We start from the raw sequence: 57,671 nt of genomic DNA on the forward strand, positions 1-57,671 counted from the left end.
GCGACAGTCACTAATGTGGCACTCATTTCTTCCTGCAATACCTTTTGGCCTTCTTTCAAATTATCAATATAGCTGTAATTACCATTTCCGGCATCAGCAATTTGCACCATCATCGCATCATTAAGATTACCCATACCAAAGCCCAGCGTCGATAAAGTTATTCCCTTATCTTTCTCAGCGCTCACCAGAGCTTTCAACTCTTCAGTACTGTTTATGCCTACATTAAAATCGCCATCGGTAGCCAATAAAATGCGATTTATGCCATCTTTCACTTTGGCTCGTTCAGCCATTTTATAAGCCAGCTTCAGCCCTTCTCCGCCGGCTGTACTGCCCCCAGCTTCAAGTTGATTAATTGCCGCCAAAATTTTAGCTTTATTGCTCCCTGAAGTTGGTTCCAAAGCTACGCCTGCACTACCCGCATAAGTAACAATGGAGACCTTGTCCTGGGGACGCAACTGATCAACCAAATATTTTAATGATTTTTTCACTAAACCCAATCTATCTGGTCCATACATTGAACCAGAGGTATCGATCAAAAATACCAAATTTGCTGGCGGTGACTGATCATAATTCATTTGAGCAGCCTTAATATTGACTCGCAACAAAACCTTGTTTGCATTCCAAGGACTGGGCGTCAGCTCATAGGTGGCGGCAAACGGAGAACCGGGCAAAGGCTTTAATTGTTCATTCGTGGCTGCCGGAAAATAATTAATAAACTCTTCAACCCGCACTGCATCAGGATGTGGCATTCTATCTTGGGATAAATAGTTTCGAATATGGGCATAGCTGGCAGTGTCCATGTCCAGACTGAAGGTACTAACTGGCTCTGCCATAACTTGTTTTATCGGATTATCTGAATAGTTTTTATACTTTGACGTATCGATATTAGCATTACTATGTTCCATTGCGATCATTGTACGACTAGGTGGTGCGCCGTCAGCCAAAAGTATTAGCCCTTTGGAATTTGCCAATTGACCATACATGACGATCTCACGTTTTTCATTTGGATCTTCATCACCCTTATTTTGCGATACATTTTGCGCTTCAATCTTAGCATCACGACCAGAGGGCGCAGAGTTACAGGCACTGAGTATGCCCGTAATTAGCAAAACCAACATAGAATATCTGCTCAAACAGGCTTTTGTTTTAATCATGTTCTCAATCCTCACATTTCTTCTATCGTTTGCAAATTATAAACTAGATTTAACATAGATTGATAACACAAGCTATTGAAGAGGATGGTTTTTACGTAATTTTGATAATCTAGAGTAAATAGATATGATGCTGATGATTTATTGCGGTTGAACAAACTTAATTCTTATCCATGACTGAAAAACGATTCATTCAGTTTCGAAGATAGCTATTTTTAGATAACCAACACAACGTTACCTCGAAAATTTTTTCAACGATTTAAATAGGATAGCAAGATTTTTGGCACTGGCTGTGAGGTAAAAGCATATTGATGTTTCATCTGCAAACTCATTTGGTCAAGCCATCCTTCACTAAAGTGGTCAGCACAATAAAAGGTATTTTTTTGAACTTGAATAAGATTAAAAATTATTCCAGTAATTAATAATCAGTTGTACTACCCCCAGCTTCAAATTGATTAATTGCCGCCAGAATTTTAGCTTTATTGCTCCCTGATGTTGGTTCCACAGCTACGCCCGCACTACCCGCATAAGTAACAATGGAGACCTTGTCCTGTGGACACAACTGATCAACCAAAAATTTTAATGATTTTTTTGACTCATCCCAATCCATCCAACCCCTTTATTGAACTGGAGGTATCGGTCAAAAATACCAAATTTGCTGGCGGTAGCTGATCATAATTCATTTGAGCAGCCTTAATATTGACTCGCAACAAAACCTTGTTTACATTCCATGAACTGGGTGTGAGCTCATAGGTGGCGATAAATGGAGATCGGGCAAAGGCTTTAATTGTTTATTCGTGGCTGCCGGAAAATAATTGATAAACTCTTCAACCCGTACTGCATCAGGATGTTGCATTTTATCTTGGGATAAATAGTTTCGAATATGGGCATAGCTGGCAGTGTCCATGTCCAGACTGAAGGTACTGACTGGCTCTGCCATAACTTGTTTTATCGGATTATCTGAATAGTTTTTATACTTTGACGTATCGATATTAGCATTACAACAGCTATTATCCAATCCGATCATTGAATGTCTATATAGTGAGTCGCCAACTAATGGAATAACTGCCTTAATTAATTTTTCATCTTTAATTAAGCATTTGCCTTTACTGTCTACACATATATTTTGCTTTCTTCTAATGATATATATCGCATCTTCGGCATTTTTCCAACTTTTTTCTGGCATTCTTAGCGGTTTCTCCGATAACTCATCATTGGTTAACTCTTGAACTTCTCGCTAGATTTAATGCAACCTTCTTTTAATGATAAAGACAGGATAGAAAAGTAATTTAATTATGTTTATTACTTTTATAACTTACTCTTTTTTAATCTATATCGTTTCTTGTGATAGTAAAAGTCCAAATAAGGAGATTTCCACAAATATTTTTTTCCATCAAAATATATTTTTCCAAAATCCTTGGTTTTTTCTAGAACAGCACTTTCAATACCATCTAAATATTTCAAATAAGTTAAAGACAGAATATTACTATTAATTACTTTACCTTTTAATAAATATTTCTCATACATCTGATATCCAGCTATTTCATAAATGATAGAATCTTTTGAAATACTTAAAGATATACTTTGGTTTTCTCTCCAATCTTTCGATTCTTTAGTTATTACATGATATACTCCATGCCACTTTTTGGGGATGATTGTACTTTTATTATATTTTTGCTTAATTTCATGGGTATATTCTTCGGGCCCATTTTCTCTTAAATAATATATGGGAGGGGAACTGTCATTAGTAACCGTTGTTGATGGTAATTTACTCAATTTACCCATATCATTTAAACCATCAGCTGGTTTCCCTTTGGAATTTGCCTTTTGACCATAAATGACGATCTCACGTATTTCATTTGGACCTTCATCACCCTTATTTTGCGTTACATTTTGCGCTTCAATCTTAGCATCACGACCAGAGGGCACAGAGTTACAGGCACTGAGTATGCCAGTAATTAACAAAACCAACATAGAATATCTGCTCAAACAGAATTTTAATTTAATCATGATCGCAATCCTTAAATTTCTCCTTTTGTGTGCAAATTATAAACTAGATTTAACATAAAAAGTAAACACAAACCATTGAATTGGATGGTTTTTAAGAAAATTTGATATTCTAGCGTAAACAAACAAGACGCTGTAGATTTATTGCGTTTGAACAAACTCAATTCTTATCCATAACTGAAAACGATTCAGTCATTTTTCCAAGGTAGGTATGCTTAGATAACCAACATAACTTTACCTCAAAAAATTTTTTTTCAAAGGTTTAAAAGAGGATAGCAAGATTTCTGGCACTGGCCGTGAGTTAAGATCATATTGATGTTTCAACAGCAAACTTCATTTGGTCAAGTCATCCTCCACTAAAATGGTCAGCTCAATAAAAGGTATTTTTCAGAACTTAAATAAGTTAAAAAATTGTTTCAGTACTTAATGATTATTAGTTGTATGAATTGTGATTCATTTGCAAACAGAGAAGTAAATTTGAATATAATAGTCCACAGTCAATCAATAATCATTCAGTTTATTCAACCCATTAAAATCTGAGTAATCAATTTAAACAGTTGATGAACTATTAGAGGATATAAAATGCGCGTCTTTTTTCTAGGTGGCGGCAACATGGCTACGGCAATCGTATCCGGAATGAGTCAAGCAGGTGGTTATGATATTGAAGTGATTGATCGTAATCAGAATAAACGTCAATATTTAATCGATACCTATCAGGTACGTGCCAATGAAGCGTTGCCTGAACTCAATGCTGATGATGTGTTGGTGCTAGCGGTTAAACCTCAGGATATGCAGGTGGCTACGGCCAATATTCGTATTAACGGAGCTTTAATATTAAGTTTAGCTGCGGGTCTGACTACATCTATTTTATCCAAATTTTTGCATGGTCACCAACGTATCATTCGGATTATGCCCAATACCCCGTGTCAGATTGGCTTAGGTATTTCCGGCTTATTTGCCCCGGCAACTGTGGACGGTAAAGATAAAGCCATCGCTGAAAAAATCATGCTTACCAGTGGATCGGTAGTATGGCTGGATGAAGAAAGTGGTATTAATCGCATTGCCGGCATCAGCGGCAGTGGTCCAGCTTATGTATTTTATTTTCTAAATGCTTTACAGCAAGCAGCCATCCAACAGGGATTCAGTGCCCAAGAGGCACATCAACTCAGCCTGGGTACCTTTAAAGGAGCCGTGGCTTTGGCGGAAAAATCTGGTCTTGAATTCAATCAGTTGCAGAAAAATGTGACTTCTAAGGGAGGAACGACTTTTGCCGCAACATCTGTTTTTGATCAGCATAAGCTGACTGATGTGGTGATGGATGGTGTACAGGCCAGTATTGTGCGCGCAGAAGAAATGCAACAACAGCTCACGCCTTAAGGAATATTGTGCTTAGTAAACTCATTTTTTTATGTGCCGATGCTGTGGCCATTCTATGCTGGGGACGCTTGCTGCTGCAATGGGGTAAGCTACCCTTTCTACACCCTTTGGCGCAGTTTTGTCTCAAAGGAACAGACTGGTTGGTTCGTCCATTGCGTAAAATCGTCCCGCCGATTGGCCACTGGGACACTGCTTGTATCCTGGCAGTATTCATCGTATATTATCTGGCCACTATATTAAATCTGCTCAATGATCTTTCCCAGCTACAATTAAATGTGCGTATGCTGGCAGCCAATATTCTCATCAGTCTAATCTTGGCTTTAAAAGCATTGTGTTACGCACTATTTCTCGGTTTATTTGTACGCATATTTTTAAGTTTTACCCAGACTTATTCACCTTTATTAGCCACATTACAGCGCATTTATCAACCGCTAACCCGTCCATTTAGTTTTTTACGGCTAGGTCAATATGACTTTTCAGCCACAATTTTGTTGCTGTTTGTCTATCTGACTATAGAGTGGTTTGTCCCGTATGCCATGAATCAAATTACCCTGTGGTTACTGATCAGTTGAATCTATTCAGTATAAATTTACTAAACAAAATAAAAAAACATGCTATGATGCCCGAACTTTTTTAATAGCCAGATGGCGATTTTTTGAAATTTTACTTTGTAAAGGCTGTCTATTTAGGCTAATTGCTTAATCAAGCTACGTAAAAGGAATACCAAACAATGGCAAAACTCACTGAAAAAGATATTCTGGCCTGGAACGGCCCTGAAGAAGAGTACATGAATGAAGATCATCAGGCTTTCTTTCGTGACTTGCTGTTGAAACTTCAGGATGAGTTGATTCACAACGCTAACAATACAGCGGGCCACTTGCAGGAGCAATCTACCACACCAGATCCTGCTGACCGGGCCACGTTAGAAGAGGAATATGCTCTGGAGCTGCGCACTCGTGACCGTGAGCGCAAATTATTAAGTAAAATTCAGGCTTCATTGCGGCAAATTGATGAAGGCGACTATGGCTTTTGTAAGGACACCGGTGAGCCAATCGGTTTGAAACGGTTGTTAGCACGTCCAACCGCTACTTTATCAGTTGAAGCTCAGGAGCGGCGAGAACGTATCAAGAAACAATATGTTGATTGATAGTTAAATTGGCAATTTCGAAGCGCTTTGACTGACAAAAGCGCTTTTTTTGTGTTTGGATGAGCGGGTTTGGCTGAATTAAACCATTAAGCTCGTTTTGAGCTGTTAAAAATGACGTTGCTACTAAAATATAAGATAGGGGAAAAATCAGTGCAGATTCTTCCCCTGCTATGACTGCTGATCTATCCTACTTCAACCACACTTAGCCGAATGCAGTCAGTTTTGCGCCAATATTTTTCAGTGGTTATGCTGTCGCAACCATTGCTGCATGAATTTGATTTCTTGCTGCTGTGCTGAAATAATATTTTGTGCTAGTTTTTTTAACTTGGGATCTTTACCGTATTTTAGTTCAATTCTAGCCATCTCTATGGCACCTTGATGATGAGCTATCATTCCTTTAACGAAAGAAACATCGGCATCCTTAATTTTCGCAGCATCCATCATCGGCTGATGCATTTTATCCATCGCTCGCATATATTCTTGATTCATTTGATTATTATCCTGCGCAGCAACATTTAAACTTACGCACAAACCCAGCGCAGCAACACTAGCAAGCATCATTTTTTTCATTGCTAAATTCCTGTTGTAGAAGAAGGGGTATTTTATCTCGTTTAATTCGCCAGAACATCAATCAGCCTTAAATTTACAAATCTAAGCGATTGTTCTTTTTTAATTTATTCACATGAATCACTCGTGTAGGAAAATTTCTCCGCAAGGAAATTGAACGGATAGCTCAGCGAGAATCAATTAATGGTGATCATGACAACAGATAATTGGATAATAATGTCTCTATTCCTAGTTGGTATCTAGATACTTTTTGACAGTATGAAGTTTGTTATGCCGTAAACCCCTTTACCGATATTTAGGTACACATTTTATTTAGCGCATTATTTAATTATTTCTGGATGTTACGTATTATAGAATCAATATAATCTTAGTGATTTATAAGTATTATTCGAATCGATCACGGATTAATATTTATCCTTAAGTTCCCTGCCATTTTTTAGATCAGTGATGGAATATATTCTGAATTAAAACGATATATTAAAGGGTCATTTTAATTATTTTGCGAGTGATTTCGCCCGAAAATTTTATGATTTTTACCCCAGCTACTATTGAAGGTATCAACAGTCAACGCATCATCTACCTATTCTCTGACTGAAAAAATTTTATGAATAAGATGGTGAGTTACAATCTAATCGCGATCTAGTCAAAATACCTGTTCATCATGTTTAGTGACCAATCATTGCTGTTTTTTTGACAGTCGAATGCATTGCGATAAGGTATTGTACTTGCCGATTACTTTCAGTGTCTGTGGCAGTGAATAGCACCATCTGATTAAGCTTTTGTTCATTCATCATTCTATAATGCAACCCTTTGATTGATGATGTTGGTGCTCAGTAACTCAACGTGAAAACTTTTTCATCATGGTTACCGCATTCTAGTTTTGGCGGATACGCTTTAATTAACTGATAGGTGAATAACTGGAGAACGAGCATGATGGGATTAGGGGTGCAGCCAATTAAAATTTCACCTTCATTCTTTATGTGTAGTTAAACACCCACTGAAATATAGTCTGTTTGAAAGTTTAAATGCAGTTGATCACGGCTTTTCCTAACAATACAAATCAGCTGAGCTGTGTTTCGCTTGTTTAATCTAATCGCTATTTATCTCGCCAAAATGAATACACCCTTTTTTGCACTGAGCTAAAATTAAGACTTCATGCAAATATTTTTCCATTAATCATGCTAAACATCAGATAGCTATTCCGCAGATTATTCGGTGCATCCAGCAGCCAACCAATGAATATCAGCCCTGTTTGCAGAACATATGAAACCAAGATTGATTAGCAAATTCACTTAGATTAGATAGGTAAGTGGATGATTTTGAACCTGACCAGCCATCAGCACGTCAGGTTAAGTAACCACAGTTTGAGTGAATGTGGCGAAATATAAAACGTTATGCCTGTTCAAGCAGCTTAATTGGTCAATGAGTACATCATCACCTCGTCACACACACTGGCATTTATAGACTAGCTTGATTTTTTAGAAATTGATGAGCCACCAAAGCAGCTGTCAACTTTAAAAAAATTATTGAAGAGTAATTTTTCTGCAGAAGAATCGCTGGGGCAGCCATTGGAATTTTGTAAAATTTCTTGGCGCTTACCTCAGCACAAAATATATTGAAGCTGCATCATTGTTCTATTAATCCCTTTTCTTGGCGAAGTATTTCTTTTTCATTCATTTTTATCCAAATATTTCAAAATATACCCTCGTCAGCCCACTTTTCCCAAAATTTATAATCGTGTTCTAATTCCTGCTCTGTTTCATAAAAATAAATACTTTTGTATCTTTCCTTGAATTCTTCCAGCTTTTCTTTATCTTTCATTAAATAATAAAATTTGTAAATACTTCCATATTCATTGATAAGTTCCAGAGGATTTGGGTTTTTACTACTTGAGGTATCAAACCGGATATATTCTTCACATACTTCGATAGCCCTTTCATATTTACCTTGTCTTGCTAATGCTTCTTTTAGTCGTGAATAAACAAAGGCATACCAATCTAATATAATGCTAAGCTTTTTCTCCATAGAGTAAGTATCTTTATCTGGATCTCTGTGAGCGATCATATATTCACAATTTTTTTCCATCTCCAGATCATTTTGTAGATGTTTATCATATAATCGGATTAAATTCATTCTTGCATTAAGAAAATCAGGATCAACGTTTAGGGCTTTTTTTAAATAAGATTCTGCTTCTTCATAATATAATCGGGTTAAACTCATTCTTGCATTATGAAAATCAGGATCTGTATTTTGAGCTTTTTTTAAATAAGATTCTATTTCTTCATATTTGGCATTTTTTACACAAATTAATCCTAACAATTCCAATGCTTCTTTTGAGTTGGGTTCTGCTTCGATAATTTCTTTAGCATAATATTCCCCTGAATCTTCACTTCCTGCTTCAAAATACGCAGATGCTAATAAATATTTATATTGAAAATTATTCGGATACTCATCTACTATCTGATGAAGATTTCCAAGAACTTTATCAAATAGACCTTTTTCTCTATGTTCTTTAGCTTCTACTAAAAGTTTTTTTATATTTTTATCCATAACAAATCTAATTTTTCACCTAAGTTATTATTCCCAGATAGTCAACTTTTCTGATAGATTATTGCATTAATCACAATTTAATAAGCTCAAGCCGCCCGACCTGCCGGCTCATAGAGTGCAAATTAATTGTCCAACCAAATTATCTAAAAAACACAATATTCATCATAAAAAAAATCCAGTAGGTTATTGCAAGCTCACCATTAGAAATTTGAGCGCGTAGGAATAAGCATGCATAAATGAATTTCATATATGCCATGCTTTAACGTGAGTACTGCGTAGTTTATATTTCTAGTTAACACAGAATTTGGTGTTTTTTTAAAAGTTGTAGCCTACTGCACATCATCGACATTTTTGGCATTTTTTAATTGATATTCTTCAGTACCAATGAGTCCTAAATGATTTGACCTGATTCGCAGTAATTTTATGACATCGCCCCTTTTGGCATTCTTTAATCGCGAAGCATCTGTTCCTTCCAACACGATGGTTAATTGGTAAGGTTGACTATTGGGCAATTTGCAATCGTCATGTTGTCGTTTTGTTTGTTTTGATTTTGTAACTAAAACTTTAACGGTTGTAAAGAGGGTACTAAACTTAAACTTTTTGAGCTCTTCTTCACTCAAATCACTGCTAGGTTCTGAAAATAATAGTTGATATACTGGATCTTCTAACAATGTTGCTGTTAACAAACAGGAATTTTGATCAGAGGCATAAATATTTTGTAGAGAAAGTGTGGTAAATACAGCAAGAATAATATAAATTATTTTTTTCATTGTGATTATCTTTCTTATAGATAACAGTTTTAATGAAATAATATAATTGCAGCACTCATATGTAAAGATATGTCTGGCTGATATGTAACACAATGTTATTTTTAATGTTTAGTTTGAAGCTTATTTTTACTAATAGTAGTGAAAATATGCAGGTGACGGGACGGCAGCAGACAGGAGAAATCATGCGGGATCATCGCCAACGTTGTCTGAACGATTACTCAAGACGAGGATTAGACAAATTAATATCAATCAAATCATTTATTTGCATTTATGCAGATAGGTAAAATTCTCTGCTGATTACGCTGTATAGCAATTATTAAGATGAAAAAGAAAAATCAAGTCATTTCTGCCGATGGTTTATTTGCACCATGGTACATTTTCGTCAATTTGAAAATTTAGCCGAAATGGTTCACCCGCAGTTTTTAAGGGTTATTCCGCAAAGATTCTGCCCTGCATCAATAAGGCTTTGACGGGTGCAAAATCATGACGATGCTCTGGTAAAATTCCATATTGCTGCAAAGCGGCCAAATGTGCGACCGTGCCATAACCTTTGTGTTTTTCGAAGCCATATTGAGGAAAACGTTCAGCCAAGGCATACATCTCAGCATCCCGAGCGGTTTTAGCCAGAATGGAGGCAGCAGAAATGGCTGCGATTTTGAGATCGCCTTTGACTACCGCCTCTGCCGGCACAGACAATCCGGGTGGCAAACGATTACCATCTACCCAAATTTTGCTCGGCAATATACTTAACCCAGCCACAGCCCGCGCCATTGCTCGCATGGTGGCATGTAATATGTTGTATTGCTGAATCTCTTTACTATCAGCTGAAGCCACAGACCAAGCTACTGCCTGTTCTTTGATCATGGCTGCCAATAGGTCGCGCTTTTTTTCTGTTAACTTTTTGGAATCTGTCAGACCGGGTAAGTGATACTCTGCGGGCAACATCACTGCTGCAGCAAACACGCTTCCTACCAGAGGTCCCCTTCCAGCTTCATCTACGCCGGCATGACTGGGTAACACGCTAAAATTCTGACTCATTTTATTCCCATTGCATGTTGTAATACTGCCTGTGCCGCCAATTCATCGGTGTGCATATTCAGCTGCTGATGTAATTGTGCAAATTCGCTCTGCAATGCTTGAACTTCGTCCGGTGATTCATACCAATGCATCACCGCGTCAGCCAGGTTTTGAGGGGTAGCTTGGCGTTGTAATAATTCCGGCACAACTTTTTTACCTAATAAGATATTGGGCAAACCGACATAGGGTACTTTAATTTTATGTTTGACATACGCATAAGTAAGCTCGGAAATTTTATAGCTGATGACCATTGGACACTGACATAAAGCCACTTCTAATGTGGCGGTGCCGCTGGTTACCAAAGCGACATCGGCGGCCTGACAAGCCATTTCTGCATGAGCATTCATTAATCGTACAGGTAGTTTTTGCCAAGCTGGTTGCGCTAGCATATTTTGCATTCTCTGCCGAGTTGCCGCAGTAGCCATGGGTAACAAAAATTGTGCTTGCGGATAACGTTGCAAGATAATTTCAGCAGCTTGTAAGAAGAGTGGTGCCATATAGTCAATTTCGCTCACTCTACTGCCTGGCATCAAAACAAATACTGGATCGTTAGGTGGTAATTTTAATTGAATCCTTTTGGCTGCTCTATCAACGTGTTGTGGCAAGATTTGTGCCAATGGATGGCCGATAAAACGTGCATGGCCACCAGCCTGCTGATACAGCTCCGGCTCCATTGGGAACAGGCACAACACTTCATCTACTTGTTTGACAATTTTTTTGACACGTTTACGCCGCCATGCCCATACGGATGGGCTGACATAGTGCACGGTTGCAATTCCGGCACGCTTAAGCTTCTTGGCGACGCCAAGATTAAAATCAGGTGCATCGATGCCAACGAATACATGTGGACGGATTTGTTTCAGTGCTTTAATTAAACCACGACGTATCGCCAAAATTTCCGGTAACTTTCTCACTACTTCGACAAAACCACGCACAGCCAGTTTTTCTTGTTCATATAAGCTGTTGATACCGGCAGCCAGCATACGAGGACCGCCAATGCCCACAAAATTAACTTGTGGATGTTGGGCACGGATAGCATTCATAAGATGAGCGCCCAGCAGATCGCCAGAAGCTTCGCCGGCACATAAAGCGATGGTCAATGGATGAGATTCAGTTGCAGTTCTATTCATAGCTATGACGCAATTATTAAGCAACTATCAGAGAATAATCGAAAATGGTCATGCTGGCGATAAACAATCACTAGTATCACCTTAAAGTTTAAATTAAAAGCCCAAGCGAGCTGCTTGGGCTTTTATGGTGGGGTGGCTGATGGGGCTCGAACCCACGACAACTGGAATCACAATCCAGGGCTCTACCAACTGAGCTACAGCCACCACAAAAACTTTTTTTAAATCTGGTACGCCCGACAGGAATCGAACCTGTAACCCCCGGCTTAGAAGGCCGGTGCTCTATCCGGTTGAGCTACGGGCGCGTGCTCTTGCAATCATTTCCGGATATAAGGATTCAGTCGATTGGTCGGGGTGGTGGGATTCGAACTCACGACCCTCTGCTCCCAAAGCAGATGCGCTAACCAGGCTGCGCTACACCCCGACGAGAGAAGCGAACTATACAGGGGTTAAAAAAAGGCGTCAAGGCTTATTTGCTTATTTTTTGCCATTTATTTGAATTTTATGGTTTATTTGTTTCCTCTACAGGCAATAAATGGAATTAACCGGAAACACTCAGAAGGTTTATTCAATATTTTCAATGTATTGTATATTTAAGCCAACAAACTAGGTCTACCTATGCTGAACACGGCCATAATTTCTTGCTGGATGTAACAAACATAATGCTGCCAACGCTATTTTTACTTTTGCGAGCGGATAGGAACTGATCTGATGTAGTATTGAATCTGGATATTTTAGTGATTTACCCATTAGATCCGTGATCATTTATCTGGCTACCATAGAAGCAATCACTCTTAGGTCTAGGCAGTTGTGTCTTCACTGTGTTGAACTTTAGCGCTCATGCAGCTTAGTAGATAAAAATGGATGGCTTTTCCCTTTTGTAGCTGTGGGGGCGATCTTCAAAGATGGATTTCAATAAAAATAATGTACGTATCAAGCAATCAACGCAATATTCTATGCTGTTGACATAAGGGTTTTACCCTTTATTGATTCATAAACAAAATGCATTTTTCCCGGAAATTCAATCATTTTTTAACCAATCTGCACGGCTGATTGGATCGTTTAATTAGTACAGTATTGTTTTAGCCTATGCACTCTTCCACTTAGCTTACGGTTGATTGAATACTGGATTATCTTGAATCGATTTTTGAGCAAATACCGTATTTGCGCGCCCAAATTGCATCAGCATGTTTGAGCAATACTAGCTCAACCGATTGCCCTATTGGCGCAAAGTGCCAATCGCATTAGTTTAAAATATTTTTTCTTGTGGGTGCCGCCTCCGTTTATAATTGCACCTGCAACGGATAGCATTTTATCTGCTCGGGATGTGGTTGTTTGATGGTAATGTCTTTTCCTAGCGTTTCGATTGATGATATGCCAATTTGCCGGAGCTATTCAACTATGGGAATCGTGCTCCAGCTACGGGACGAGATAATATTTGTCTCACATATTAATCCGTACCAATGTAATGCTGAGTGATTAAACGCAATCAGCGTTATTGCTGTTATCTATGGATAAAGTCGATGCGCATTCTGGGCAAATATGGCTATTCATAAATGGTTAACAAAATTGGGTGGCAAAATATTGATTGGTATTATGGTTGCGCGCCACATGAGTCAGTTAATCTGCTTCATGGCGATCATATTTTTGGATCAATTTGCTCTGCAACCATGGCATGATGTTAGTCATTTCTTTATCCGTATCCGCGTAGTGAAAAGGTGGTGTTCCTGTCCAGTTATGGAAATAAAATACCAAATGGGCAAATTGACTATTTTTTACACTATTTTTTCTGCATAATATTACTCTATCTTTTTTTACTGTCTGGAATAGTTCATGACTGCTCAACTGATTGATGGCAAGAAGGTATCACAACAAATTCTGCAAAAAGTAGCCGCACAAGTACAACAACGTCTCGACAATCAGCTGCGGCGTCCTTGTTTGGCCGTGGTTTTGGTGGGAGAGGATCCGGCCAGTGCGGTTTATGTGCGCAATAAGAAACGCGCCTGCGAAACCACTGGTTTTGAATCACGCAGTTATGAATTACCGGCAGATACGGCCGAAGATGAATTACTGGCGCTGATAGATGAAATGAATGCCGACGAAGGTATAGACGGCATTTTGGTTCAACTACCCTTACCCAAGCACATCAACAGCCAAATGGTTTTGGAACGAATTGTGCCTCACAAAGATGTAGACGGTTTTCATCCGTACAATATCGGTCGTCTGGTGGTTAAAATGCCTCTGATGCGACCCTGCACGCCTAAAGGCGTCATGACACTGCTTGAAGCTTACGGTATTGATGTTGTCGGCAAAAAGGCGGTAATTGTGGGCGCCTCGAATATCGTGGGTCGACCTCAGGCATTGGAAATGTTGCTGGCTCGTGCAACGGTTACAATTTGTCATAGTGCGACTCAAAATCTGGCTGCAGAAGTAGCCGCCGCAGATATCGTGGTGGTAGGCGTTGGTAAACCGGACTTTATTAAAGGTGAATGGATTAAATCTGGGGCCGTGGTGATTGATGTAGGTATCAACCGGTTGGCTAACGGGCAGTTATGTGGCGATGTGGAATTTGCCGTTGCCCGTGAGCGTGCCGCAATGATTACGCCAGTACCAGGTGGTGTGGGGCCGATGACCATTGCCACTTTGATGGAAAATACTTTACATGCAGCACAAATCCATGATCAGCAATGAAGATGATGAAGCTCACCTATCCTAGTAACTGACTCTATTCGACGAAATCTCGGAATAATAAGATCCTATTAAAGATAAGTTGAATTTACGCAGCAGATAAATAATGATCTAACAGTGCAGCCTGAAACATGGTATGCGTTGTATTACAAACGGGCTGTTCACTTTAATCTATCTTATTATTGGGCAAGTGATGTTGTTAACCGACAAGTGGTTCATGCTTGTGCTGGTTTGTTTAATCGTGGCAGAATGGTCGGTTGCATTTTGCCACTCAGCATGAGCACAATTATCTATTTTATTTAAAAATTTAGGTGTTACATAAATGTACCAATTTTTAGTAGATGCGTGGGACGCATTACGGCTTAAATTTTATCCGGTCGCGCATTACCGTTATCCTTTATCTATTACTACTCTGGTCTTGTTGACACTTGGTCTGATCAATGCTGCTTCATTGCCTCCTTATGTTATTGGTCCACAAGCCGGAATAATCAGTTTTGCCATATGTTTGACCGTGTTGCGCTGGTTGATATTGTGCGTGGTGATGAAAATATTTCTGAGCCCGCTAAGCAGACTATGGGAATGGTGTGGTTATATTCTAATCACTGAAGCCTTGTTGATGCCGTTAGTTGTATTATGTTATTGGCCAGAAATGATGTATTTGCCTAGTTTCATCTGGTTAGTATGGATCATGATTGTTCAGTTTACCGGCTTAATTCGTATCAGTAAGGCTAAAGTTGGTCAGATTGTCTTGGCTTATGTGGTGTATTTCTTCGGCGCGTCAATGGCTAGTGGCATGTTATTGTTTGTCTTTTTCAATGTTGGCTGGTTGGATCTTGAAGCCTCATTGCAAGCGTTGAAACCATTTATGGATCAGGTCGTATCGGACTTTGGCATGCAGTAACTTACGTGTGGAAACGAGCTGTTTCAGTTATAATAATAGATGGTATTGATGATTTTTTTTATCACTCTAACCATCATTCAGCCAGCAGCTTGCTTGAATGCTTCTAACCGGCTCAGTCTGACATAAAAAAAGGAATAATCATGACGTTAAAAGTTGCCATCAATGGTTATGGCCGTATCGGCCGCCAAATACTACGAGCAATTTATGACTATAATCTGCGCGATCAATTTGAAATCGTGGCAGTTAATGCCAGCGGTTCATTGGAAACCAGTGCCCACCTGACTAAATATGATACGGTACATGGTCGATTTGCCGCAGAGGTCGGCTTTGATGATCATGGTTTAATTGTTAATGGCGATCATATCCGCTTTTTTTCGACGCGCAATCCAGCGGAATTGCCTTGGGGTGAACTTGGGGTAGATTTAGTACTTGAATGTACCGGTGCCTTCAATAGTAAAGAAAAAGCCAGTGTGCATTTAAACAGCGGCGCGAAAAAAGTGTTGATTTCTGCACCTGGTGGGAATGATGTGGATGCTACCGTAGTTTATGGCGTCAATCATCATGTTATCACACCTGAAATGACGGTTATTTCTAACGGCTCTTGCACCACTAACTGTCTGGCACCAGTTGCTAAAGCCATTAATGATGGTGTAGGCATCGTTAAAGGGCTGATGACTACTATTCATGCGTTTACTAATGATCAGGTACTCACTGATGTCCGTCATAAGGATTTACGCCGTGCTCGCAGTGCGGTAGAAAATATTATTCCGACCAAAACTGGCGCAGCCAAGGCATTAGGTTTGGTATTGCCTGAGTTACAAGGCAAATTTGATGGTTTTTCTGTTCGTGTACCGACGATTAATGTTTCTTTAGTTGATCTGACTTTTGAAGCAGCGCGAGACACTACGGTGGATGAGATCAATGCCGTGGTTAAAGCAGCCAGCGAAGGCAATATGCGCCACGTTCTTGGCTACAACACTTTACCACTGGTTTCGACCGATTTTAACCATACGCCACAGGCATCAATTTTTGATAGCACGTTGACCAAAGTGACCAACGGCAACATGGTTAAGGTACTGGCTTGGTACGATAATGAATGGGGATTCAGTTGTCAGATGCTGAATACGGCGCGAGCCATGTTCGATCTTGATGTGACTCCACTAGTCTAATATTTTGCGTTTCAAGACAGGCTGTCTAAACCCATTGTTGTGGTCTAGACAGCCTGAGTGTATTGTAACGATCTTGATGAACCAGATTAAGTTAATCTGGTCTTAGCAGACTGCCTGAATCTGAGCCGTTTATTCATACCCCTAATGCAAAGTCTTTCTTTTCTCTTTATTTTGATCTGAGCTATGCTTTATTACCAACTTCAGCCCTACTCATTAAGCAAACATTTATGGCAGATTCGCCTGCAATTTAAGCAGGATAATCAGGACAATTTCAGCTTAAGCTTGCCAAACTGGCTACCGGGTAGCTACATGATCAGAGATTTTGCTCAGCATATTGTATCTATTTCGGCAAACTGTAATGGCTTACCCACTAGGTTGGAACAAACCGAAAAAAATATTTGGCTTGGTCACGGGCAAGCCGGCGAATGGAGCATTGATTATCTGGTATATGCTTTTGACCAGTCAGTCAGAGGATCTTTTCTAAGCACTGAAAGAGGCTTCTTTGATGGCGCCTGTTTATTTTTACGTCATGATCAGCGTCAGCAAGAACCCTGCCAATTAACCATCCAAGCATTACCACCTGAATGGGATATTGCCACCACTATGCCAGTTGCGGGGCAAAAACAGCTTTATCAAAGCGCAGATTATCGCACTTTGATTGACCATCCTGTCGAAATGGGTCACTTGCTACGTTTACCCTTTATAGCCAATGGCATCGAACATGAAATTGTCATTAGCGGCTATTGCCCAGAATTTGACCAGCAGCGATTAGTCAGAGATGTTCAAAAAATATGCAGCGCTGAAATGAATTTGTTCGCCCATTCGGTTCCCTTTCAGCATTATCTTTTTTTACTGTATGTTGGTCAGGGGATTTATGGCGGGCTCGAACATAAATCTTCAACGGCTTTACAAGCTGATCGGCATGATTTACCACAAAAAAATGGTGGCAATGACGATGCTTATATCTCGCTGTTAGGTTTGTTCAGTCATGAGTATTTCCATGCATGGAATGTGAAATCCATTATTCCGGCTGCGTTTGCGAATAATAACCTTAATAGTGAAGCCTATACCCGTTTATTATGGGCATTTGAGGGCATCACTTCGTATTATGATGACTTGTTTCTGGTACGAAGTGGCGTGATTACCCCCAGCCAATATCTACAATTGTTGGCGAAAACCATTACTCGGGTTCAGCAAGGTGCCGGCAAAGATGTTCAAAGTCTGGCTGACTCCAGCTTTAATGCATGGACCAAATATTATAAGCAAAATGAAAACAGCCCAAATGCAATTGTTAGCTATTATCAAAAAGGTGCTTTGGCTGCATTGTGTTTAGATCTTTATATCCGCCATCACACACAGCAACAGAAAAGTCTGGATGATGTGATGCGCGCGCTTTATCATGATTGGTGCGCGCGTGGATGTGGATTAGAAGAAGATGAATGGTTGAGTATTGCCGAAAAAGCCACTGGACTGGCCCTGCAATCGGTTTATCAGCATTATATAAACACCACCACCGATTTACCGCTCGCGCAGCAATTACAAGGAGCAGGCGTACAATTGCACTGGCATGCACTGGCCAGAAAACATGGCGGTGCTTATGTCGAACAGCCACCACAAACGGCAACAGCCAGTGCTGATCTGGGCTGTCGTTTTCAAGCAGCCACGCCCGGCATTGTGTTACAGCAAGTCTTCAGTGATGGCAGTGCGGAGCAGGCCAATTTAAGTGCTGGCGATCAGCTCATCGCATTGAATAACGAGATAATCCGTGATTTCAATACTCAGTGGCAACGCTTCGCGGTTGGTGATCAGATACACATTCATTATATTCGGGATGGATTACTGCGACAGACGCATTTACAGGTACAGCCCGCCAAAGCCGATACCGCTATATTAAGCATCAATGATCCTGCTTTGGTCAAGCAGTGGTTACAGTGTCAGTAAAGCGAGTGGTTTGTTAATCATGATTCGGTTATCGTTGAAAAGTTGGATTCATGTCGGCTAATTTGCAGCTCACTTTGGCTCTTCCCGGCTTATTGTGGCCTCATCGGGAAATATCTTTGCCGGCATTTCATTTGTCCGCACTGGATAAACTGCGCCAATGGGGTAAATTTCACCCCCGACCGAGCAACAGAGAACATTTTTACCGCCAGTATCTCTGGCAAGGTTCATGGTTGAAGTTAGCCCAAAGCCAGCTTGGTTTGCTTCAACACCAGCCCAGTATTATCGCAATCCCGACCAGTCAGCAAGCTGGTTTACATCACATTCACTGTCGCAGTGGTCGTGCCCTTGCTTTAACACAAGCGGAAGCGGAAAATTTTTGTCGAGTATTAAACGAATGGTTTGCACAGGAAAACTGGCTATTTCATGTCGTCCAACCAGATTTGTGGCTGTTAACCATGCCACAAGCTCTGCAATTTAACGCACCTTCTGTGTTGGAGCTGAACAATTTGCTGGATGACACAGTCAAACCATCCGGTCGCGATGCGCCACGGCTACTTAAATACCAGACCGAATTACAAATGTTGTTATATCAACATCCACTTAATCAGACACGGTGTGCGAACGGTAAAATTCCTATTAATGCCATTTGGTTTGAGCCAGATATAATCGGAAACGCTGATGGACGTGAACTATACAGCAACTGTTCTTGGGCCAATGCAGCCAAGCCATTTCCACCGGATTACGCGAGTTTGAGTGCCCAGATAAACACACAGAAATCAGTGGTGTTGTTTAGTGATGATTTCTGTCATGCTGCCATTCAAGCAGACAGCATTGCCTATCAGCATCTACTACAATATTGGGAACAACACTGGTGGCAACCATTAATGCACGCGCTAAAGTGTCGCCAAATCCAGCAATTGAACATTAGTACTGATGGCACCTTGGGAGGGGTACTGAGCGTACGCAAACCACTTATTTCTCCCTTTTGGCGCAATAAGGCCTCTTTTAACGGAATGATGCTATGAAACCTGCCCGTATCGTTACCCGCCCAGTTGATGAGACTGCTCAACAGACTTTACTCGCCCAAGGCATTGAACCCCTGTTAGCCAAACTGTATGCTACCCGTTCTGTGCAAAATATTCAGGAAACAGAACTGAACTTAAGCACTTTATTGCCTTTTCATGATCTAAAAAATATTCAAGCCGCCTGTGAGCGTCTTGCCACAGCGATTCGTGCCAAGGAAAAGATTCTGATTGTGGCCGATTATGATGCCGATGGAGCTACTGCCTGCGCTGTAGGCATTTTAGGCTTACGGGCAATGGGTGGTTACGTTGATTTTTTGGTGCCGAATCGTTTTGAACACGGTTATGGACTGACGCCAGAAATTGCAGAGCTGGCCGCAGGTTGTGGCACCAAATTATTGCTGACCGTGGATAACGGTACTGCCAGCTTGGCTGGTGTACAACATGCCCAGCAATTAGGAATGGACGTTTTAATTACTGACCATCATCTTCCTGGCGAAAAGCTGCCTGATTGCCTCATTGTCAATCCGAATCAACCTGAGGATCATTTTGCCAGTAAATCTCTGGCTGGTGTGGGCGTGATGTTTTACGTATTGATGGCATTGCGTCAGCATCTTCGCCATACCCATTGGTTTAGCCCAGAGCGACCTGAGCCCAATCTGGCTCAATGGCTGGATCTGGTTGCATTGGGTACCGTTGCTGATGTCGTAGCGCTGGATCACAATAATCGAATACTCGTCTCTCAGGGGCTCAAGCGCATTCGTGCTGGCAAAATGCAGCCTGGTGTCAGTGCTTTGTTCGCTATTGCCAAGCGCAAACCTGAACAGGCTCAAGCAATGGATTTAGGGTTTTGCATTGCTCCGCGTCTCAACGCAGCCGGTCGGCTAGATGACATGAGTTTGGGTATTGCCTGCCTATTGTGTCGCGATCTGGAAGAAGCCAACGTACTGGCTGAACAGCTAGACGATCTTAATCAGGAGCGGCGGCAAATACAGCGCAGCATGCAGGAAGAAGCAACGATGCAATTGGCCCAGATCAACCCTACTGATCGCTATAGCATTGTTGCCTTTAACGAAAACTGGCATCAGGGCGTGGTTGGAATTGTTGCAGGTAGATTGCGGGAAAACTATCATCGTCCCAGTATTGTTTTTGCTCCTGCAGAAGATGGCATGTTACGCGGATCTGGCCGCTCTATCCCTGGTTTACACTTACGTGATGCATTGGATTTAGTCAGCAAACAGCAACCGCAACTGATGCAGAAATTCGGTGGGCATGCCATGGCCGCCGGATTAAGTCTTCCGCTGACAAACCTACCCCTTTTCCAGCAGGCATTTGAACAAGTTTGCCAGCAGCTCATTGATCCTGAGGATCTGAACCATACCTATCAAACAGATGGAGCACTGGAGAGTCACCATCTAAATCTAAGTACTGCACAAATGCTGAGTACCTTGGTATGGGGGCAAAAATTCCCAGAACCCTCTTTTTGTAACGAATTTAAAGTCATTAACCAATTCCCAGTTGGTACGGGGCATCGCAAAGCGATCCTGCGCTATCAGCAACATGAATGTGAAGCCATGTTTTTTCGCTGCAACACCCCCTTACCTGAACAGATTCGTGCGGTTTACCGCTTAGTTGCAAATGAATGGCGGCAAAAATGGGAGCTACAACTGTATATTGATTATTGGGAAAATTGTATTTAATGCTCTTTGCATGCTGTATAAATACAAAAATTCACTTATAATTGGCAAAAATAAACATTTTTATGGTACAAATACTCATTTTTGACGTATTGATTTGTAGCATAATGTAAATATCGGACTCACCCGAGCAATACAGAAAGACTGTTTCAATAGTCAAAACCAGTCAACATAACAATAACATGGAAATTAGTTTGTATGAGTGTTGGATTAATTAGGGTTTTATACAAGCATCAGCTGATTGATGCTGAACAAGCAGAAAAACTACGCACTGAATTGGATCAGAAGCGCCCAGTTATTCCGGCATTGCTGCAAATGGGTCATCTTAATGCAGATAAACTGGCCTATTTTCTTTCCAATATATTTGGCATTCCTTATCTTGATCTGCAAAATTACAACGAAAGTTTGGTACCGGTTGACATCATTGATGTCAAAATAATGCAAACCCACTTTTGTATACCACTATTCAAACGTGGTAACCGGATGTTTTTGGCGGTTTCAGATCCCACTACCATCCAACATTATCAGAAAATAGCAGCCGATGCAGGTTGCACCCTAGACCTGATCATCGTACGTGATGATCAATTGCGAAATTTACTCGAAAACATATCCCATGAATCAGTTGACTTACTGGATGGAATCGATAGCATCTTTGACGGTACGCAAGATGTCGGTTCTGCTGCGATGTCTGCCGATGATGATGAAAGTGAAAATGGACCTGTAGCAAAATTCATATTTAAAGTGTTAGGTGATGCACTCAATTCTGGCGCATCCGATATCCACTTTGAATTTTATGAAGAGATGGCGCGAGTGCGTTTTCGCATAGATGGTCAGTTGCGCGAAGTGGTTCGCATGCCCTTAAACATTCGCAATCAAGTCTCTTCGCGCATTAAAGTCATGGCAAAGCTGGACATTTCTGAAAAACGCATACCGCAAGACGGGCGCATTCAGATTCAGTTTCGTAAAGGATCTAAGCCAATCGATTTTCGTGTCAGCACCTTACCTACATTATTCGGTGAAAAAATAGTAATGCGTATTCTGAATTCAGATGCGGCAACACTGAATATCGACCAGCTGGGTTTCGAAGACTTCCAGAAAAAACTATTGCTGGAAGCCATCCATCGACCGTATGGGATGGTGTTGGTTACCGGTCCGACCGGTTCTGGTAAAACCGTCTCTCTGTATACTTGTCTGAATATACTGAATACCGAGAGTGCCAACATATCCACGGCAGAGGACCCTGCAGAAATTAATTTACCTGGTATTAACCAAGTTAATGTGAATGAAAAACAGGGGTTAACCTTTGCGGCAGCTTTGAAGTCATTTTTACGTCAGGATCCTGATATCATCATGGTGGGTGAGATCCGCGATTTGGAAACAGCCGATATTGCCATTAAAGCCGCTCAGACCGGTCATATGGTATTTTCAACCCTGCACACCAACAATGCGCCTGCCACCCTGTCACGTATGTTGAACATGGGGGTAGCACCATTTAACATTGCCAGTTCAGTCAATCTGATTATGGCTCAGCGGCTGGTACGCCGGCTGTGTTCCTGCAAAGCTCCAGCTGAACGACCGCCGGAACAGGCATTAAAAAAAGCAGGGTTTTCAGATGAAGATTTGGCCAAGGACTGGATTTTCTACCGACCTGTAGGCTGTGACCGTTGTAAAGGTAAAGGTTATAAGGGGCGTGCCGGTGTCTATGAAATCATGCCAATAAGCGAAGAATTACAACGCATCATCATGACCAATGGCAATGAAGTAGATATCAGTCATCAGGCATTAAAAGAAGGACTGGTTGATCTGCGCCATGCTGGCTTGCTGAAAGTGATGGCTGGCATCACCACCTTAGATGAGATTCTGGCCTCAACCAACGATTAAAAACCAATTCATTAATATCTGCGGAAAAGCATTATGAGTAAAATAGTAGCAGTCAAAAGTAAAACTGCCAGTAGAAGCTTTAGTTTTGAAGGTAAAAACCTCAAAACCGAACAAATCGTACGTGGTGAAATTGTTGCCAAAAACGAAGCGGAAGCCCGAACCAAATTAGCCCGTCGCCAGATCAAAGTAATCGGCATTAGCAAAGTAAAAAGAACGCGGCAAAGAAAAATTTCTCAAGCAGACATCACCGTTTTCACCCGCCAACTTTCCACCATGATGAAATCAGGCTTGCCCATGATGCAAGCGTTTGAGATTGCGGCAAAAGGGCATTCCAACCCAAGTATGACGCAGATGTTGATGAGCATTCGTAATGAAGTTGAACAGGGGCATACCCTAGCTGATTCGTTTTCCAAATATCCAAAATATTTTGATCGATTTTATTGTAATTTGATACGTGCGGGCGAAACAGGGGGTGTTTTGGAATCCATTCTGGATAAGTTAGCCGTTTACAAAGAAAAAACCCAAAGCATCAAGAAAAAAGTAAAAGGCGCATTAACTTATCCCGCCGCCGTAGTGGTGGTGGCCACAGCCTTAGTATTTGTCATGATGATGTATGTATTACCATCGTTTGCTAAAGTATTTGAAGGGATGGGGGTACCTCTACCCGGTCTGACCCAAGTGATGATGAACATATCCGACTTCTTTGTCGCTTATGGGATTTACATAATCATTCTCCTGATTGGTGGCGCAATCGGTTTTTACAAATGGCACCAAAGATCACCTGAAGTACAACGACGTATGGATTATATGCTATTAAAAATGCCGATATTTGGTTCCATCGTACGTAAAGCGGCGATTGCACGTTGGTCTCGCACTACCGCCACACTGTTTGCCGCCGGTGTGCCAATGGTTGAGGTGTTAGATTCAGTATCCGGCGCAACCGGCAATATACTTTATGAAGAAGGAACACAAAGTATCCGCTCTAAAGTGAATCAGGGTATATCTCTTACCTCTTCTATGCAGGCTACGGAACTGTTTCCCAATATGGTAATTCAGATGACCATGATTGGTGAAGAATCTGGTTCTTTAGATGATATGCTGAATAAAGCTGCTGAATTTTATGAAGAAGATGTCGACACAGCGGTAGGGCAATTATCCTCATTAATGGAACCCATTATTATGATTGTACTGGGTCTGATCATTGGCGTCATACTAGTAGCGATGTATCTACCGCTATTCAACATCGGTGATGCTATTAGATAAAATGTGTAAAACAGCCGCTGGATTAATTCAAGATACCATTACCGCGGCTTGAATACCATCATTCTTACTAAGAACCGATTTTCTGAGCACACTGGCTCAGATTATCGGTGTTATTCATATTAGTGGTGATATTTTAATCATTATCTAATATCGATCATACTATAGGCTAAATCTTTATGGTGTTTGAACCTTGGTTTTATATCTTTTCTGCATTAATCTTGGGATTAATAATTGGCAGTTTCCTTAATGTCGTCATTTATCGCCTTCCAATCATGATGGAACGTAACTGGCAGACAGAAGCACGCCAAGCTTTACAGTTGCCAGTTGAACCCCTTCCACGCTTCAATTTATGCTTTCCAGCATCTTCTTGCCCACATTGTCAGCACAAAATACGCGTGTGGCAAAATATCCCTCTGATCAGTTACCTGATATTACGTGGTCGCTGTGCGCAATGCTCCACAAAAATTAGTCCACGTTATTTTTGTGTTGAACTGTTAACCGGTCTGGCTTATGCTGCGATCGTGTGGCGCTATGGCGTGACACCTGTGGCTTTAGGCGGACTGGTCTTGACCACCATGCTCATTGCTTTATGCTTCATTGATGCCGATACTCAGCTATTGCCTGATCAGCTTACCTTGCCATTGGTGTGGATGGGGTTATTATTTAACCTTTACAGCGGATTTATCACACCCGCTGCGGCAATCTGGGGCGCGGTATTGGGATATTTGAGTTTATGGTCCATATTCTGGTTATTCAAATTGCTAACTGGTAAAGATGGCATGGGCTATGGTGACTTTAAACTACTGGCGGCACTCGGTGCCTGGATGGGTGCCTCTACCTTACCAGTGATTGTCCTGATCGCCGCTTTAGTCGGCATAATCGCGTCCATCATACTGAAGGTTGCCCGCAGTCAACCCATGGCTTTCGGACCTGCTTTGGTCATTGCCGGCTGGATCGTATGGATAGCTGACAGCGAGATCAATCTGATGATACAGTGGTGGTTACAACAATCTGGATTACAAGCATGACATTATGGGTAGGGTTAACGGGTAGCATCGGCAGTGGCAAATCGACTGTGGCGGCCTGTTTTGCCAGTTTAGGCGTACCTGCATTGAGTGCAGATGAAATGTCACACAAACTAACCGCACCCGATGGCGAAGCCTTAGATGAAATCCGGCAAAAATGTGGTAGTGACCTATTTTTAGCTGATGGTACGCTTGATCGACAACGCATGCGCGATTGGGTATTTGCCAATAATCAGCATCGGATTACCCTTGAAAGCATTCTGCATCCTTTAATCTGGCAAAAATTGCATCAAGCGCAACAAAAGATTGACAATACTGTACCTTATGGCATCATAGAAATCCCGCTATTGGCAGAAAAACCTGAATTTCAGCAACTGGTTCAACGTATATTGATTATAGAAGCACCGCTTAACTTTCGAATCGAGCGGATTCAGCTGCGCAGTAGGCTGAATGAAGATTTAATTCGTACAATCATCGCTCAACAGGCTGACGACCACAAACGAAAATCCATTGCTGATGATATCATTATCAATGATGGCAATTGGCAGCAGCTGAATCATCAAGTTATGCAACTGCACGGCATTTATACAGAATTAGCATCGGCCCAGTCATGACAGAACTTATCCATTTCGAACATCCTCTTTCGGAACGAGTACGCAACTTTCTACGAATTGCACACTTGTTCAAACATTTTCATGAATTCAGTATCCGTACTGAGGCATGGGCACATCACTGTGCCTTGTTTTCGCTGTTCGAAATCATGGAAGCAGCAGCAAGAGCGGAATTGAAATTGGATATATTACAAGAACTAGAACGTCAAAAAAGTTTTGCTCGTCAACAAGGTGAGTCCGGAACAGCATTATTGGATAAGATTCAGACAGCCATGTCCAATCTGCAAAATGTCCAGCAAAAATTTGGGCAACATTTACGCGAAAACGAATGGTTGATGGCGATTAAACAACGCATGTTGGTTCCCGGTGGCACCAGCCCATATGATTTACCTTCGTATTATTATTGGCAGCAAAAAAAACCTGCCGAACGGGAACGGCAACTGCATGAATGGATTCAAAGTTTGTTGCCTACCTATGAAGCAATCAACTTATTATTAGATATTTTGCACCAAAACGGTCTATCGGTAGAGTGTACCGCCACAGCAGGCAGTTATCAGCATAACAGCTTAGGGCAAAACATACATTTGTTAAGCATTAACGTAGCGGCCAATGCCCAAGCATTGCCTGAAGTTTCCGCCAACAAATATTTTACCCATATTCGCTTTTTACATGCGTCCCAAGAGCAAGCTCGTGGTCCGGTATTGACTACTGATATTCCCTTTACGCTCATTATGTATAGTTTTGACCCGGTAATTAAGTAATGAATGAAAAAATGCGCACCGTCTTGTGCCCTCGTTGTGGTAAAAGTGTAGTCTGGTCTCAGGCTAATACTTTTCGTCCCTTCTGTTCAGAACGATGTAAAATGATTGATCTTGGCGCTTGGGCGGCTGAAGAATATAATCTTATTGCTGAAGAAGATCAGCCTTTAAGCGAAGAAACAAACTCAACACAGCATTAACCAAAAGGTTAAAGTGCTGCAATCCAATTTGTAGAAAATTTCAATGACCACTCCTGCCCTTTTAATTGAACAGGCTGTCAAAACCTATGCCAATGGGTTTACAGCACTGAAAGGCGTCAGCTTTAGCGTACAACCCGGGGAATTTTTTGGCTTACTCGGTCCAAATGGCGCTGGGAAGACCACTTTAATATCCGCCATGGCTGGATTAATCCGTTTAAGCTCCGGAAACATCACCATTTGCGGTCATGATGTCAAATGCGAAGCAACGACCACGCGTCAACTCCTTGGCGTCGTGCCTCAGGAGCTTGTTTTTGACCCTTTTTTTACCGTACGTGAAGCAATGCGTTTTCAATCGGGCTATTTTGGCATTCGTAATAACGACGACTGGATCGATGAAATTATTGCCAATCTGGGTCTAACTGAAAAGGCCAACACCAATACTCGCAACCTTTCCGGTGGGATGAAAAGACGGGTGATGGTTGCGCTGGCCTTAGTTCATCGTCCTCCTGTCATCATATTGGATGAACCTACCGCCGGTGTTGATATCGAATTGCGGCAAAATTTATGGGAATTTATTATCCGCCTAAATAAAGCAGGGCACACCATTATATTGACCACCCATTATCTGGAAGAAGCACAAATGCTGTGCAACCGCATCGCTATGCTGAAACATGGTGAAATTGTTGCTTTAGACAGCACCAAAAATCTTCTGGATAAGGAGTCTGACATCCAATTGGTGATGACCTTGGATCAGAATTTACCCTCAAATCTGCAACCTTATCTGGTGGAGCAAGACGGTTTCAGCTTCCAAATCAAGCTCTCCGATTACAACCAATTGCTGGGTGTTCTACAGCAACTGAAAGACCACAACATCAACCTGAAGAACTTGCACGTCATGGAAAACGATCTGGAAAATGTTTTTTTACGCCTGACCAGCGATCACATAAAAGGACAGGCATGAATACCTTTGGTTGTTATACACTGTTCAAAAAAGAAGTACTGCGATTCTGGAAAGTTGGTTTTCAAACCTTGTCCGCCCCAATACTCACCGCACTACTTTATCAGCTGATATTTGCTCAAGTCATGCAAGGACGTACCGATATACTGCCTGGGGTTAGCTATAACGCCTTTCTCATTCCGGGTCTGGCAATGATGTCTATGCTGCAAAATGCTTTTGCCAACGCTTCTTCTAGCTTGATTCAGTCTCGCATAACCGGCAATTTGATCTTCATATTATTGCCGCCATTGGGCACGGCTTCCATATTCTGTGCTTACGTTGGTGCAGCCATCATCCGTGGATTGATGGTCGGCATAGGGGTGATTGCCGTAACAGCTTTTTTTGGTCTTCCACTTCCCCATCACCTTGGCTGGATTATCTTATTTGCCTTTTTGGGCTGTGCTGTCATGGGTATGTTTGGTCTGTTAGCTGGTATTGTGGCAGAAAAATTCGATCAACTGGCAGCATTCCAGAATTTTTTAATTATGCCACTCACCTTTCTGTCAGGCGTATTTTACTCCATCAACAACCTCCCAACCTTTTGGCGCTCACTCAGCCACTTTAATCCCGTTTTTTACATGATTGATGGCTTTCGTTATGGTTTTTTTGGCCAGAGTGACTCTTCGCCATGGCTCGCATTGGCTGTAGTTGGTGGTTTTGCAATCACATTATGCATATTGACTTGCAGCCTACTTAAATCGGGGTGGAAATTACGCAATTGAACACACTAAAAAGCTATAATAGCTCACATTAATTTACCGCGATACCGAATACCTATGTTGACACCAGAACAAGTCAAAACCCTGATTGCCGACCTGATACCCTGTGAACATCTTGAAGTAGAGGGTGACGGTCATCATTTTTTTGCCCAGATCGTTTCCTCCGCATTCGAAGGTAAAAACCGATTGACACGCCATCGTCTAATCAAAGATGGCTTAGCGGATCAAATCGCCAGTAACGAATTACATGCGCTGTCAATCACTACAGCCGCGACACCTGCCGAATGGGCATCGAAACAGCAATAATCAGTCAGATAGATCTACAATCTGACTAGTTGAGAGTGACTATGGAAAAATTGAAAATCCGCGCAAATGGCGCATTAAACGGTGAAATCACCATTTCTGGCGCCAAAAATGCAGCGCTACCGCTCCTTTGCGCTTCTTTATTAACCCGAGATACCCTACATTTAACCAATGTACCCATGCTGCGGGATGTCAAAACCACGCAAAAATTATTGCAAGGCATGGGTGCGCGCGTATTAACCGACAATGTGCACGAATTTGAAATCAACTGTGGTCACATCAACAATACCTGCGCTCCCTATGATTTAGTCAAAACCATGCGCGCTTCAATACTGGTATTGGGACCAACTTTAGCTCATTTTGGTGAAGCACAAGTCAGCTTACCAGGGGGCTGTGCTATTGGATCGCGTCCTGTTGACCAGCATCTGAAAGGGCTGGAAGCGATGGGTGCTGAAATCAGCATTGAACATGGCTACGTCAAGGCCCGAGCACAGCGACTACAGGGCGCACACATTGTCATGGATATGGTCACCGTAACCGGCACAGAAAATCTATTGATGGCTGCGACCCTTGCGAATGGCACAACCGTACTGGAAAATGCCGCCATGGAACCTGAAGTTACCGATTTAGCAGATTGTCTGGTAAAAATGGGTGCCAAGATCCAAGGCATAGGTACACCGACATTAACAATCCAGGGAGTAGACAGATTACATGGCTGTAGCCATAGCGTGGTTCCTGACCGAATTGAAGCTGGTACGTTCCTCTGTGCTGTCGCCATGACAGGCGGCAAAGTTGTTTTGAAAAAAGCAGCGCCCAAAACCATGCAAGCCGTACTGGAAAAACTCAGCGAAGCAGGAGCCATCATCGAAGCTGGCGATGACTGGATTAGCATTGATATGCAACAACGCCCTAAAGCCGTCGATATTCGCACCTTACCCTATCCAGCATTTCCTACAGACATGCAGGCACAATTCATGGCAATGAATGCCATTGCTACCCATAGCAGTAAAGTAGTAGAAACCATATTTGAAAATCGTTTCATGCACGTTCCTGAGCTTAATCGCATGGGTGCGCAAATTTCCGCCGAAGGCAATACCGCTATTATCCAAGGAGTGGAACAACTATCTGGCACCACCGTCATGGCTACCGATCTACGTGCTTCAGCGAGTTTGGTATTAGCTGGGCTGGTAGCCAGTGGCGAAACCATTGTAGAACGCATCTACCATCTGGATCGTGGCTATGAAAACATCGAACAGAAGCTGGGCGATGTCGGCGCAATCATCGAACGGATTAATGATCATTGATTCTGAATCACCCTAAAAAGCTGTTTGTCATCAACAAACAGCTTTTTTTTAAAATAAATGATTATAATTTTTCACACCTAACCCAATTCTGCTAGGCGCTTACTATCCTCATATATTGAAGACTAAACCAAAACGTCATACAAAACATAGGGGAAAAAATCATCACCCAGCCACATACTTTCGCGCAAATTCTATTTCTTTCCTAGACTCATTAATCAGCCAATTTGCTAAAATATCAGTTCATTATGATCGTAAGATGACCTTGCGTCATCCCAGCCTACAAAACACAAATCAAACCATTATGATTGCTGCCACTCCCAGCAAGCTATATCATGTCACTAACCGAATATTTACAAATACCAGCAATCATTGACCTAAGCGTACACAACCATGTCTGTTTCTATACCCGATCCGCACCAAGATGCCCCCCTGTCTGCTGACATTACCTTTTTAACGCAGGCCTTATTTAACATCCTCAAACAACAAACCTCAGTAGAAGTACAAACCGTTCTGCGCCAACTGCTGGAAGGAGCGCCTGCACAGGAAACCATCCAACGAGCACTGCCAATCCTGAACCTGCACCAGCAACAAGATCTCATTCGGGCTTGCAGCCTGTTTGCCCAACTTTTAAACATTGCTGAAGATGCACATCATGAACGTCAGGTCAGCAACCACACCAGCCCTTCGGCCGAACGCAGTAGTTTTTTTCATGTCCTGCAACAATTGCAACAACAGCATATCAATGCCAGCGAACTTGCACACACCTTAGAACAAACCAGCATCAGTGCCGTGCTAACAGCCCATCCAACCGAAGTACAACGGCAGAGTATTCTATGTTTTCAACGTCTTATCCGTACATTATTAAGCGAACACAACCACAGCAATCAACCCTACAGTACCGAGCTGCAACAAGAAATAGAATCCTTATTGCTGGCCTTATGGCAAACCGATGAAACTCGTCATTTTAAAATTAGCGTCAGCGATGAAATTTACAATAGCGTCACCTATTTCCCTTTAAGCTTTTTCAAAGCCATCCCAGCACTTTATCGCAAACTACATCTGCAGCTTAATACCCTCTACCCCAATATTTCACTTCCTGACGTGATCAGCATAGGGAGCTGGGTCGGTGGCGATCGTGACGGTAACCCTCACGTTAATGCCGACTCCTTACATGAGGCTGTTAACTTTCAAGCCAATACCTTACTACCGCATTATCAACATTGCCTGCAAGAATTGTATCAACTATTGCCATTATCATTACGTCGCATTCACATAGATAACGTGGTGGCGTATATGGCTGATCAATCTCCGGACACAGACACAGCTCACAGTGAAGAACCCTATCGCCGTGCATTGGCCTATATTGAAGCGCGATTGCATGCCACAGCGCAACGATTAAACATCCAACTCAATAGTCCTTATCAAGGGCTGCCTGCTTACCATCAACCAGCAGAAATGGTGCAAGATCTGCAACATATAGCCAACTCCCTACAACAAAATGGCAGTGCCCTACTTGCCCACGGCAAATTGGCTGACTTGATTCGTTCCGTATCCTTATTCGGCTTTCATTTAATGTCTATCGATTTACGGCAACATGCAGCTAAACAGGCAAACGTCGTAGCCGAATTATTTCAACATGCAGAGCTAGAAAACTTTTTAAGCCTAACTGAAGAAGAAAAACAACAAGTTTTACTGCGTGAATTGAGTACCCAACGACCACTCTATAACCCTTACATCAAATACAGTCCACTCACCATGCGTGAACTGGCAATCTTTCATGCCGCCGCCGATATCAAAAACCGCTATGGCGAAGCTGCCATTAACCAGAGCATCATTTCCAACGCGGAAAGCGTCAGCGACATCCTAGTGGTGGCTGTTTTATTAAAAGAAACGGGGTTATTGACCATCCATAACCATACTCCTTACAGCCGCATCAATATCGTTCCCCTATTTGAAACCATCGATTCACTGCATCACTGCATCGACATCATGGACAAACTGTTCAACCTGCCTTGGTATCGAAACTTGCTAAGAAGCCGAGCCAACCTTCAGGAAATCATGCTAGGGTATTCAGACAGCAACAAAGATGGTGGTTACATTACCAGCCAATGGTCGTTGTATCAGGCCGAAAAACGACTGGTAAAACTGTTTAATCAACACCATGTCCGTTTGCGCCTGTTTCACGGTCGCGGTGGTAGCATAGGTCGTGGTGGTGGTCCGGCTTATGATGCCATACTGGCTCAACCTGCCGGCAGCGTAGCCGGCCAAATCCGCATTACCGAACAAGGTGAAGTCATTACAGCTAAATACGCGGCACCAACCAAAGCCAAACGTAACCTGGAAGCCCTAATAGCCGCCACACTTGAGGCCACCCTGATACCACCACATAACAGTGAGCCCGACAGTTCCTTGATGGAAAGCTTATCAGCCTTTGCTTTCAACCATTATCAGCAACTGATCACCCATCCGGGCTTTATCGACTACTTTTTACAAACCAGCCCCATTCAGGAAATTGCCAGTCTTAACATCGGTAGTCGTCCAGCCAGTCGAAAAAGCTTAGCCAAAATTCAGGACTTACGGGCGATACCGTGGGTATTTTCCTGGACTCAAAACCGCATGATGTTACCAGTCTGGTATGGATTTGGTAGTGCTGTAGCCGAACTGACCAAACAAGATAGCCACAATTTGCAGCGACTACAGCAGCAGGCACAACATAGCCCCTTCTTTCAGACCCTACTAGCCAATATGGAACAAGTCATGGCCAAAGCTGACCTAAACATCGCTGCTGCTTACGTCACCCTTGCCAGCGACCAGCAATCAGCACAAACAATCTTTAGCAGGTTATCCACCGAATTTGAACTTAGTCGCCAAGCTTTACTCAGCATCAAACAACACCAGCATTACCTCAGTGATAACCATACCTTGGCCAAATCATTGGCATTGCGTATACCATATCTGAACGCCCTAAACTGGTTACAAATTCACCTGTTAAAACAGCAACGCCAACTTACGGACAACAGCGAAATACTGCCATTGATTCATCTCACCATCAACGGCATTGCTCAAGGCTTACGTAATACAGGATAAATATCTAAGCCCACAGCCAACAAGACATGGATACATTTTTTGCTTTTTTCTTGTTGGCTTAAAAAACCGCAAGAACTTTGCCATCGTGATAAAGAAAGCAAGTTAAAACTTGAAATAAACCAGTATCGACCCAAATTTAAAACTTATCTCACCCTTTTGCCGAGGAACAAAATATGCAACCGGAAAACAATACCGAAAACGAAGCTCAGGTTAACGCAGAGATCGAAACAACCGAACCAGCGGTTGAAAGCGAACCCACAGTTGAAGAATTACAAACACGTATTGCCGAGCTAGAAGGACAACTTAAAGACGAACAGCTAAGAGCGTTAGCGACTGAACAAAACCTGCGTCGCCGTCATCAGGAAGAAATAGAAAACGCGCACAAATTTGCGGGGCAAAAATTCGCTTCAGCTATGTTGCCAGTTAAAGACTATCTAGAAATGGCCTTACAAGATCAAAGTGGCAATTTCGATGCCTTGAAAATGGGGGTGCAAATGACCCTGACAGAACTGCAAAAAGCATTTGATCAATCCAACGTTAAAGAGATTGATCCAAAAGCCGGCGATAAACTCGATCCTCATCAACATCAGGCTTTACAAAGCGTCGTTAGCGATCAGGAACCCAATACCGTGGTTTCGGTGATGAAAAAAGGCTATACCTTAGCCGATCGTGTTCTGCGTCCAGCAATGGTTACCGTTGCTAAAGCAGCAGACAGCGAATAAATTAGATAAAATTAAACTGTTAGGCATGGAGATGCCTAACAGTTTGTTTTCAATCAGTTCATGGTCTCAACATGAACACAACTGCAGCAAATTAATCAGCGCACTTCTACGCCAACAATTACCGCGGCGTCTCATAGCAAAATAAGCTTACAAAACAGCCAATTCTAAGTCTACTGCTCCGCAATCACATCAATAAACACCAAAGGTTGCGTGCCCGTATTCGCCAAGCCATGCGATTGTCCTTTACGCGCAATGGTCACATCACCTGCCTTAACCTCATAAGTTTGACCATCACTGTCAGTAAAAATTCCCACTCCCGAAACAATAATATACGCATCCTCATTATGCTGATGCTGATGAAAACCGATTGAATCCCCTGGTTGCAACGTCATCCAACCAATTTCCTTAATGGCCTCACCTTTTTTGGCATCCTCGCGTTTAAAAGCAAGCTGACCCGACAGCGTGCCTTGACCCCCAGCTGCAGCTGTACGATTAACCTCGATCAATCTACTTTCGCGATACACGTCAGCCAACGCCCCAACAGATGCTGTGCCCAGAACCAATGCCACCAACAACCTTGCTATCTCATTTTTCATCTTCCTCACCCCATTATTTAAAATTAGGCCACACCTTTTGTGGCGACAGCGGTACTACTCTACATACCAGCAGAATTTCTGATCCTTCTATCTCCATCGTCCCCGTATCCTGAGTCCAATTAGGTGTTTCAAGATTAACTAGCCAGCCCTCTAAACGGACATTATCACCCACACCTATCTTATTTATTTTACTGGCGATAGACTTATTAGCTGGAATTAAATGCACAGTAGTAAAATGATGCACCAAATCATTAGGCGAATAATCTAATAGTCCGCCCTTACCTCTTTCAATCGCAAAAGAACGATTTTTCAGCGTATATTTAAGTCGTGTTAACGCTTTTTTATTGCCCATAAAATCCCAGCCAATAATCCAGTCAAACGTAGAAATTTTTGCCAGATCATCATACAAATAACGAGTGCGCTGTAAAACCCGTGCGGAGACAGTGTACCCTTTTACTGGAGTCATTTTCAGCTTGGATAAAACCAATGGTTGCATACTCGCTGGCACAGCTGTTTCTGACGGACCATTATCACCGGCATTAGATCCAATATATGAACAATTCACCCCATCTTCTAAGTATTCAGGCAGAAAAACCCGTGGGGACTGTGGAGAAAGAAACCACCATGCCAATCCACATAAAGCGATTGCAATAATGGTATGGCGATATTGGGCAATAAATCCCATAGAATTTTTATCCTTTTTTCAAATTGGCAGGCTGTATCAATATTTATGCTTTAGAGGTGTGGGATGATGAATAAAATCGCCTATCAATTTTTTTATAACTTAGGTGCAAATTACCTGAACCCTTTCTGTAAATGAATATATAGAAAGGTTTGTATTTGGTGTCTGTCGAGGAGCTAATGCTATTACCTGTCAGCTACCCAGGGTTTTGATGCCGGATAGGTTGCCAAAGCTTCAAGCCCAAAGTTTTTTTCTTTGCTGAAGCAACTGCTTATCATACAATAACCGAAAGAGATCGGCAAAATATCACTTTACTTCTTAGTATGGGAGGAATACCCGGAGGAAAAAAAGGGCAAAATGCAGCAAAAGGATAAGTGGCGCAGGAAACAATAGCTACAGCAGAGCATTGGAAAAATACAGCAAATAAAGTCAAGATTGGGGTTAATAAGACCATTGATTATACTCAGTAGGTCAGAGAAAAGCTGCGTTCCCAGAAAAAAGGTGTGGGTGCACATGAGAAAGGTTTAGGTAAATTTGAAGGAGATCCTGCAAGAGATTACTATGGAAGTGGTAAAGATTCTCATCCGGCAGAATGGCAAGCTATAATAGACAATTTAAAAGCAAATGGAGTAGAAATTAAGTATAGAGAAGGCAATTTAGCTTATAGTCCTGAAAAGGGAAGACCGGGACAAATGATTTTAGACCCTGATGCATCTTATAGTGCTTTAAAACATGAATACCAACATTATTTAGATGATAAAGCTAATGGGCATCCTGGGTTTTCAGAATATCTTAAAAATCAGGATTTTCAGGCTGAAATGGAAATTAATGCATATAATAAAGAAATAGAGATAGCTAATGATTTTGGAAATAAAGAATTAGCTAATGAGTTAGAACAATTAAAACAAAATGAATTAAATAGAATTTATGGAAGAGAATAAGAATATATTTAATCAGATACGTTTTTTTAAAGATGGTATTCCTGAATATAGAAATTATTCTATAGAGGAATTAGAGCAATTATTAGCAGACAACTCTTCAGGCTATATAAAAGCACGGTGTCTTGTAGAATTGGCCTATAGAAAAAAGTTAGATTACTTATACGATGAACTACCTAAAATAGAAAATCAAAAATTAAATGCATTATTTAATTTAAGTGTTGCACAAATAGCAGCATTAGCTATACTTGATTATGGTAGTAAACAAGATATAATCAAAATGAAAAATAGTATAAAAAATTGGACAGTTAAATATCAAGAAGAAGATTTTGTAGATTACTTAAAAAGACATAATATTAGCTTATAAAGTGTTTGTTAGATAATGTTTAATGAATTTATTTAAGAATAATGCATAGTATTAGAATTTTTCTACTAAAAATTAATTAAAAAATTATCTGAAGACATTTCTTAAGTACCTAAATCCAGAATTATTATTACATTGAGAAGCCGAATTAATAATAATGAGAGTTTAGAAAAAATTATTTTATCTGAAGTAGCAAATAAAAAAAATCAAATTCAGTATGTAATGGGTGTATTTAATATTTCTATTATTTGTGCTTTGGTAATTATACAGTATGGAACAGACATAGGCATACAAAATTTAGGAAATATTATAAATGATTGGGATAATAATTCAAAACAAATATTGAAAGATTATTTAGATATGAAAGGCATAGAATGGGATGTGAAAATTTAATTATGAAAAAACTATATGATATATTAAAAATTATAAAAGAAACTAATAATACAGAAGCTATAAATTTAAGAAGTATTGATATGAGGGTAATGATGAAATGTCCTGAAGTTATTTACCATAAAGAATTATTAATCATCATTAATCATTTACTTGAAAAATCTTATATTGAATGGGTAAGAGAAAATTCTAGTGTAATAATTACTAAAAAAGGCATTGAATACTTAGATGGATTTGAAAAAAATGAGTAATATTTAAAATTGGTAGCAAATTTTACTATCCTATATTTTTAGGTATTGAAAGATAAAAACCTTCTGAGTAAAAACTGCTTATTCTGGAAAAGGGAACGGTACGCATGATAAAAGTTACGTACAAATAAAAGCAGAAGAACTTATAGCTCAAGCTAAGACAGCAGAAGCCGAACTTACTGATTTATTAATTAAATGAGCTGAGGAAAATAAAAGGATTAGATTTCAGATTAAAGTCAGTTGAATCTTTGACTAGAAAACGACAATCAGATGGAATCAATACCGAAATGAAACAAGTTCTTCATTAACAACTATATTCGAAAACTCAAAATTAATATCTGGGATAAAAACAATGCTAGATGCATTAAAACACAAACGAAATAAGAGGTAGCTATCACAATACTTATCAACATTGAGCTGATTATAAAAGTATAAATACTAATTTTGAAACATCTAATGGGCAAGTCTTTGCATTGCAGTTTCATATACCTGAAAGCTTTAACCTATAACGAAATATAAATCTGGTATTGTAGGAAGAAGCAAGATTAACTAGTGCCACAAAAGAGATAAGTAAACCTGAAATAACAAAATCCTAATGCAGGTGAACCTGAGGCTTTAAATTAGATTATGATAGAGAAAGTGGAAAGTATACAGAACCGCGAATTAAAAGACTCAGCAACAGATAAAGCTTTTTTAATAGATGAAATGAGTGAAGGCAAGGTCATATAATGAAGCTCATGCTCAAACCTGTAAAGAATAGGGAATTACCGCCGAATTGGAAAAAAGACCGATAGAAGAACTGCCTTTTTATACTCAAGACGCGGAAGCAGCAGATATAACTGAAAGTTTAAACTATTAAAAAATAAACCAATGAAAGAGAATTATAATCAACATCTTGATGAAATATCTAAACTGATTATTCTAAGGATGGCTAGCCTTCGAAAAATAGAATCTAGTTACCAGTTTGAGAGAATGTTTCTACATATTGGAAGTATAGCGAGTCCAACTAGGTTACTTGATGAATTAGCACAAGATAAATTAATAGTACATGAAGGTATTTTTGATAAAGATCCCTCTTTTTATAAAAATATTTTGACAACAAAAAAAGGATTGGATTATTTAAATGAAAAATTAAAAAACACTTCATTTTCTACCAAAGAATTGACTGGGCAAAGAATGGATATATTGAAAAAGATATTTGGCAAAGATTGATTTTTTATGCCTGAAAAGAGATAAATCAAATATGTACATGGGTTATATTTTAATAGTGAGTGCTCATTAGTTTATGTTTGATAGATAAGTAATATTTGCATAGGTACGTGTTTCATAATAAGACTATACCAATCAATACACAAGCAACCGTTTAACAACAGCCAATGCCGTTGTTGAACATGATTCCATGTAGACTGAAAAATTTAACCGCTAACTTAAGGTCCTGAAGGTAATCAATATTTTTTTAAATAATTTCAGACTAAACAAATATTAATCACGCCCGAAATATTTTGAGTAATTAATATTAAATAACTGCCCTGTTTATTGGCATTGTGTTCATAGAAATAAATGCATTGGTTTTCTACCATTTTGCTCAAGAAAATTATGTGAGTCTTTTAGCATTAGTCAAACCATCAATAAAGAAGGTATTAATTCTTCATTATGGCTCATGTAAAAGCGCCAATAAACCGCAGCACCTTGAACTATATTCAAACCTATCTTAAAAGCTATAGATCAACATTTGCCGTCAGCATTGATTTCAGCTTTAGTATCTGCGTTAAAATTTAGGTATATCTTGCAGAAGCCTTTGTCATAAAATGTTCTGAAAATCAGGTAAGCATAAATAAGCGGTTTCAATCATGGAAGAAAAGGGACATGCTACAACGGTTATCCCAGTTAATTCGAAAAAATGAGAATCATCGCTTTTGACAAAATTAAAAAGTAGAACATTTATTCATGTCATTTAGATTATGCTGATCACTGATTTGCCACTTGACGTGAAAAGGTTACGCATTGGCTTCAATACCTAACGCTTGCTCGTTTTGATAATTTTTTGATAAAAACGACTTGAGTATATGATTCGTGCCCTTTTTCGCTCTCTTAAAAAGAGAGTAAGCTGTCCTCATTCCCAAACATGGTCATTCTATTTTGAGACTAGCGCTTCTTTTATCATGCTATTGTTAGCTTTCACCATCTTATATATTTAATGAAATAGAGTTAAGGCTGAACATAGAGAAAATAGGCTTGAAATTAATTACCACACCATTGTCACTCAGACCAACCAAATTTAAATAATTAATGTAGTCAGTTAAAATAATTCAAATTGCATATAATAGCTTAATAAGACCAGCAACTAGCCACTAGACACGTTTGATTCCCGACTCATTAAATATGAGTTACTAAATGAATAAATGAACGAAACCCTTGATAAACTAGATAAGTCGTATAGGCTCGTTTATGACCAAACTAAGTAGATTTATGCGCACAATATATTCACCCTTATTAGGCCGCTTTTATCCATAACTTCTGATTCTTCTGATCTATTCGAAGCATATATTTTTTCAGAAAATCCATTCCTAACAAACCATCTGCATTAAATTCTTTTGGCATGTTATCAATGATCACTGCGCGGATTGATAATTTTTTCACTGCAGGATTATCCAGGTAGATATTAATTGTTTCAGGTTTGCCATTTTTATTTAAACGCACAGCCGCTTCATTTTGCTTATCAAGTGATAAATCAACCCCTTGTTTTAAATGTTCGGGCAATGACTTTCCAGCAACCATACTCATTGTTGCACCCGTATCGATAACCAAACGATACGTTTTATTTTGATCAGCTAATTCAACAATTAATCCTTCTTGAGGATCATAAAGGTAGGGTAGAGCAACCCATTTATCATCGTTTTGAGCATCCTCGTCAATGTCATCCACACGAATATGTTGATGCGCGAAATCTAAAGTTAGCACATGATTGGCAAAAAGCGTTAAACCAATGACGGGTAGATTTTCTTCCGGTTCTGGCGGCAGTTTTTCCGACGGGTCGCTGGAAAAACCAAATCCCCATTTTTGAAGTTCAACAGCCTGAATATGGTCAAAATCCATTCCGTTAATATTCAGGTGTTTGATCTCAAATTTAGCGGTTTTAATGATATTTCCGGCTATATCAGTACTCAAATAATCATCGGCTTCTCTAGCAACTTGAGGCAAATTTTGCAGCATAGACATAGGTAAATGTAAAGGGATTTGAGACCCACTATCCAGCATAAACTGAGTAGGCGTGCCATTGATATCCAGCGTAACCAGCGCAACAGAAACATCTTGAGCAAATCGAACCGGCAAAATCACCGCTTTCGCAAACGCCAAATTCATCACTGATACCCAAGCGCACATCAAAAGACCCAATAAACGCATTAAATCCACCTTTACCTTCACCAATAAACGCAATAAACTACATCATTAAAGTCTTATAAAAATTACTTCAACATCGAACTTAAAAAAGCCTGAGTGCGCGCATGTTGCGGATGAGCAAAAAAACTTTTCGCTTCACCCGATTCTACAATCACACCTTTATCCATAAACATCACCTTGTTTGCCACTTCACGCGCAAAGCCCATCTCATGGGTGACCACCACCATCGTCATCTTATCTTCTGCCAGTTGTTGCATTGTTTTCAGTACTTCACCTGTCAACTCTGGATCTAATGCAGAAGTTGGTTCATCAAACAGCATAATTTGAGGCTGCATCGCCAAAGCACGCGCGATGGCTACCCGTTGTTTCTGACCACCGGACAATTGCGACGGATAAGCATCTTGTTTATTTAACAAACCGACTTTTTGCAACAATTCCTCTGCCAACGGCACAATCTGATCTCGTTTCATCTTTTTCACCGTCATTGGCGCTTCGATGACATTTTCCAAAACCGTCATATGTGGAAACAGATTGAACTGTTGAAAAACCATGCCCATACGTGTACATATTTTTTTAATTTCCTGCTCTGACACATATTGAGCGCGCTGATGACTATTATTTTGCACTAAAAAGTCATTTTCAATCGCAATACTGCCGGCATCTATCTTTTCCAGATAATTCAGACAGCGCAACAGCGTTGATTTGCCCGAACCCGATGAACCAATAATAGCCACCACTTCTGAGCGGGCAACCTGAATATCCACCCCTTTGAGTACTTCATTATTACCAAAAGCTTTATGGATACCTCGAGCATCAATCATCAAATCAGTCGTCGTAGCGTGCATAGCGTTTCTCCATATTTTGAAAACCCCACGTTAAAATCAGGGTCATAATCAGATAAAACACCGCCGCCACCACAAAAGGCATCAGGCTAAACTCTCGCTGCACCAGCTGATAGGTCACTCGCATCACATCTTGCAGAGCCAACACATAAACCAGAGAAGTGTCTTTAACTAGGGTAATGGTTTCATTACTTAAGGGAGGCAAAATCTTTTTCCACATTTGTGGTAGCACAATCCGACGCATCGTCTGCCCATAACTCATACCCAGCGTCTTGGCTGCTTCGTACTGTCCTTTACCTACTCCCTGAATACCGGCACGAAAGATTTCAGCAAAATAAGCGGCATAATTGAGGACAAACGCCACCACCGCAGTCGTATAAGCTGGCAATCGGATATTGACCGCAGGTAAAGCAAAATAGATAAAGAAAATTTGCAACATCAAAGGTGTGCCACGCATAACCCAGATATAAACATTAACCGTTATATCCAGTGCCTTAATTTTAGACAGACGCAGTAAAGCCAGCACCAGCCCTAGCGGAATCGAAAAAAGTAGAGTGATGGCAAATAAACTAAGCGTTATCTTCGCCCCAGTCCACAACTCAGGTAACATATTTAACACATAATTCATGTGTATTCCTTAAAACAACAACAACGCTGCCTGAACAGATCACATTCAGGCAGCGTTGATTCCAGAGCAAAATCGCGATTATTTAATCACGTCTTTACCGAACCATTTTGTCGCAATTTTAGCAGATGTACCATCTGCTTTCATACTGTCCAACGCTGTTTGGATTTTTTGTTGTAGTGCCTGATCATCCTTACGGAAAGCCACACCATATTCTTCTGTACCAAAATTGTCTTCTAATACTTTATATTCATTAGGTTTTTTGGATACATAATAGCGACCAACCACTTCATCGACCACCAAAGCATCAACACGTTTAGCAGAAACATCCATCAATGCCGTGACATTATCACCATATTTTTTCAGTTCTTTAAAAGATTTAGCCACATTTGGTTCAGATTCTACCGCCTCAACAGCACTACTACCATCCTGAACAGCCACAATCTTATCAGCCAAATCTGCTTTACTATTGATTCCACCATCAGGGCGAACAACAATAATCTGGTGATTATCCATATAGGGTTTAGACAACAACAATTGCTGTTGACGTTGTGGCGTAATAGTTAAACCATTCCACAACATATCGACGCGTTTACTGTTTAATTCTGACTCTTTCGCGCTCCAGTCAATCGGTTTAAGTTCTACGGTCAAACCAGCACGCTTGGCCGCTTCGCGAGCCATATCGATATCAAATCCCACCAATTCATTATTTTCATCGCGAAAACCCATGGGTGGAAAACTATCATCCAGCCCCATGACTACCAACGTACTCTTATCTTGCTGAGCAGAACTGGCTGCTGAAGAAGATCCATCACTACACGCTGCAAGCATCATTGCAACCACGGAACCAAACAATATAGACCTAATGGTATTTTGCATAAAAAAAATTCCTGAAAAGGCTAACGACCATCACACTATACGCGATTTTTATTAACCTTACATCAAATAAACAATGAATAAAATTGCTGATAAGTAGGAAACAAATTAATCCACTGATACAGAAAAAAACATTCTATCCAACTGACGAGATAAACCTGAAACCTAAATTTGTCATGCTAATTTATACCGCGGCAATATCCTTACCAATGAAAAGCCATCACCCAAAGCCAAAGCAATATGACAAAAATAAGACGGTACAAATCATCAGCAACTTAGCGGTATTACGCAGCCTGATCCATGCGAAAAAATATTTTTCCTTCTTCATCAACACGCCGAATCGGCCACTGGTATACATCGCTTAATAATTCGGTTTGCATCACTTCCCGTGGCGCACCTGCTGCCACAATTTGTCCTTCATTAAGTAACACCACAAAATCAGAATAATTAGCGGCCATAGACAAATCATGTAGAACCATCACCACACTAAAATGGTCATGATTCTGCTGCAAATAATCCATCAACCTATGTTGATGGCGGATATCCAAGTGATTACACGGCTCATCCAGTAATAGTACCGAAGCATTTTGCAACAAGGCACGCACCACATTAGCACGCTGCTGTTCACCACCAGACAGGCTGCCAATTCGTTGGTGAGCTAATGCACTCAAATCAAATACATCTAATAAATGGTTTAATTGCGCTAAAGGTGCCTTAACGGGTCTGAACCAGCCAGCATGATGCGAACAACCCAATTGAACATACTCGGTTACCGTCAGCGGTAGATTATATTGTCCATGTTGACCAACCCAAGCCACCTGCCCTTGCTTAAGCTGATTCACAACCTTCTCACCACGTAATAACACCCCAGCACCATGCAATCCAAGTAAAGCACGCAGTAAAGTAGATTTACCGGCACCATTTGGACCAATAATACTGATATGCTGATGATCGGGTAAATCCAGTTCATCTATCGCCAGAATGCAACGTTTGCGCGGTTGAACCTGAACATTACGCAGCGTAAATAACTTTCCCATAAACCGTTCCTAGCGACGTAATGGTTGTAAGAACAACCACAAGAAAAAGGGGCCACCAAGTAAAGCAATGACAATACCCACTGGAATATCCACTGGATAACTCAGCCAACGCGCAAAGCTGTCTACCACCAATAAAAAAATTGCTCCTAGCCAGGCAGACAATAAAATAATGCGCCGGCGACTACCTCCACGTACTCGCGCCACCACATTGGGCACCATCATACCGAGAAAACCAATAATACCCGCTAAGGATACCGCAGCACCCGTCAGCAGAGCCACACCCACTACCGTCCACATTCGTGTACGTTGCACCGCTACACCCATACTAATAGCTGTTTCTGGACCCAACATCAGAATATCCAGATTACGGCCAATAGCCATCAATATCGCCAGACCCAACAAAATAATCATCAGGCCATACCAAGGTGAAGTAAATCCGGCGTCAGCCAAACTACCCGCCAGCCAATTAGTGGCACTACGTAAAACAATGTCATCAGATAGAAACAGAATCAGACTGACTAAGGCTCCGCAAAAAGCACTGATCACAAAACCCATCACCAGCAAACCAAGCGTGCCACCACCAAGCAGTCGATGCACGGTTAAAATCAGCATACACACCAACAAAGCGCCGCAAAAGGCGGCAACTGGAACCGATATTCCTCCCAATCCAAATGCCAGTACCGCAATCACGCCGAGTGCAGCACCACCTGAAGTTCCAATCAAACTTGGATCGGCGAGGGGATTATCAAATAATGCCTGTAACGCGGCACCACCAGCAGCTAACGAAGACCCTACTAGCAAGGCCACCATAACGCGTGGCAAGCGGATATCCAGTGTGATTTCATCCAGAGTTTGTGGCCATTGCCAACCGCCCAAACCAATTCCAAGACAAAACCAACTTAAAGCCATACTCGAAACAAGGGCAATAACAATCCAGATAACAGATGACCAGATCTCTTTTTTGGTCTTATCCTGTTCAACAGAATCAGCAGTATGCTGCACATGAGTCATGGTCATTTAGCCAATTGATGAAGTTTAGGAATAACCTGTGGGGTATTGATGCCATAGCGGAAAATATCGTTGGCATGCATAAAATAAATTTTTTGATTTTTAGCCGCAGGTGAGACAGCAATTTCCGGGCGTTTGGCAAAACCCTGCACGCCGCCTAAGACTTTAGCGTTACGCGATGCAATCAAAATCACATCAGGTTTGGCCGCCAACCAAGCTTCACGAGACATCGGCTTAAACCCTTCAATTGCCGCTGCAGCATTGATACCACCGGCTCGTTGAATCAATATATCCGCTGCAGTATTACGACCAGCCACTAATCGACCATCATAACTAATCAGGTAACGCTTGCCTGTTTTGGGCATTTGTTTTACCTGACCAAGCCAAGTGCTCGCCAGCTTTTCAGCCTGTGCCGGTTTACCAATCAGTTTACCAATTTCCCGTATACCATTAGCATAGCCATCAATACTATTATTGGGTTCTACATTAACAGCATTAATGCCCACCTGCTTTAAATTTGCATAAATGGTGGATGGCTGCGCCATCCAGGAACCCAGTACAATAGTCGGTTTTTTTGCCGCGATAGGTTCCACACTTAAACCATGAAATAAACCGATGCTGGGCACATTTTTTAACGCCGGATTGGTCGTAGAAACATCCCGACCAACCACTTCATTAGCACTACCCAAAGCGACAACCACGTCAGCGACATCAGACGTTAACGTCACAATTCGAGCAGCAGATGCAAACGGAAGAGCGGCACACATCGCTACCGCTAACAATAATTTTTTCATTATTTATCTCACTTAGCATATAAAGATAACTGGTAGATTGATCTTACTCAGTATATTAATTCAACATATTCTACCTTTAGTGCCTAGCCAGCCAACAAAGCATCAGTTAATTGATGCCATGTTTGCATCTCATCATTGCCTTCTTCGCGACGACCAAAAATTTGAATAACCGTGTCACGATTTTTATCAAAACCTTCAATGCAGGTCACGTAACCTTCGCTAATCGGGCGACGCACTACCCAAGTTTCCACGATTTCAGTATCACGAATATGCAAATCAAAGCCTTCTTCCGGTACCTTCACATCCAACACATTCAAATAGCCATGAGAGCGTACCACGTTATGTAATTTACCCGTTTGAATTTGCACCAAACCTCGGTTTCCAACAAAGACCATGATTTCCATCTGATGTTCATGTGCCTGTTGCAATATCTGTTCCCATACACCACGATCCACCAGCTTAGTTTGTCCTGCCGGAGCATGACGATAAGATTGCTGCCGGTCTATATTGAATGTCTCCAACAAACCACTAAAGTGATGGACATCTTTCAATTCATTCCAGCGTTCCTGAAATGCCAGCTCGCGTTCAGCAGATAATGGCTCTGGAGCCACCACCTGCTTAACCGGAGTAGCCAGAAATTCTGGCTTACCTTCAGTAGCAAATTCATTAATGAGAGCTTGCCAAGCATCTAGCTTACTGTCATCACGCATAAATACCTTTTCAATATTCATGCCATATTCATCAAAAAATTGAATCGAGCGCAACGTTTTATCACCAATGACATTGACTGTGGCTAAAGCATGATGCCAGTGCTGCAGGAAAAAACGCAAATCCAGCTTGCCAACATTTAAAGCCAAACCACTTCGGGCAGTCAAAGTGACATGTTCATACACACCAATCTTTTCATGTACAACCACATCATTGCGCACCACACTGAGTACTTCTCCAAGTGTTTCAAGCTTTAATACCAGTTCTCGTATCCGGTTACCCAGATAAATAGTTTCAGGTGCATCTGCGACTAGTGCCCCTTCGCTTACACCCATGTCTGCAGCTGCCTGTCGAGGAAAATACATACCCTCTACCGTCGCCTTTTTATCCAGATACTGTTGCCATAAATTCATCATTTGTTCCTTATTACCATTATTATTGATCGTTGTTATTAAATATTGACATAGATCATACCTTTAAAAGGTATAGCGCAAACCAATACTGAACGTGCGCCCTGGAGCGGTATAAAAATCAGCATTATTCTTAGTCAATGCCGGCACAGTGCCATCACTCTGACCAGATGTACCATGAGCTTCATTGTTAACATTTGGAATCAGATAGGCCACATCAGCCCAGTTCCAGTATTTCTTGTTGAATACATTGTTCACACCGGCATGCAAACTCAAATGTTTATTGGGTTTCCAATAACCGCCTAAATCAACTAAGGCATAATTCTTGGAGGGATTAAAGTATTTGTCGGCAGAATAGATATCGCTGTTATCCTTTTTGGCCACGTAAGTGAAGTTCACATTTGCGCCCCACACCTCTTTTTCATATGCCACGCCTAACTTCAGCTTAAATGGCATAACCGAATTGAGCGGATGATCTACCCCATCCTGACGAATCGAACCACGTGAATAAGCTACAGAACCACTGGCTTTCCAGTCAGGAGCGAATTTCCAGCGAGCAAAAGCTTCACCACCATAAATATGTGCCTTACTAAAGTTTTCAGCACGCAGAATAAAGCGTTGCGAACCACCCCAAGAGCTGGGTAATGAAACCTGTTTAGAAACATTCGCGTAATCAATAAAGTTTTTATAATGATTATCAAAACCACTGATACCATATTCAAACACTTCATTTTTACCGCGTAATCCAAGCTCAAAATTATTGGCTGTTTCCGCCTTCAAATTTGGATTACCCCATACACTGTAGCCGCCCGGATTCCATGAAGAAGCTAGTTGCTGAGAGGACGGCGCATTAAAGCCGCGTGCATATTGAAAATAAGGGATAACTAATGGATGAAATTCATAGGATAAACCGAAACGTGGCGTAATTGCGCTTTCATGCTTCTTATGTAATTCGCCAATTTTATTTGTCGTTCCGGTATCATATCCATGATTATTTGGCTTAACATTATAATAATGTGCCGATAATCCTGGGCTGACAACCAGACGCCCAAAGCGCAGATCACCATCTAAATAGATACTGGCACGATTAGTTTTATTATCAGCAGCAGGTTTAGAGCGGGCATAATAACCATGCCAGCCACTGGTTAAATCATGATGAGCTAAACGAACACCATAGCGCCAGTCTTGGCTTAATTTGTCATTCTCAAAATGGGACAGCCATTCACTATTTAAGCCTATCACCTTATCTTTATTATTAAAGTCAAACTCACATCTATTCTTTATGCCCGGCACAGATGAGGTACAACCGCGGACATACTCACGATGGGTCGAAGAAGCTGTTTTGGACTGTTGCCAATACAATTGCGTATTTCCGCTTTGAACCAATCCCGTACCATCATGATATTCGTGTTCGATTGAAAACCGCGATTTTTTATTTTCGTCTGTTCCGGTGATATTAGAATAAGACGCATTGGCTAAAGAAAAAGAATCTGACCATTGATTACGACTTAAATACTCTGCTGCAAATTTCAATGTATTATGATCATTGAGATCCAACTCATGTTTCGTCAAAAAGTAACGGCTATTGTAATCCAGCGGATCAGCCTTAGTTCGATAAGCACCTTGCCCACCAACATGACCGCGGTTATCCAGTTCATCACCTTTGCGGTAAGTCCCTAGTACCATCCCGCGCCAATTGCCAGCAGTAAGTGCACCAGCACCTGTTACAGAAGTTGTTTTATTGACACTATTATATTGTGTATCAATATAGCCGCTTTGTTGTTTTCCCTGCAATATCTCGTCAGGTGTGAGCGTATGCATAGCCACTGTACCGCCCAACCCAAATCCGCGTGCATTTTTACTGATGTCCACACTACTTAATGCTGAAACATCCATAAAATTACCGCGCCCAAAAATCGCGAACTGCCCTGTATTTTTAATTTCACTTGATTCGGGTAAATCTATTCCATCGATCGACATTCCAATACGATTACCGCTCAATCCTCGGATATTCACACTGTCATTACCTTGGCGCGTACCCTGTGTATCCAATACTTCTACGCCGGGAATATCTTTCAATGCTGATTTCAAATCTACAGCACCCTCCTTCTGGATATCCTCCGCCTTAACCTTAGTATTTCTAAATACTCTTGGAGAAGTAGATTCAGCCTCAACATGAATGGTAGGTAATCTGGCCTCGCCTTCGGCGTGGACAACGACTGGCAAGCCTATGCATGTCACGGCCAGCGCAATAATATTGGGTGAACGACGCATGATTGATTAACCCCTTTTGACAAAATTTAATATACGGATGGCACATTGTAATCAAGAATGATTCTATTATACAAGTGTTAATGCGAATTATTATTATTAATATTCTAACATAAATCTATTTCATTTTCCGCTAACCATCTTTCCTCATCATTGATGGCAACATCATCCAGCTTAATCAACAATACGGATACATTAAATCATCTTTTGAGCAAAAGAATTGACCCGAAAAAAACCAACATCATCTCTGTTGTAATTGCATGTCAGAATAATAACAATCGTTCAAAATTTAATAATTAATTCATGATGTTAAATTCAAATTTTTACGCATCAAGCATAAGCTTTAAAAGCAAAGAATATTAAAGAAATGAACTTTTTATCCATGAAAATGAAAAGCGAAGTTAACAAAATGATTTATTGAATACTATCGATATGAACGTGTTGTCTTCCAGTAACCATCATCACCAGAATTGATTACATTTAAAACTCATACCGCACTCCAAGATTAAACGTACGTCCAGGAGCGGAATAAAAATCTGCATTATTGCGTGTCAGTCTTGCCACACTGCCATCGTTTTGTGTGGAAGTACCGCGTGACTGTCTATTCACATTCGGTGCCAGATAAGCGATGTCCGCCCAGTTCCAGTATTTTTGATTAAATACATTATTTACCCCAGCACGCAGACTAAACTGTTTACTCGGTTTCCAGAAAATACCCAAATCTACCAACGTATATTGTTTGGAAGGGTTATAAAATTGCTTATCTGCGCGTATATCATCATCAGACTTTTTCGCCACATACGTTAAATCAACCTGAGCACCCCATACTTCTTTATCATACTTCAAGCCAAGCTTCGCTTTTAAAGGCATGACAGAGTTAAGGGGCTGATTCACGCCGTCCTGATTAATTGATCCACGGGAATAAGCCACCGTCGCATTAACCAGCCAATTAGGAGCAAATTTCCAGCGGGCATATGCTTCTGCTCCATAAATATGTGCCTTATTTAAATTTTGTGCCCGCAAAACAAAGTCCTGTTTTCCACCCCATCTGTCGGGCAATGGCATCTCATGAGAGACATTCACAAAATCAATAAAATTTTTATAATGATTGTCAAAGCCACTTATTCCATACTCAAAAACATCATTTTTACCGCGTAATCCCAGCTCAAAATTATTGGCACTCTCTGCCTTAAGATGTGGATTTCCCCAAATACTAACAATACTTGGATTCCAGGACGATACCAACTGCTGCGAAGACGGCGCATTGAAACCTCGGGTATATTGAAAATACGGCTCCAATAACGGATTAACTGTATAAGCCAGACCAAAACGAGGCGTTAGTGCATATTCATGTTTCTTAAGTAATTGACCAATAGGGCTGGTTGTACCTGTTACAAAACCGTGCCCATCTGGATTCATTCGATAATAATGAGCAGACAAGCCCGGACTGACAACCAGCTTACCCCATTGCACATCCCCTTCAACATACAGGCTGGCACGAATGGTTTTACTGTCTGCCGTTGGTTTCGAATTGGCAAAATACCCTTGCCAGTCACTGCTCAGATCATGCCGCGCCACTTTCAAACCATAGCGCCAATCCTGCCGCAATTGCGCATTTACCCATTGAGATGTCCAGTCACTACTTAGTCCCCACACCTTATCCTGATTAGTAAAATGGAAATCACAGCGATTTCTGATTCCTGGTACTGTGGTCAGACAGCCACGAAAATAATCACGGTGCGTATTGGAAACCGTTTTCGTATCCTGCCAATACAATTGTGTTTTTCCAGTTTGTATCAGCCCTTCTCCACCATGAAAATCATGGCTAATTGAAAATCTTGTCTTTTTATTATCATCAGCACCATGTACATTTGTATACTGCTCATTAGACAGGGACCATGAATCAGACCACTGTTTACGGGACAAATATTCTGCTGCAAAACTCAGCATATTGTTTTCATTCACATCCCATTCATGCTTGGTCAGAAAATAGCGACTGTTGTAATCCACAGGATCTGACTGAGTTCGCCATGCACCTTGTCCACCTACATGACCTCGATTACCTGCCTCATGACCATAACGATAGGTTCCCAGCAACATCCCGCGCCAATCGCCCTTTTCCAGTGCACCGGCGATAGAGACCACTCGGGATTTATCGACACTGTTATATTGCGTATCGATATACCCTCCTTCACTAGCGCCTTTTAAAATCTCATCAGGATTCAAAGTATGCATGGCAACTGCCCCACCCAAACCAAATCCCCGGGCATTTTTACTGACGTCTACACTGCCCAGCGCGGATACATCGATAAAATTACCCCGGCCAAAAATCACATACTGTCCGGTGGTTTTATTTTCATTCGCTTCGGGTAAATCAATTCCGTCAATCAGCATGGCTACTCGATTGCCACTCAAGCCACGAATATTGACACTATCGTTTCCTTGGCGTGCACCCTGGATTCCCAATACCTCCACTCCCGGAATATCCCTTATTGCTGATTTCAAATCCACTGCATTCCGCTGTCTGATTACAGCAGCATTCTCCTTAGTGTCTTTAAAAACTCGATCAGTTTGCTTACCCTCTACATAAATAGTGGGTAGCTGTCCTTCATCTTTAGCCCATAAAGCTACGGGGAAGCCCATACACATCAACGATATCAATCTGGATATATTTTTCATAAACAATAAAGCATCATTAACATAGTTTAAAATTAGTAGCATTATTGTAAATGATAATCATTATATTTATCAACTATTGCAAATATTCATCAGCATATTTTGGCTGCTGATCATTGCGCTATGACAATAAACAAATTATTTTGTAATGATAAATATTCGATATCGGCAAAAAAACCAAGTAACTTATTAGTTGTTCTTCAGCTGGCAGTTAGTGCATCTTAATTATATTTATAGCTACGCCTATCCATCAGCTTAACTATCTGTTTTTGCGCTGTTGATGATCAACATGATTGATGAAATAAGAGTGCTTATACCTTCTATACTGATTAAGAGCGATTTATTGTTGTAGCTGATTGCTTCTTTGCGCTATATCTCGTTAGGGTGCTAAATTAATGCTCACCATCTGCAATCGGAGTTGACAGGCTCTGTTACTCTTTCATCACACCCTTTACTGTGGAATGTTCAGAATATTAATAATGTGGCGGAATTTCATTAGCAGGATTAAAAGGTTCATTACTCTCGCCTCCCTTATCCGGCAGGCGTTGGTAAAGTAGGCGTAATTGTGCCTGTTGTAAATCAAGGGTTTGCTGTATGCGTGCAAGGGTATCGCTCAGGCTCTGAATGGTTTCTTCCTGAAATGCATTCTGGATTTCCAACTCTTCAATACGTTGCTCAAGCGTGAATAGCGCTTCGTTCATTTTATTGATCACTATAAAATTAATCTAACTTGTAGCCAATAACAAAAAAAACCTGAGCAATGAGCTGCTCAGGTTTTCAAACCAGTAGAAACAATTATTTCAATTTGGTTTCTTTGTACAGTACATGCTTACGCACAACTGGATCGAATTTTTTAATTTCGAATTTACCAGTCATGGTGCGTTTGTTTTTAGTAGTGGTATAGAAATGACCTGTACCAGCAGAAGATTCTAGTTTGATTTTATCGCGCATTGCTCTGTCCTTAAATCACTATATGATTAAGCTTCACCGCGAGCGCGCAGGTCGGCCAATACTACATCGATACCTAATTTGTCGATGGTGCGCAGCGCAGCGTTAGAAACGCGCAGGCGCACCCAACGGTTTTCACTTTCAACCCAAAAACGACGAGATTGCAGATTAGGCAAGAAACGACGTTTGGTTTTGTTGTTGGCGTGTGACACGTTGTTGCCACTCATCGGGCGCTTACCGGTCACTTTACATACACGTGCCATGGTTAACTCCAAACTTCTAAAATTTCGTAAAACGCGATTTATACCATGAAAAGCAGAATCTATTCAAGGATTAAATCATTTTGTATGGTCAGACTGTGTGAAAATGTTGCTGTAATGGTTGCTAACAGCCAGTCCAGAACCGATCCAGCCTCCAATCAGTCTGCTATAAGGTTTGTTTCCTCTACAGATCTGATATCTATCCAGATGGCAATAAATCCATTGCCATCTGGTTTAGCTATCACTACTGATTACTCACTGTTTCAGCAGCTGTGCTGGTTTGCGCATTTAGGCCACCGCCCAATGCTTTATAGATGTCAGCACGGTTTTCCAATAGTGTTTGCTGTATTTGTAATACTGCCTGCTGGGCGCTATAGCTATCACGCTCGGCATCCAGTAACTCCAGCGAGCTGGAAATACCATGTTTATATCGCATCTGAGTCAGCTTATAGCGATTGACTTGCGCATGCTCGCCACGCAACTTAGCTTGATATTGCTGTTTAAGTGCATCACGCGCCACCAATGCATCGGCAACATCTCGGAAAGCAGCCTGTACGGTCTGCTCATATTGCGCTACAGCAATATTTTTGCGCGCAGTCGCCAGATCCAAATTACCTTTATTCTGCCCCCAGGTAAAAATAGGCAGGGTAATTTGTGGAGCAAAACTCCAGGTACGATTCGGTCCGTTAAACAGATGCCCTATATCGTTGCTACCAGAGCCAATGCTGCCTGTTAGGCTGATGCGGGGGAAAAAGGCCGCCCGTGCTGCACCAATATTGGCATTGGCTGACTTCAACGCAAATTCAGCCGCCCGAACATCTGGACGCTGATACAGAATAGTAGAAGGTAAGCCAACCGGTAATTCAGCATTAACAAACTGCTGGCTTAATGGCGCCGCAGCAGGCAGATTATCCGGCAATGGTTTACCCACCAATAATGTTAGCGCATTGTGAGCCTGTTCTTTTGCTTGCTGAGCAGCAGCATAATCTGCTCGCGCAGCTTCAATTTGCGACACAGCCACATCCACTTCAACCTGTGAGATGACGCCTGCTTTAAATTGCAGATCTGTCAACCGTTTGCTTTCCTCTCGTGATTTCAGTACCCGACTGGATAAATCCATCTGAGCCTGCGCAATGCGCTCGTTAAAATAGGCTTTGGCGACGCTGGCAATCAAACTGATTTGAGTTGAATCGCGCACTTGTCTTTGCTGGAAATATTGATTGAGTGCTGCATCAGACAAACTTTTAACGCGTCCGAATAGATCCAGCTCAAAGGCAGTCACCCCTAGACCAACATTATAGGATTCTGCAATGTAGCTGGTCTGGTTGCCGTAAGCATCACGTATAGCACTCAGATCGCGCGCAACACGAGATCGACCACCGTTACCGTTCGCACCCAGCGCTGGTAAACGATCGGCTCGCGAAATAACATATTGGGCACGAACAGCTTCCACATTTAAAGCGGCGATGCGTAAGTCACGGTTATTGTCTAATGCCAAACCAATGATTTCCTTCAGGCGCTGGTCAGCAAAATAATCCTCCCAGCCCAAATCTGGAGCGACCACTCTGCCGGCACGCTGATTGTTTACATTGGCATGAGGAAAGTTTTCCGCCATTTCCACGTTTGGCTGGTGATAGCGCGGAGCCATTGAACAACCAGAGATGGCAGCAGCGATTAACACTGTCAACAAGGAAGGTTTAACTAATTGTTTCATGCTTTATCCTCTGAATCCGGCTGATTATGCAGTGGCATGACAGCTGTGCCATCATGATTCACTGCTATGGGCAAATTCTGCTCTTTGTCACCATTACCGCTGTTCTTGTGCTTGCTGAACAACGATCTAATGCTGGAATAGAATACTGGCACAAAGAATACCGCCAAACAGGTACCAATTAACATTCCCCACAATACGCTGGTACCAATTGCACGCTGACTGGCCGAAGATGCACCGCTAGCAAAATACAGTGGAACCACCCCCATAATGAAGGCAATCGATGTCATCAGAATCGGCCGGAAGCGCAGATGTGCTGCTGCCAATGCGGCTTCAAGCGGAGACTTACCCTGTTCTTGCAGCTCTTTAGCAAACTCAACAATCAAGATGGCATTTTTAGCACTCAAACCAATCACGGTAATCAGGCCGACTTGGAAGTAAACGTCGTTTTCCATACCGCGCATCCAAGTACCCAATACTACCCCGAGTAAACCCAGTGGCACCACCAGCATCACTGAAATCGGGATAGACCAGCTTTCATATAATGCGGCCAGACACAAGAATACAGCCAAGAGAGAGAACATATACAAGATAGTAGATTGGCTACCCGCATCTTTCTCTTCTTTAGACAAACCAGTCCACTCATAACCAAAACCTTCAGGCAGTTTGCTGGCAATTTGTTCCATTTCCGCCATCGCATCACCTGTACTATAGCCAGGTGCCGCGTTACCAGTAATAGACATAGCTGTATAACCATTATAACGGATGGTCTGCGCCGGACCGGTTATCCATTGAGTTTTGATCATACTGGATAACGGCACCATCTTACCCTGTGCATTGGTTACGGTAAGTTTATTCAGATCGTCCTGAGTCATGCGTGATGCGACATCACCCTGCACAATCACACGTTGCATACGACCCGCATTTGGAAAGTCATTCACGTAATTTGAGCCCAGTGCCGTTCCTAATAAAGTAGCGATATCGCCAAAGGATACACCCTGTGCGTTGGCCGCATCACGATCAATGTCAATGCGTAATTGAGGCTCGTCCTCCATACCGTCTGGACGTACCTGAGTCAGCACTTTGCTTTCACGCGCCATACCCAGCAATTGGTTGCGCGCTGCTAGCAAGGCTTCATGCCCTTTACCACCACGATCCTGCAAACGGAAGCTAAAGCCGGTACTGGTACCTAATTCAGGAATAGAAGGAGGTACAACGGCGAAGATATAACCATCTTTCAATGCCTGCATCATGGCACCGGTAATCCGACCAGCCAACGAGTTTGCGCTGTGCTGCGGTCCATTACGTTCAGACCAGTCTTTCAGTACCAAAAAGCTCATACCTACGTTCTGACCTTGACCACTCATACCATAGCCTAAAACAGAAACCATGTTTTTCACTTCAGGTTGCTTTAAGGTAAAGTTTTCAACCGTTTTAAAGGTTTCCAACGTACGATGCTCAGTCGCACCGGGAGGCAGCTGAATCAGACCAATAGCATAACCCTGATCTTCTTCTGGTAAAAATGATGTCGGCAGTCGGAACATTACTAATAATGCAGCAGCAGTGAGCGCAACATAAATAAAGAAGATGCGTTTACTGCGATGCAGCAGATAAGAAACTTTGGATTCGTACTTTTTCGTACCACTGGTAAATTTACGGTTAAACCAGCCAAAGAAACCTTTTTTCTCTTCTTCGTGTTCACTGATTGGCTTAAGCAATGTCGCACACAATGCCGGTGTAAGTGATAACGCCAAAAACGCGGAGAAGAAAATGGCGACTGACATCACCACAGAAAACTGGCGGTAAATATTACCTGTTGAACCGGAGAAAAACGCCATTGGAATGAATACAGTAATCAAAACCACTGTAATACCCACAACTGCACCAGAAATTTGTCCCATGGCCTTTTCGGTAGCGGGTTTAGGTGGCAGTTTTTCATCTGCCATAATACGTTCAACGTTTTCTACCACCACAATAGCATCATCGACCACAATACCGATCACCAACACCATGGCAAACATAGTCAGTACGTTGATGGATAAGCCTGTTATATACATCACGCTGAACGCACCCAACAAAGCAATAGGTACCACAATGGTTGGAATCAAGGTATAGCGAATATTCTGTAAGAATAAAAGCATCACCAGAAACACCAACACAATGGCTTCAACCAATGTATGAACTACTTTCTCAATAGAAATACTCACGAAAGTTGAACTATCGTATGGCGCTGACCAGCCCATTCCTGCCGGAAAATACTTCTGTAAATCATTCAGTTTGGCTTTAACCGCATTGGCAGTAGCCAAAGCATTACCCTTGGTGGTCAACTGAATACCTGCACCTACGGCATCCTTACCATTCAGACGCGCGCTGGTAGAGTAATCTTGTTGCCCCATTTCTACGCGAGCAACATCTTTCAAGCGTACCATTGACCCATCGGTATTGGCTTTAATAATAATGTTTTCGAACTGCTCAACTGTTTTCAGCTGACCAGGAACCACAATCGTTGCTGTAGTCTGAATATTATCCGGTGAAGGCAAAGCACCAAGACTACCTGCAGAAATTTGCTGATTCTGCGCGGCAACAGCAGCATTAACCTGAGCTGGACTCAAGTTGACACTGCGCAGTTTATCCGCATCCAGCCAGATACGAATTGCGCGTTCGGAACCAAACACGATCACATTACCCACACCATCAATACGCTGTAATTCAGGTTGAATATTACGTGCTACATAGTCGGCAATATCAGCTGGAGCCAAATTAGGACTATCACTGGTGAACATGGTGAACATCAGGAAGTTACTGCGTGATTTGGCAATCTGGA

Annotated in this window: 54 protein-coding genes and 3 tRNA genes (1 of these 57 running past the window's edge); 28 read left to right on the forward strand and 29 right to left on the reverse strand. The window is 41.5% G+C overall.

From position 1 onward, the window contains the following. The 4 genes from J3U68_RS09615 to J3U68_RS09630 form a co-directional block, all read right to left on the reverse strand. Positions 1–1,154, reverse strand: a 1,154-nt coding sequence (locus tag J3U68_RS09615; RefSeq protein ID WP_267376434.1) for a vWA domain-containing protein, incomplete at its 3' end; no start/stop codon positions are given. 415 nt (positions 1,155–1,569) lie between these two features. After that, the gene (locus J3U68_RS09620) at positions 1,570–1,761 is read right to left on the reverse strand and encodes a VWA domain-containing protein (RefSeq protein WP_267376435.1); all 192 of its coding nucleotides are present in this window, start codon (positions 1,759–1,761) and stop codon (positions 1,570–1,572) included. A gap of 111 nt (positions 1,762–1,872) precedes the next feature. Continuing rightward, positions 1,873–2,337 (reverse strand): VWA domain-containing protein, encoded by a 465-nt coding sequence (locus J3U68_RS09625; RefSeq protein WP_267376436.1) that lies wholly within the window; start codon positions 2,335–2,337, stop codon positions 1,873–1,875. Between the two features lie 122 nt (positions 2,338–2,459). After that, on the reverse strand, positions 2,460–3,161 hold the full coding sequence (locus J3U68_RS09630) for a hypothetical protein (RefSeq protein ID WP_267376437.1): 702 nt from the start codon (positions 3,159–3,161) through the stop codon (positions 2,460–2,462). 579 nt (positions 3,162–3,740) lie between these two features. On the opposite strand from J3U68_RS09630, the gene proC reads away from it, so the two are divergent. From proC to dksA, 3 genes are all read left to right on the forward strand, one after another. Then, positions 3,741–4,535: a pyrroline-5-carboxylate reductase gene (gene proC / locus J3U68_RS09635; RefSeq protein ID WP_267376438.1), complete on the forward strand. Its 795-nt coding sequence runs from the start codon at positions 3,741–3,743 to the stop codon at positions 4,533–4,535. Between the two features lie 8 nt (positions 4,536–4,543). Further along, positions 4,544–5,107, forward strand: coding sequence for a YggT family protein (locus J3U68_RS09640; RefSeq protein ID WP_267376440.1), 564 nt, complete (start codon positions 4,544–4,546; stop codon positions 5,105–5,107). Between the two features lie 158 nt (positions 5,108–5,265). Further along, on the forward strand, positions 5,266–5,682 hold the full coding sequence (gene dksA, locus J3U68_RS09645; RefSeq protein WP_267376442.1) for an RNA polymerase-binding protein DksA: 417 nt from the start codon (positions 5,266–5,268) through the stop codon (positions 5,680–5,682). Positions 5,683–5,919: 237 nt separating this feature from the next. On the opposite strand, the gene J3U68_RS09650 is transcribed toward dksA, so the two are convergent. The 8 genes from J3U68_RS09650 to J3U68_RS09685 all read right to left on the reverse strand — a co-directional run bounded on the left by J3U68_RS09650 (position 5,920) and on the right by J3U68_RS09685 (position 12,197). Next, entirely contained in the window at positions 5,920–6,252 is a 333-nt protein-coding gene (locus J3U68_RS09650; protein ID WP_267376444.1) for a DUF305 domain-containing protein, read from the reverse strand. Positions 6,253–7,941: 1,689 nt separating this feature from the next. After that, positions 7,942–8,799, reverse strand: coding sequence for a tetratricopeptide repeat protein (locus J3U68_RS09655; protein ID WP_267376445.1), 858 nt, complete (start codon positions 8,797–8,799; stop codon positions 7,942–7,944). A 329-nt stretch (positions 8,800–9,128) separates the two neighbouring features. Next, complete coding sequence (locus J3U68_RS09660; RefSeq protein WP_267376446.1) at positions 9,129–9,569, reverse strand: hypothetical protein; 441 nt, start codon at positions 9,567–9,569, stop codon at positions 9,129–9,131. A gap of 429 nt (positions 9,570–9,998) precedes the next feature. Then, positions 9,999–10,607, reverse strand: coding sequence for a ribonuclease HII (gene rnhB, locus J3U68_RS09665; RefSeq protein WP_267376447.1), 609 nt, complete (start codon positions 10,605–10,607; stop codon positions 9,999–10,001). Continuing rightward, a complete protein-coding gene (lpxB, locus tag J3U68_RS09670) occupies positions 10,604–11,776 on the reverse strand; it encodes a lipid-A-disaccharide synthase (RefSeq protein ID WP_267376448.1) in 1,173 nt (390 codons plus the stop codon). Before lpxB ends, rnhB begins: the two co-directional genes overlap by 4 nt. Before the next feature lie 128 nt (positions 11,777–11,904). After that, positions 11,905–11,980, reverse strand: a tRNA-His gene (locus tag J3U68_RS09675). Positions 11,981–12,001: 21 nt separating this feature from the next. Continuing rightward, positions 12,002–12,078: transfer RNA gene (locus J3U68_RS09680), tRNA-Arg, on the reverse strand. 41 nt (positions 12,079–12,119) lie between these two features. Beyond that, a tRNA-Pro gene (locus J3U68_RS09685) sits at positions 12,120–12,197 on the reverse strand. A 1,118-nt stretch (positions 12,198–13,315) separates the two neighbouring features. Between J3U68_RS09685 and J3U68_RS09690 the strand changes: the two genes are divergently transcribed. From J3U68_RS09690 to grpE, 20 genes are all read left to right on the forward strand, one after another. Further along, positions 13,316–13,570, forward strand: coding sequence for a hypothetical protein (locus tag J3U68_RS09690; RefSeq protein ID WP_267376450.1), 255 nt, complete (start codon positions 13,316–13,318; stop codon positions 13,568–13,570). A 36-nt stretch (positions 13,571–13,606) separates the two neighbouring features. After that, on the forward strand, positions 13,607–14,464 hold the full coding sequence (gene folD / locus J3U68_RS09695) for a bifunctional methylenetetrahydrofolate dehydrogenase/methenyltetrahydrofolate cyclohydrolase FolD (RefSeq protein ID WP_267376452.1): 858 nt from the start codon (positions 13,607–13,609) through the stop codon (positions 14,462–14,464). A 114-nt stretch (positions 14,465–14,578) separates the two neighbouring features. Continuing rightward, complete coding sequence (locus J3U68_RS09700; RefSeq protein ID WP_267376453.1) at positions 14,579–14,764, forward strand: hypothetical protein; 186 nt, start codon at positions 14,579–14,581, stop codon at positions 14,762–14,764. A 19-nt stretch (positions 14,765–14,783) separates the two neighbouring features. Beyond that, entirely contained in the window at positions 14,784–15,362 is a 579-nt protein-coding gene (locus J3U68_RS09705; RefSeq protein ID WP_267376455.1) for a hypothetical protein, read from the forward strand. Between the two features lie 140 nt (positions 15,363–15,502). Beyond that, positions 15,503–16,531, forward strand: a complete 1,029-nt coding sequence (gene gap / locus J3U68_RS09710; protein ID WP_267376457.1) for a type I glyceraldehyde-3-phosphate dehydrogenase — start codon at positions 15,503–15,505, stop codon at positions 16,529–16,531. 183 nt (positions 16,532–16,714) lie between these two features. After that, on the forward strand, positions 16,715–18,472 hold the full coding sequence (locus tag J3U68_RS09715; RefSeq protein WP_267376459.1) for a M61 family metallopeptidase: 1,758 nt from the start codon (positions 16,715–16,717) through the stop codon (positions 18,470–18,472). 50 nt (positions 18,473–18,522) lie between these two features. Next, positions 18,523–19,497, forward strand: coding sequence for a hypothetical protein (locus tag J3U68_RS09720; RefSeq protein WP_267376462.1), 975 nt, complete (start codon positions 18,523–18,525; stop codon positions 19,495–19,497). Further along, positions 19,494–21,194: a single-stranded-DNA-specific exonuclease RecJ gene (gene recJ / locus J3U68_RS09725; RefSeq protein ID WP_267376463.1), complete on the forward strand. Its 1,701-nt coding sequence runs from the start codon at positions 19,494–19,496 to the stop codon at positions 21,192–21,194. Before J3U68_RS09720 ends, recJ begins: the two co-directional genes overlap by 4 nt. Positions 21,195–21,389: 195 nt before the next feature. Next, positions 21,390–23,072 carry a type IV-A pilus assembly ATPase PilB gene (gene pilB, locus J3U68_RS09730; RefSeq protein WP_267376464.1) on the forward strand — a complete coding sequence of 561 codons (1,683 nt, stop codon included), beginning with the start codon at positions 21,390–21,392 and terminating at the stop codon, positions 23,070–23,072. 33 nt (positions 23,073–23,105) lie between these two features. After that, positions 23,106–24,335: a type II secretion system F family protein gene (locus J3U68_RS09735; RefSeq protein ID WP_267376465.1), complete on the forward strand. Its 1,230-nt coding sequence runs from the start codon at positions 23,106–23,108 to the stop codon at positions 24,333–24,335. 176 nt (positions 24,336–24,511) lie between these two features. Next, complete coding sequence (locus tag J3U68_RS09740; RefSeq protein ID WP_267376466.1) at positions 24,512–25,363, forward strand: prepilin peptidase; 852 nt, start codon at positions 24,512–24,514, stop codon at positions 25,361–25,363. Next, positions 25,360–25,974 carry a dephospho-CoA kinase gene (gene coaE, locus J3U68_RS09745; protein WP_267376467.1) on the forward strand — a complete coding sequence of 205 codons (615 nt, stop codon included), beginning with the start codon at positions 25,360–25,362 and terminating at the stop codon, positions 25,972–25,974. The genes J3U68_RS09740 and coaE overlap by 4 nt, the downstream gene beginning before the upstream one ends. After that, positions 25,971–26,732, forward strand: coding sequence for a cell division protein ZapD (gene zapD / locus J3U68_RS09750; RefSeq protein WP_267376469.1), 762 nt, complete (start codon positions 25,971–25,973; stop codon positions 26,730–26,732). The genes coaE and zapD overlap by 4 nt, the downstream gene beginning before the upstream one ends. Then, a complete protein-coding gene (gene yacG, locus J3U68_RS09755) occupies positions 26,732–26,929 on the forward strand; it encodes a DNA gyrase inhibitor YacG (protein WP_267376471.1) in 198 nt (65 codons plus the stop codon). The genes zapD and yacG overlap by 1 nt, the downstream gene beginning before the upstream one ends. A gap of 43 nt (positions 26,930–26,972) precedes the next feature. Further along, a complete protein-coding gene (locus tag J3U68_RS09760) occupies positions 26,973–27,890 on the forward strand; it encodes an ABC transporter ATP-binding protein (RefSeq protein WP_267376474.1) in 918 nt (305 codons plus the stop codon). After that, positions 27,887–28,648, forward strand: coding sequence for an ABC transporter permease (locus tag J3U68_RS09765; RefSeq protein WP_267376476.1), 762 nt, complete (start codon positions 27,887–27,889; stop codon positions 28,646–28,648). The genes J3U68_RS09760 and J3U68_RS09765 overlap by 4 nt, the downstream gene beginning before the upstream one ends. 54 nt (positions 28,649–28,702) lie before the next feature. Continuing rightward, complete coding sequence (locus J3U68_RS09770; protein ID WP_267376478.1) at positions 28,703–28,951, forward strand: BolA family protein; 249 nt, start codon at positions 28,703–28,705, stop codon at positions 28,949–28,951. Positions 28,952–28,992: 41 nt separating this feature from the next. Further along, entirely contained in the window at positions 28,993–30,252 is a 1,260-nt protein-coding gene (gene murA, locus J3U68_RS09775) for a UDP-N-acetylglucosamine 1-carboxyvinyltransferase (protein WP_267376480.1), read from the forward strand. Between the two features lie 390 nt (positions 30,253–30,642). After that, a complete protein-coding gene (gene ppc / locus J3U68_RS09780) occupies positions 30,643–33,339 on the forward strand; it encodes a phosphoenolpyruvate carboxylase (protein WP_267376483.1) in 2,697 nt (898 codons plus the stop codon). A 173-nt stretch (positions 33,340–33,512) separates the two neighbouring features. Continuing rightward, the gene (gene grpE, locus J3U68_RS09785) at positions 33,513–34,061 is read left to right on the forward strand and encodes a nucleotide exchange factor GrpE (RefSeq protein ID WP_267376486.1); all 549 of its coding nucleotides are present in this window, start codon (positions 33,513–33,515) and stop codon (positions 34,059–34,061) included. Between the two features lie 170 nt (positions 34,062–34,231). Here the strand turns inward: grpE and J3U68_RS09790 are convergent, their stop codons facing one another. Both J3U68_RS09790 and J3U68_RS09795 read right to left on the reverse strand, forming a co-directional pair. Then, on the reverse strand, positions 34,232–34,657 hold the full coding sequence (locus J3U68_RS09790) for a cupin domain-containing protein (protein ID WP_267376488.1): 426 nt from the start codon (positions 34,655–34,657) through the stop codon (positions 34,232–34,234). Positions 34,658–34,670: 13 nt separating this feature from the next. Further along, the gene (locus J3U68_RS09795; RefSeq protein WP_267376490.1) at positions 34,671–35,342 is read right to left on the reverse strand and encodes a hypothetical protein; all 672 of its coding nucleotides are present in this window, start codon (positions 35,340–35,342) and stop codon (positions 34,671–34,673) included. Between the two features lie 500 nt (positions 35,343–35,842). Between J3U68_RS09795 and J3U68_RS09800 the strand changes: the two genes are divergently transcribed. The 5 genes from J3U68_RS09800 to J3U68_RS09820 all read left to right on the forward strand — a co-directional run bounded on the left by J3U68_RS09800 (position 35,843) and on the right by J3U68_RS09820 (position 38,491). Beyond that, entirely contained in the window at positions 35,843–36,280 is a 438-nt protein-coding gene (locus tag J3U68_RS09800) for a hypothetical protein (RefSeq protein WP_267376492.1), read from the forward strand. Then, the gene (locus J3U68_RS09805; RefSeq protein ID WP_267376495.1) at positions 36,267–36,644 is read left to right on the forward strand and encodes a hypothetical protein; all 378 of its coding nucleotides are present in this window, start codon (positions 36,267–36,269) and stop codon (positions 36,642–36,644) included. The genes J3U68_RS09800 and J3U68_RS09805 overlap by 14 nt, the downstream gene beginning before the upstream one ends. Before the next feature lie 132 nt (positions 36,645–36,776). After that, the gene (locus J3U68_RS09810; RefSeq protein WP_267376498.1) at positions 36,777–37,034 is read left to right on the forward strand and encodes a hypothetical protein; all 258 of its coding nucleotides are present in this window, start codon (positions 36,777–36,779) and stop codon (positions 37,032–37,034) included. Between the two features lie 2 nt (positions 37,035–37,036). Continuing rightward, complete coding sequence (locus J3U68_RS09815; protein WP_267376501.1) at positions 37,037–37,282, forward strand: hypothetical protein; 246 nt, start codon at positions 37,037–37,039, stop codon at positions 37,280–37,282. 867 nt (positions 37,283–38,149) lie between these two features. Continuing rightward, positions 38,150–38,491: a hypothetical protein gene (locus J3U68_RS09820; protein ID WP_267376504.1), complete on the forward strand. Its 342-nt coding sequence runs from the start codon at positions 38,150–38,152 to the stop codon at positions 38,489–38,491. Positions 38,492–39,772: 1,281 nt separating this feature from the next. Here J3U68_RS09820 and J3U68_RS09825 read toward each other — a convergent pair. From J3U68_RS09825 to J3U68_RS09895, 15 genes are all read right to left on the reverse strand, one after another. Beyond that, positions 39,773–40,684, reverse strand: coding sequence for a retroviral-like aspartic protease family protein (locus J3U68_RS09825; RefSeq protein WP_267376507.1), 912 nt, complete (start codon positions 40,682–40,684; stop codon positions 39,773–39,775). 62 nt (positions 40,685–40,746) lie between these two features. Next, the gene (locus J3U68_RS09830) at positions 40,747–41,502 is read right to left on the reverse strand and encodes an amino acid ABC transporter ATP-binding protein (RefSeq protein ID WP_267376572.1); all 756 of its coding nucleotides are present in this window, start codon (positions 41,500–41,502) and stop codon (positions 40,747–40,749) included. 4 nt (positions 41,503–41,506) lie between these two features. After that, a complete protein-coding gene (locus J3U68_RS09835; protein ID WP_267376510.1) occupies positions 41,507–42,151 on the reverse strand; it encodes an amino acid ABC transporter permease in 645 nt (214 codons plus the stop codon). Positions 42,152–42,229: 78 nt separating this feature from the next. Further along, positions 42,230–43,027: an amino acid ABC transporter substrate-binding protein gene (locus J3U68_RS09840; RefSeq protein ID WP_267376512.1), complete on the reverse strand. Its 798-nt coding sequence runs from the start codon at positions 43,025–43,027 to the stop codon at positions 42,230–42,232. Between the two features lie 281 nt (positions 43,028–43,308). Next, the gene (locus tag J3U68_RS09845) at positions 43,309–44,061 is read right to left on the reverse strand and encodes an ABC transporter ATP-binding protein (RefSeq protein WP_267376515.1); all 753 of its coding nucleotides are present in this window, start codon (positions 44,059–44,061) and stop codon (positions 43,309–43,311) included. Between the two features lie 9 nt (positions 44,062–44,070). Continuing rightward, a complete protein-coding gene (locus J3U68_RS09850) occupies positions 44,071–44,970 on the reverse strand; it encodes a FecCD family ABC transporter permease (RefSeq protein ID WP_267376573.1) in 900 nt (299 codons plus the stop codon). Positions 44,971–45,074: 104 nt separating this feature from the next. Beyond that, entirely contained in the window at positions 45,075–45,863 is a 789-nt protein-coding gene (locus tag J3U68_RS09855) for a heme/hemin ABC transporter substrate-binding protein (protein WP_267376517.1), read from the reverse strand. A gap of 83 nt (positions 45,864–45,946) precedes the next feature. Further along, positions 45,947–46,984, reverse strand: coding sequence for a ChuX/HutX family heme-like substrate-binding protein (locus tag J3U68_RS09860; RefSeq protein WP_267376520.1), 1,038 nt, complete (start codon positions 46,982–46,984; stop codon positions 45,947–45,949). A gap of 63 nt (positions 46,985–47,047) precedes the next feature. Then, entirely contained in the window at positions 47,048–49,255 is a 2,208-nt protein-coding gene (locus J3U68_RS09865) for a TonB-dependent hemoglobin/transferrin/lactoferrin family receptor (RefSeq protein WP_267376523.1), read from the reverse strand. Between the two features lie 477 nt (positions 49,256–49,732). Then, entirely contained in the window at positions 49,733–51,931 is a 2,199-nt protein-coding gene (locus tag J3U68_RS09870) for a TonB-dependent hemoglobin/transferrin/lactoferrin family receptor (protein WP_267376525.1), read from the reverse strand. 470 nt (positions 51,932–52,401) lie between these two features. Next, on the reverse strand, positions 52,402–52,629 hold the full coding sequence (locus J3U68_RS09875) for a SlyX family protein (protein ID WP_267376527.1): 228 nt from the start codon (positions 52,627–52,629) through the stop codon (positions 52,402–52,404). Positions 52,630–52,723: 94 nt separating this feature from the next. Next, complete coding sequence (rpmG, locus tag J3U68_RS09880) at positions 52,724–52,879, reverse strand: 50S ribosomal protein L33 (protein WP_267376529.1); 156 nt, start codon at positions 52,877–52,879, stop codon at positions 52,724–52,726. Between the two features lie 26 nt (positions 52,880–52,905). Next, on the reverse strand, positions 52,906–53,139 hold the full coding sequence (gene rpmB, locus J3U68_RS09885) for a 50S ribosomal protein L28 (protein WP_037487657.1): 234 nt from the start codon (positions 53,137–53,139) through the stop codon (positions 52,906–52,908). Between the two features lie 241 nt (positions 53,140–53,380). Next, a complete protein-coding gene (locus J3U68_RS09890) occupies positions 53,381–54,850 on the reverse strand; it encodes an efflux transporter outer membrane subunit (protein ID WP_267376549.1) in 1,470 nt (489 codons plus the stop codon). Beyond that, a protein-coding gene (locus J3U68_RS09895) for an efflux RND transporter permease subunit (protein ID WP_267376551.1) crosses the window boundary here: on the reverse strand, positions 54,847–57,671 show its 3' portion. Its footprint extends 379 nt past the window's final position; the window shows 2,825 of its 3,204 coding nt (coding positions 380–3,204); its start codon lies beyond the right edge, outside the window — the gene reads right to left on this strand; the stop codon is at positions 54,847–54,849. Before J3U68_RS09895 ends, J3U68_RS09890 begins: the two co-directional genes overlap by 4 nt.

The organism is Snodgrassella sp. B3882 (assembly GCF_026535915.1).
Taxonomy (GTDB): Bacteria; Pseudomonadota; Gammaproteobacteria; order Burkholderiales; family Neisseriaceae; genus Snodgrassella.

What these genes read in the sequence shown, in the direction of transcription:
- J3U68_RS09620 (WP_267376435.1), bottom strand. Translation starts at nt 1,761, where the DNA reads ATGGATTGGGATGAGTCAAAAAAATCATTAAAATTTTTGGTTGATCAG.
- J3U68_RS09805 (WP_267376495.1), top strand. Translation starts at nt 36,267, where the DNA reads ATGGAAGAGAATAAGAATATATTTAATCAGATACGTTTTTTTAAAGAT.
- ppc (WP_267376483.1), top strand. Translation starts at nt 30,643, where the DNA reads ATGTCTGTTTCTATACCCGATCCGCACCAAGATGCCCCCCTGTCTGCT.
- coaE (WP_267376467.1), top strand. Translation starts at nt 25,360, where the DNA reads ATGACATTATGGGTAGGGTTAACGGGTAGCATCGGCAGTGGCAAATCG.
- J3U68_RS09830 (WP_267376572.1), bottom strand. Translation starts at nt 41,502, where the DNA reads ATGATTGATGCTCGAGGTATCCATAAAGCTTTTGGTAATAATGAAGTA.
- rnhB (WP_267376447.1), bottom strand. Translation starts at nt 10,607, where the DNA reads ATGAGTCAGAATTTTAGCGTGTTACCCAGTCATGCCGGCGTAGATGAA.
- J3U68_RS09660 (WP_267376446.1), bottom strand. Translation starts at nt 9,569, where the DNA reads ATGAAAAAAATAATTTATATTATTCTTGCTGTATTTACCACACTTTCT.
- J3U68_RS09705 (WP_267376455.1), top strand. Translation starts at nt 14,784, where the DNA reads ATGTACCAATTTTTAGTAGATGCGTGGGACGCATTACGGCTTAAATTT.
- J3U68_RS09720 (WP_267376462.1), top strand. Translation starts at nt 18,523, where the DNA reads ATGTCGGCTAATTTGCAGCTCACTTTGGCTCTTCCCGGCTTATTGTGG.
- gap (WP_267376457.1), top strand. Translation starts at nt 15,503, where the DNA reads ATGACGTTAAAAGTTGCCATCAATGGTTATGGCCGTATCGGCCGCCAA.
- J3U68_RS09655 (WP_267376445.1), bottom strand. Translation starts at nt 8,799, where the DNA reads ATGGATAAAAATATAAAAAAACTTTTAGTAGAAGCTAAAGAACATAGA.
- J3U68_RS09820 (WP_267376504.1), top strand. Translation starts at nt 38,150, where the DNA reads ATGAAAGAGAATTATAATCAACATCTTGATGAAATATCTAAACTGATT.
- J3U68_RS09855 (WP_267376517.1), bottom strand. Translation starts at nt 45,863, where the DNA reads ATGAAAAAATTATTGTTAGCGGTAGCGATGTGTGCCGCTCTTCCGTTT.
- J3U68_RS09825 (WP_267376507.1), bottom strand. Translation starts at nt 40,684, where the DNA reads ATGCGTTTATTGGGTCTTTTGATGTGCGCTTGGGTATCAGTGATGAAT.
- J3U68_RS09815 (WP_267376501.1), top strand. Translation starts at nt 37,037, where the DNA reads ATGAAAAAACTATATGATATATTAAAAATTATAAAAGAAACTAATAAT.
- J3U68_RS09835 (WP_267376510.1), bottom strand. Translation starts at nt 42,151, where the DNA reads ATGAATTATGTGTTAAATATGTTACCTGAGTTGTGGACTGGGGCGAAG.
- grpE (WP_267376486.1), top strand. Translation starts at nt 33,513, where the DNA reads ATGCAACCGGAAAACAATACCGAAAACGAAGCTCAGGTTAACGCAGAG.
- rpmG (WP_267376529.1), bottom strand. Translation starts at nt 52,879, where the DNA reads ATGCGCGATAAAATCAAACTAGAATCTTCTGCTGGTACAGGTCATTTC.
- J3U68_RS09790 (WP_267376488.1), bottom strand. Translation starts at nt 34,657, where the DNA reads ATGAAAAATGAGATAGCAAGGTTGTTGGTGGCATTGGTTCTGGGCACA.
- zapD (WP_267376469.1), top strand. Translation starts at nt 25,971, where the DNA reads ATGACAGAACTTATCCATTTCGAACATCCTCTTTCGGAACGAGTACGC.
- proC (WP_267376438.1), top strand. Translation starts at nt 3,741, where the DNA reads ATGCGCGTCTTTTTTCTAGGTGGCGGCAACATGGCTACGGCAATCGTA.
- pilB (WP_267376464.1), top strand. Translation starts at nt 21,390, where the DNA reads ATGAGTGTTGGATTAATTAGGGTTTTATACAAGCATCAGCTGATTGAT.
- J3U68_RS09890 (WP_267376549.1), bottom strand. Translation starts at nt 54,850, where the DNA reads ATGAAACAATTAGTTAAACCTTCCTTGTTGACAGTGTTAATCGCTGCT.
- J3U68_RS09690 (WP_267376450.1), top strand. Translation starts at nt 13,316, where the DNA reads ATGGCTATTCATAAATGGTTAACAAAATTGGGTGGCAAAATATTGATT.
- J3U68_RS09860 (WP_267376520.1), bottom strand. Translation starts at nt 46,984, where the DNA reads ATGAATTTATGGCAACAGTATCTGGATAAAAAGGCGACGGTAGAGGGT.
- J3U68_RS09770 (WP_267376478.1), top strand. Translation starts at nt 28,703, where the DNA reads ATGTTGACACCAGAACAAGTCAAAACCCTGATTGCCGACCTGATACCC.
- J3U68_RS09840 (WP_267376512.1), bottom strand. Translation starts at nt 43,027, where the DNA reads ATGCAAAATACCATTAGGTCTATATTGTTTGGTTCCGTGGTTGCAATG.
- lpxB (WP_267376448.1), bottom strand. Translation starts at nt 11,776, where the DNA reads ATGAATAGAACTGCAACTGAATCTCATCCATTGACCATCGCTTTATGT.
- yacG (WP_267376471.1), top strand. Translation starts at nt 26,732, where the DNA reads ATGAATGAAAAAATGCGCACCGTCTTGTGCCCTCGTTGTGGTAAAAGT.
- J3U68_RS09625 (WP_267376436.1), bottom strand. Translation starts at nt 2,337, where the DNA reads ATGCCAGAAAAAAGTTGGAAAAATGCCGAAGATGCGATATATATCATT.
- J3U68_RS09795 (WP_267376490.1), bottom strand. Translation starts at nt 35,342, where the DNA reads ATGGGATTTATTGCCCAATATCGCCATACCATTATTGCAATCGCTTTA.
- J3U68_RS09760 (WP_267376474.1), top strand. Translation starts at nt 26,973, where the DNA reads ATGACCACTCCTGCCCTTTTAATTGAACAGGCTGTCAAAACCTATGCC.
- J3U68_RS09735 (WP_267376465.1), top strand. Translation starts at nt 23,106, where the DNA reads ATGAGTAAAATAGTAGCAGTCAAAAGTAAAACTGCCAGTAGAAGCTTT.
- J3U68_RS09870 (WP_267376525.1), bottom strand. Translation starts at nt 51,931, where the DNA reads ATGAAAAATATATCCAGATTGATATCGTTGATGTGTATGGGCTTCCCC.
- J3U68_RS09865 (WP_267376523.1), bottom strand. Translation starts at nt 49,255, where the DNA reads ATGCGTCGTTCACCCAATATTATTGCGCTGGCCGTGACATGCATAGGC.
- J3U68_RS09765 (WP_267376476.1), top strand. Translation starts at nt 27,887, where the DNA reads ATGAATACCTTTGGTTGTTATACACTGTTCAAAAAAGAAGTACTGCGA.
- J3U68_RS09740 (WP_267376466.1), top strand. Translation starts at nt 24,512, where the DNA reads ATGGTGTTTGAACCTTGGTTTTATATCTTTTCTGCATTAATCTTGGGA.
- rpmB (WP_037487657.1), bottom strand. Translation starts at nt 53,139, where the DNA reads ATGGCACGTGTATGTAAAGTGACCGGTAAGCGCCCGATGAGTGGCAAC.
- J3U68_RS09715 (WP_267376459.1), top strand. Translation starts at nt 16,715, where the DNA reads ATGCTTTATTACCAACTTCAGCCCTACTCATTAAGCAAACATTTATGG.
- J3U68_RS09850 (WP_267376573.1), bottom strand. Translation starts at nt 44,970, where the DNA reads ATGGCTTTAAGTTGGTTTTGTCTTGGAATTGGTTTGGGCGGTTGGCAA.
- J3U68_RS09875 (WP_267376527.1), bottom strand. Translation starts at nt 52,629, where the DNA reads ATGAACGAAGCGCTATTCACGCTTGAGCAACGTATTGAAGAGTTGGAA.
- J3U68_RS09650 (WP_267376444.1), bottom strand. Translation starts at nt 6,252, where the DNA reads ATGAAAAAAATGATGCTTGCTAGTGTTGCTGCGCTGGGTTTGTGCGTA.
- recJ (WP_267376463.1), top strand. Translation starts at nt 19,494, where the DNA reads ATGAAACCTGCCCGTATCGTTACCCGCCCAGTTGATGAGACTGCTCAA.
- J3U68_RS09630 (WP_267376437.1), bottom strand. Translation starts at nt 3,161, where the DNA reads ATGATTAAATTAAAATTCTGTTTGAGCAGATATTCTATGTTGGTTTTG.
- folD (WP_267376452.1), top strand. Translation starts at nt 13,607, where the DNA reads ATGACTGCTCAACTGATTGATGGCAAGAAGGTATCACAACAAATTCTG.
- dksA (WP_267376442.1), top strand. Translation starts at nt 5,266, where the DNA reads ATGGCAAAACTCACTGAAAAAGATATTCTGGCCTGGAACGGCCCTGAA.
- J3U68_RS09845 (WP_267376515.1), bottom strand. Translation starts at nt 44,061, where the DNA reads ATGGGAAAGTTATTTACGCTGCGTAATGTTCAGGTTCAACCGCGCAAA.
- murA (WP_267376480.1), top strand. Translation starts at nt 28,993, where the DNA reads ATGGAAAAATTGAAAATCCGCGCAAATGGCGCATTAAACGGTGAAATC.